This window comes from Caballeronia catudaia, assembly GCF_001544755.2.
Taxonomy (GTDB): domain Bacteria; phylum Pseudomonadota; class Gammaproteobacteria; order Burkholderiales; family Burkholderiaceae; genus Caballeronia; species Caballeronia catudaia.
Window position 1 is genome coordinate 1 of the sequence record NZ_FCOF02000016.1, and the last position, 56,757, is coordinate 56,757.

48 protein-coding genes and 10 pseudogenes (1 of these 58 only partly in view) are annotated in these 56,757 nt (G+C 62.1%); 28 read left to right on the top strand and 30 right to left on the bottom strand.

Annotated elements, in window-relative coordinates:
- Positions 1-76: 76 nt before the first annotated feature.
- Positions 77-787, bottom strand: a pseudogene (locus tag AWB75_RS18295) (CaiB/BaiF CoA transferase family protein); the annotation flags it as partial.
- Positions 788-1,041: 254 nt separating this feature from the next.
- Between AWB75_RS18295 and AWB75_RS18300 the strand changes: the two are divergent.
- The 3 genes and pseudogenes from AWB75_RS18300 to AWB75_RS18310 form a co-directional block, all read left to right on the top strand.
- A pseudogene (locus AWB75_RS18300) lies at positions 1,042-1,789 on the top strand (electron transfer flavoprotein subunit beta/FixA family protein).
- A 16-nt stretch (positions 1,790-1,805) separates the two neighbouring features.
- Positions 1,806-2,738 (top strand): electron transfer flavoprotein subunit alpha/FixB family protein, encoded by a 933-nt coding sequence (locus AWB75_RS18305; protein ID WP_061125504.1) that lies wholly within the window; start codon positions 1,806-1,808, stop codon positions 2,736-2,738.
- 165 nt (positions 2,739-2,903) lie between these two features.
- Positions 2,904-3,098 (top strand): annotated as a pseudogene (locus AWB75_RS18310) (alpha/beta hydrolase); the annotation flags it as partial.
- A gap of 74 nt (positions 3,099-3,172) precedes the next feature.
- On the opposite strand, the gene AWB75_RS18315 reads toward AWB75_RS18310, so the two are convergent.
- Entirely contained in the window at positions 3,173-3,403 is a 231-nt protein-coding gene (locus AWB75_RS18315; protein WP_235012149.1) for a hypothetical protein, read from the bottom strand.
- Positions 3,404-3,767: 364 nt separating this feature from the next.
- On the opposite strand from AWB75_RS18315, the gene AWB75_RS18320 reads away from it, so the two are divergent.
- Positions 3,768-4,577 carry an enoyl-CoA hydratase/isomerase family protein gene (locus AWB75_RS18320; RefSeq protein ID WP_061125506.1) on the top strand — a complete coding sequence of 270 codons (810 nt, stop codon included), beginning with the start codon at positions 3,768-3,770 and terminating at the stop codon, positions 4,575-4,577.
- A gap of 39 nt (positions 4,578-4,616) precedes the next feature.
- Here AWB75_RS18320 and AWB75_RS18325 read toward each other — a convergent pair.
- Positions 4,617-4,775: pseudogene (locus AWB75_RS18325) on the bottom strand (BON domain-containing protein); the annotation flags it as partial.
- 522 nt (positions 4,776-5,297) lie between these two features.
- Between AWB75_RS18325 and AWB75_RS18330 the strand changes: the two are divergent.
- From AWB75_RS18330 to AWB75_RS18340, 3 genes and pseudogenes are all read left to right on the top strand, one after another.
- Entirely contained in the window at positions 5,298-6,452 is a 1,155-nt protein-coding gene (locus AWB75_RS18330) for a porin (RefSeq protein WP_061125507.1), read from the top strand.
- Between the two features lie 147 nt (positions 6,453-6,599).
- Positions 6,600-7,028: pseudogene (locus AWB75_RS18335) on the top strand (transposase domain-containing protein); the annotation flags it as partial.
- Between the two features lie 22 nt (positions 7,029-7,050).
- The gene (locus tag AWB75_RS18340; protein WP_235012150.1) at positions 7,051-7,617 is read left to right on the top strand and encodes an alpha/beta fold hydrolase; all 567 of its coding nucleotides are present in this window, start codon (positions 7,051-7,053) and stop codon (positions 7,615-7,617) included.
- Between the two features lie 390 nt (positions 7,618-8,007).
- On the opposite strand, the gene AWB75_RS18345 is transcribed toward AWB75_RS18340, so the two are convergent.
- The 3 genes from AWB75_RS18345 to AWB75_RS18355 all read right to left on the bottom strand — a co-directional run bounded on the left by AWB75_RS18345 (position 8,008) and on the right by AWB75_RS18355 (position 11,902).
- Complete coding sequence (locus tag AWB75_RS18345) at positions 8,008-9,330, bottom strand: MFS transporter (protein WP_061125510.1); 1,323 nt, start codon at positions 9,328-9,330, stop codon at positions 8,008-8,010.
- 319 nt (positions 9,331-9,649) lie between these two features.
- Positions 9,650-10,576, bottom strand: a complete 927-nt coding sequence (locus AWB75_RS18350; RefSeq protein ID WP_061125511.1) for a LysR family transcriptional regulator — start codon at positions 10,574-10,576, stop codon at positions 9,650-9,652.
- Positions 10,577-10,648: 72 nt separating this feature from the next.
- Positions 10,649-11,902 (bottom strand): CaiB/BaiF CoA transferase family protein, encoded by a 1,254-nt coding sequence (locus AWB75_RS18355; RefSeq protein WP_061125512.1) that lies wholly within the window; start codon positions 11,900-11,902, stop codon positions 10,649-10,651.
- A gap of 244 nt (positions 11,903-12,146) precedes the next feature.
- On the opposite strand from AWB75_RS18355, the gene AWB75_RS18360 reads away from it, so the two are divergent.
- Positions 12,147-12,947: an SDR family NAD(P)-dependent oxidoreductase gene (locus AWB75_RS18360; protein ID WP_061125513.1), complete on the top strand. Its 801-nt coding sequence runs from the start codon at positions 12,147-12,149 to the stop codon at positions 12,945-12,947.
- Positions 12,948-13,230: 283 nt separating this feature from the next.
- Here the strand turns inward: AWB75_RS18360 and AWB75_RS18365 are convergent, their stop codons facing one another.
- The 4 genes from AWB75_RS18365 to AWB75_RS18380 are packed head-to-tail and all read right to left on the bottom strand — an operon-like array spanning position 13,231 to position 17,439.
- Positions 13,231-14,472, bottom strand: a complete 1,242-nt coding sequence (locus AWB75_RS18365) for an MFS transporter (RefSeq protein ID WP_087086676.1) — start codon at positions 14,470-14,472, stop codon at positions 13,231-13,233.
- A 39-nt stretch (positions 14,473-14,511) separates the two neighbouring features.
- Complete coding sequence (locus tag AWB75_RS18370) at positions 14,512-15,243, bottom strand: superoxide dismutase (RefSeq protein WP_061125514.1); 732 nt, start codon at positions 15,241-15,243, stop codon at positions 14,512-14,514.
- A 34-nt stretch (positions 15,244-15,277) separates the two neighbouring features.
- Positions 15,278-16,462 carry a chromate transporter gene (locus AWB75_RS18375; protein ID WP_061125515.1) on the bottom strand — a complete coding sequence of 395 codons (1,185 nt, stop codon included), beginning with the start codon at positions 16,460-16,462 and terminating at the stop codon, positions 15,278-15,280.
- Positions 16,459-17,439 carry a chromate resistance protein ChrB domain-containing protein gene (locus AWB75_RS18380; protein WP_061125516.1) on the bottom strand — a complete coding sequence of 327 codons (981 nt, stop codon included), beginning with the start codon at positions 17,437-17,439 and terminating at the stop codon, positions 16,459-16,461. The genes AWB75_RS18375 and AWB75_RS18380 overlap by 4 nt, the downstream gene beginning before the upstream one ends.
- Positions 17,440-17,493: 54 nt before the next feature.
- On the opposite strand from AWB75_RS18380, the pseudogene AWB75_RS18385 reads away from it, so the two are divergent.
- A pseudogene (locus tag AWB75_RS18385) lies at positions 17,494-17,856 on the top strand (3-keto-5-aminohexanoate cleavage protein); the annotation flags it as partial.
- Between the two features lie 210 nt (positions 17,857-18,066).
- Here the strand turns inward: AWB75_RS18385 and hpnJ are convergent.
- Positions 18,067-19,488 carry a hopanoid biosynthesis associated radical SAM protein HpnJ gene (gene hpnJ / locus AWB75_RS18390; protein WP_061125518.1) on the bottom strand — a complete coding sequence of 474 codons (1,422 nt, stop codon included), beginning with the start codon at positions 19,486-19,488 and terminating at the stop codon, positions 18,067-18,069.
- Between the two features lie 489 nt (positions 19,489-19,977).
- Here hpnJ and AWB75_RS18395 point away from each other — a divergent pair, with 489 nt between their 5' ends.
- A complete protein-coding gene (locus tag AWB75_RS18395; protein ID WP_235012151.1) occupies positions 19,978-20,361 on the top strand; it encodes a hypothetical protein in 384 nt (127 codons plus the stop codon).
- Between the two features lie 313 nt (positions 20,362-20,674).
- On the opposite strand, the gene AWB75_RS18400 is transcribed toward AWB75_RS18395, so the two are convergent.
- The 7 genes and pseudogenes from AWB75_RS18400 to AWB75_RS18425 all read right to left on the bottom strand — a co-directional run bounded on the left by AWB75_RS18400 (position 20,675) and on the right by AWB75_RS18425 (position 26,736).
- Positions 20,675-21,685, bottom strand: coding sequence for a lysylphosphatidylglycerol synthase domain-containing protein (locus AWB75_RS18400; protein WP_061125519.1), 1,011 nt, complete (start codon positions 21,683-21,685; stop codon positions 20,675-20,677).
- Positions 21,686-21,731: 46 nt separating this feature from the next.
- The gene (gene hpnI, locus AWB75_RS18405; protein ID WP_061125520.1) at positions 21,732-22,916 is read right to left on the bottom strand and encodes a bacteriohopanetetrol glucosamine biosynthesis glycosyltransferase HpnI; all 1,185 of its coding nucleotides are present in this window, start codon (positions 22,914-22,916) and stop codon (positions 21,732-21,734) included.
- A gap of 110 nt (positions 22,917-23,026) precedes the next feature.
- Positions 23,027-23,302 (bottom strand): annotated as a pseudogene (locus AWB75_RS39455) (IS3 family transposase); the annotation flags it as partial.
- 186 nt (positions 23,303-23,488) lie between these two features.
- Positions 23,489-24,184, bottom strand: coding sequence for a hypothetical protein (locus AWB75_RS18410; protein ID WP_061125521.1), 696 nt, complete (start codon positions 24,182-24,184; stop codon positions 23,489-23,491).
- Positions 24,185-24,211: 27 nt separating this feature from the next.
- On the bottom strand, positions 24,212-25,105 hold the full coding sequence (locus AWB75_RS18415) for a fumarylacetoacetate hydrolase family protein (protein ID WP_061125522.1): 894 nt from the start codon (positions 25,103-25,105) through the stop codon (positions 24,212-24,214).
- A gap of 10 nt (positions 25,106-25,115) precedes the next feature.
- Positions 25,116-25,955 carry a 2-keto-4-pentenoate hydratase gene (locus AWB75_RS18420; protein WP_327219305.1) on the bottom strand — a complete coding sequence of 280 codons (840 nt, stop codon included), beginning with the start codon at positions 25,953-25,955 and terminating at the stop codon, positions 25,116-25,118.
- Complete coding sequence (locus AWB75_RS18425; RefSeq protein WP_061125524.1) at positions 25,930-26,736, bottom strand: IclR family transcriptional regulator; 807 nt, start codon at positions 26,734-26,736, stop codon at positions 25,930-25,932. Before AWB75_RS18425 ends, AWB75_RS18420 begins: the two co-directional genes overlap by 26 nt.
- An 86-nt stretch (positions 26,737-26,822) precedes the next feature.
- On the opposite strand from AWB75_RS18425, the gene AWB75_RS18430 reads away from it, so the two are divergent.
- The 9 genes and pseudogenes from AWB75_RS18430 to AWB75_RS38565 all read left to right on the top strand — a co-directional run.
- Positions 26,823-28,256, top strand: coding sequence for an MFS transporter (locus AWB75_RS18430; RefSeq protein ID WP_061125525.1), 1,434 nt, complete (start codon positions 26,823-26,825; stop codon positions 28,254-28,256).
- Positions 28,257-28,376: 120 nt separating this feature from the next.
- A complete protein-coding gene (locus tag AWB75_RS18435) occupies positions 28,377-28,829 on the top strand; it encodes a cupin domain-containing protein (RefSeq protein ID WP_061125628.1) in 453 nt (150 codons plus the stop codon).
- A gap of 66 nt (positions 28,830-28,895) precedes the next feature.
- A complete protein-coding gene (locus AWB75_RS18440; protein WP_061125526.1) occupies positions 28,896-29,732 on the top strand; it encodes a shikimate dehydrogenase family protein in 837 nt (278 codons plus the stop codon).
- Positions 29,733-29,758: 26 nt separating this feature from the next.
- Complete coding sequence (locus AWB75_RS18445) at positions 29,759-30,778, top strand: Gfo/Idh/MocA family protein (RefSeq protein ID WP_061125527.1); 1,020 nt, start codon at positions 29,759-29,761, stop codon at positions 30,776-30,778.
- A 23-nt stretch (positions 30,779-30,801) separates the two neighbouring features.
- A complete protein-coding gene (locus AWB75_RS18450; RefSeq protein WP_061125629.1) occupies positions 30,802-31,830 on the top strand; it encodes an alpha/beta fold hydrolase in 1,029 nt (342 codons plus the stop codon).
- A 462-nt stretch (positions 31,831-32,292) separates the two neighbouring features.
- Positions 32,293-33,591, top strand: coding sequence for an ATP-grasp domain-containing protein (locus AWB75_RS18455; RefSeq protein ID WP_061125528.1), 1,299 nt, complete (start codon positions 32,293-32,295; stop codon positions 33,589-33,591).
- Between the two features lie 11 nt (positions 33,592-33,602).
- Positions 33,603-36,302, top strand: coding sequence for a CoA-binding protein (locus AWB75_RS18460; protein WP_061125529.1), 2,700 nt, complete (start codon positions 33,603-33,605; stop codon positions 36,300-36,302).
- A gap of 195 nt (positions 36,303-36,497) precedes the next feature.
- The gene (gene tcuC, locus AWB75_RS18465) at positions 36,498-37,802 is read left to right on the top strand and encodes an MFS transporter (RefSeq protein ID WP_061125530.1); all 1,305 of its coding nucleotides are present in this window, start codon (positions 36,498-36,500) and stop codon (positions 37,800-37,802) included.
- 60 nt (positions 37,803-37,862) lie between these two features.
- Positions 37,863-37,967, top strand: a pseudogene (locus AWB75_RS38565) (ABC transporter substrate-binding protein); the annotation flags it as partial.
- Between the two features lie 41 nt (positions 37,968-38,008).
- Here AWB75_RS38565 and AWB75_RS38570 read toward each other — a convergent pair.
- The 4 genes and pseudogenes from AWB75_RS38570 to AWB75_RS18480 form a co-directional block, all read right to left on the bottom strand.
- Positions 38,009-38,176: pseudogene (locus AWB75_RS38570) on the bottom strand (dicarboxylate/amino acid:cation symporter); the annotation flags it as partial.
- Between the two features lie 301 nt (positions 38,177-38,477).
- Entirely contained in the window at positions 38,478-38,909 is a 432-nt protein-coding gene (locus AWB75_RS18470; protein ID WP_061125630.1) for a tautomerase family protein, read from the bottom strand.
- 214 nt (positions 38,910-39,123) lie between these two features.
- Positions 39,124-40,017 (bottom strand): BKACE family enzyme, encoded by an 894-nt coding sequence (locus AWB75_RS18475; RefSeq protein ID WP_061125531.1) that lies wholly within the window; start codon positions 40,015-40,017, stop codon positions 39,124-39,126.
- A gap of 57 nt (positions 40,018-40,074) precedes the next feature.
- On the bottom strand, positions 40,075-41,481 hold the full coding sequence (locus AWB75_RS18480; RefSeq protein WP_061125532.1) for an NAD-dependent succinate-semialdehyde dehydrogenase: 1,407 nt from the start codon (positions 41,479-41,481) through the stop codon (positions 40,075-40,077).
- A 162-nt stretch (positions 41,482-41,643) separates the two neighbouring features.
- Between AWB75_RS18480 and AWB75_RS18485 the strand changes: the two genes are divergently transcribed.
- From AWB75_RS18485 to AWB75_RS37735, 6 genes are all read left to right on the top strand, one after another.
- Positions 41,644-41,940, top strand: a complete 297-nt coding sequence (locus tag AWB75_RS18485) for a DUF1330 domain-containing protein (protein ID WP_061125533.1) — start codon at positions 41,644-41,646, stop codon at positions 41,938-41,940.
- A gap of 91 nt (positions 41,941-42,031) precedes the next feature.
- Positions 42,032-42,808, top strand: coding sequence for an enoyl-CoA hydratase/isomerase family protein (locus tag AWB75_RS18490; protein WP_061125534.1), 777 nt, complete (start codon positions 42,032-42,034; stop codon positions 42,806-42,808).
- Between the two features lies 1 nt (position 42,809).
- Positions 42,810-44,096, top strand: coding sequence for a CaiB/BaiF CoA transferase family protein (locus AWB75_RS18495; RefSeq protein ID WP_061125535.1), 1,287 nt, complete (start codon positions 42,810-42,812; stop codon positions 44,094-44,096).
- A 54-nt stretch (positions 44,097-44,150) separates the two neighbouring features.
- Positions 44,151-45,512, top strand: coding sequence for an MFS transporter (locus tag AWB75_RS18500; protein ID WP_061125536.1), 1,362 nt, complete (start codon positions 44,151-44,153; stop codon positions 45,510-45,512).
- 166 nt (positions 45,513-45,678) lie between these two features.
- Positions 45,679-46,395, top strand: a complete 717-nt coding sequence (locus AWB75_RS18505; protein ID WP_061125537.1) for a TetR/AcrR family transcriptional regulator — start codon at positions 45,679-45,681, stop codon at positions 46,393-46,395.
- A gap of 33 nt (positions 46,396-46,428) precedes the next feature.
- Complete coding sequence (locus AWB75_RS37735; protein ID WP_061125538.1) at positions 46,429-46,647, top strand: hypothetical protein; 219 nt, start codon at positions 46,429-46,431, stop codon at positions 46,645-46,647.
- A 581-nt stretch (positions 46,648-47,228) separates the two neighbouring features.
- Here the strand turns inward: AWB75_RS37735 and AWB75_RS18515 are convergent.
- Positions 47,229-47,594: pseudogene (locus AWB75_RS18515) on the bottom strand (hypothetical protein); the annotation flags it as partial.
- 300 nt (positions 47,595-47,894) lie between these two features.
- Between AWB75_RS18515 and AWB75_RS18520 the strand changes: the two are divergent.
- The 3 genes from AWB75_RS18520 (at position 47,895) to AWB75_RS18530 (ending at position 51,496) form a co-directional block, all read left to right on the top strand.
- A complete protein-coding gene (locus AWB75_RS18520; RefSeq protein WP_061125540.1) occupies positions 47,895-49,229 on the top strand; it encodes a sugar efflux transporter in 1,335 nt (444 codons plus the stop codon).
- A 10-nt stretch (positions 49,230-49,239) separates the two neighbouring features.
- Positions 49,240-50,160, top strand: a complete 921-nt coding sequence (locus AWB75_RS18525) for a LysR substrate-binding domain-containing protein (protein ID WP_061125541.1) — start codon at positions 49,240-49,242, stop codon at positions 50,158-50,160.
- An 85-nt stretch (positions 50,161-50,245) separates the two neighbouring features.
- On the top strand, positions 50,246-51,496 hold the full coding sequence (locus tag AWB75_RS18530) for an MFS transporter (protein WP_061125542.1): 1,251 nt from the start codon (positions 50,246-50,248) through the stop codon (positions 51,494-51,496).
- A gap of 94 nt (positions 51,497-51,590) precedes the next feature.
- Here AWB75_RS18530 and AWB75_RS18535 read toward each other — a convergent pair whose 3' ends face one another.
- The 7 genes from AWB75_RS18535 to AWB75_RS18565 form a co-directional block, all read right to left on the bottom strand.
- Positions 51,591-52,823, bottom strand: coding sequence for an MFS transporter (locus AWB75_RS18535; RefSeq protein WP_061125543.1), 1,233 nt, complete (start codon positions 52,821-52,823; stop codon positions 51,591-51,593).
- Positions 52,820-54,022, bottom strand: coding sequence for a YbfB/YjiJ family MFS transporter (locus AWB75_RS18540; RefSeq protein ID WP_061125544.1), 1,203 nt, complete (start codon positions 54,020-54,022; stop codon positions 52,820-52,822). Before AWB75_RS18540 ends, AWB75_RS18535 begins: the two co-directional genes overlap by 4 nt.
- Before the next feature lie 109 nt (positions 54,023-54,131).
- The gene (locus tag AWB75_RS18545) at positions 54,132-55,055 is read right to left on the bottom strand and encodes a LysR family transcriptional regulator (RefSeq protein ID WP_061125545.1); all 924 of its coding nucleotides are present in this window, start codon (positions 55,053-55,055) and stop codon (positions 54,132-54,134) included.
- 91 nt (positions 55,056-55,146) lie between these two features.
- Positions 55,147-55,563 carry an organic hydroperoxide resistance protein gene (locus AWB75_RS18550; RefSeq protein WP_061125546.1) on the bottom strand — a complete coding sequence of 139 codons (417 nt, stop codon included), beginning with the start codon at positions 55,561-55,563 and terminating at the stop codon, positions 55,147-55,149.
- Positions 55,564-55,614: 51 nt separating this feature from the next.
- Positions 55,615-55,887: a hypothetical protein gene (locus AWB75_RS18555; RefSeq protein WP_061125547.1), complete on the bottom strand. Its 273-nt coding sequence runs from the start codon at positions 55,885-55,887 to the stop codon at positions 55,615-55,617.
- Between the two features lie 37 nt (positions 55,888-55,924).
- Positions 55,925-56,146 (bottom strand): DUF4148 domain-containing protein, encoded by a 222-nt coding sequence (locus AWB75_RS18560; RefSeq protein ID WP_061125548.1) that lies wholly within the window; start codon positions 56,144-56,146, stop codon positions 55,925-55,927.
- 206 nt (positions 56,147-56,352) lie between these two features.
- Positions 56,353-56,757: the 3' portion of a thioredoxin family protein gene (locus tag AWB75_RS18565; RefSeq protein WP_061125549.1), read on the bottom strand. The gene runs 123 nt beyond the window's last position; 405 of the gene's 528 nt are visible here — the last part of the coding sequence; the start codon falls outside the window, past its right edge — the gene reads right to left on this strand; the stop codon is at positions 56,353-56,355.

Here is a 56,757-nt window from a genome sequence, read left to right on the forward strand (position 1 = left end):
TTGCCTTCGCTTTCCATGCTTCAAATCTCCCGTTACAGCCAAGATCCGAAGTCTCCTACATTTCCGGGGCGGTTCAAGTCTCGTATACGTTGTACCAGGGCGCACCGGAGTCCAGACGATTGCTGCCGCGCTCGTCCTTCCAGTACCCGCTCGCGAACATGCCGTAGAAGAGCGTCATCAGCGAAGCGGAGCCGTCGACCATCGCGGCGTCCACGACCTGACCCTTCCCCGAGCGCTTGCTCTCGAGAATCGCCGATACCACGCCGAGCGCGAGATACAGCGAGCCGCCGCCGAAATCGCCCGCCAGATTGAGGGGAATCACGGGCGGACCGCCGGCCACGCCGACCGAGTGCAGCACGCCGCTCAGCGAGATGTAGTTGATGTCGTGGCCCGGCGCCTGCGCGAGCGGGCCATGCTGCCCCCAGCCGGTCATGCGGCCGTAGACGAGCGCAGGGTTCGCCGCGAGGCAAGCGTCAGGTCCAAGTCGCAGCTTCTCCGCGACGCCCGGGCGGAAGCCCTCGACCAGCGCGTCGGCCTGGCCGGCGAGCTTGAGGATCGCCTCGGCCGCTTCCTTTTTCTTCAGATCGAGTGCCGCGCTGCGTCGGCCGCGATTCAGCAGGTTGAAGCGGGGATCGCCGGGCTGACCGCCGTCGTAGCCGGGCGGCCGGTCGATACGAATGACATCGGCGCCAAGATCCGACAGCAGCATGCAGCAGAACGGCACAGGCCCCACACCTCCGAGTTCCACGATCCTGATACCTGCAAGCGGCCCTTTTGCGTTGTGCATCGCGAATGTCTCCATGGAAGCGCCCGTTCAAGCTTACGCGTGTCAGGCAGGCAGTCCAATTTCGATTTATCGAACCGGCATTTCGCTGCAGTCGAAACCGTGAACTAGGCGATCCGGCGGCCTTCCGAAGTACGGAACCATCGTTCGAGCGGTGTTGACGCCACGCCGATCGAACCGCCACTGTGAACACCATGCCAATGCAATGGCCGCTCACCCGGCCTTCGGGTCAATGTTGAATGGAAAGGAGATGCAAAGTGAAGGTATTGGTCCCCGTCAAGCGTGTCGTGGACGCGAACGTGAAGGTCGGCGTCAAATCGGATCAGTCGGGCGTCGACATCGCGAGCGTGAAGATGTCGATGAACCCGTTCGATGAAATCCGTGGAAGAAGCGGTCCGGCTGAAGGAAGCGGGCGTCGCAACCGAAGTGATCGCCGTGTCGGTTGGCGTCGCGCAAGCGCAGGAAACGCTGCGCACGGCGCTGGCGATCGGCGCGGATCGCGCGATCCTCGTGCAGTCGATCGACGGCGTCGAGCCGCTGGGCGTCGCAAAGGTGCTCAAAGCGCTGGTCGACAAGGAGCAGCCGCAGTTGGTGATCCTCGGCAAGCAGGCCATCGACGACGACTCGAACCAGACGGGGCAGATGCTGGCTGCGCTGGCCGGCTTCCCGCAAGCGACGTTCGCATCGAAGATATCAATCGCCGATGGCCTTGCAACAGTCTCGCGCGAAGTGGACGGCGGCACGGAAACGCTTTCGCTGACGCTGCCGGCCGTCGTCACGACCGACCTGCGCCTGAACGAGCCGCGGTACGTTACGCTGCCGAACATCATGAAGGCGAAGAAGAAGCCGCTGGAAACCGTGAAGCCCGAAGACCTCGGCGTAGATGTCGCGCCGCGGATCAAGACACTGAAAGTGGCCGAACCGGCGAGGCGGGCGGCCGGCGTGAAGGTGCCGGATGTGAAGACACTGGTCGAAAAGCTGAAGACCGAAGCCAAGCTACTGTGAGAGGGAGCAGAAAGACATGACGATTCTCGTAATCGCGGAACACGACAACGCGTCACTCAAGGCCGCGACGCTGAATACGGTTGCGGCAGCAGCGAAGATCGGCGGTGACATTCACGTGCTCGTCGCGGGCCACGACGCCCAAGGCGCGGCGGATGCGGCGGCGAAAATCGCCGGCGTTTCCAGGGTGCTGCTGGCCGACGCGCCACAGCTCGAAGCGGGATTGGCGGAAAACGTCGAGGCGACCGTGCTGAACGTCGCGAAGGATTATTCGCACGTCCTTGCGCCGGCCACCGCGTATGGCAAGAACGTCGCGCCGCGCATCGCGGCGATGCTGGACGTCGCACAGATCTCCGACATCACGAAAGTCGACAGTGCCGATACTTTCGAGCGTCCGATCTACGCGGGCAACGCCATAGCAACGGTTCAGTCGAGCGATCCGATCAAGGTCATCACGGTGCGCGCGACGGGCTTCGATCCGGTCGCTGCTGAAGGCGGCAGCGCATCGGTCGAGAAAATCGACGCAGCGGCGGACGCGGGCAAGTCGCAGTTCGTCAGCCGTCAAGTGACGAAGCTGGATCGCCCGGAACTCACGAGCGCGAGCATCATCGTGTCGGGAGGTCGCGGCCTGGGCAGCGGCGAAAATTACACGAAGGTGCTGGAGCCGCTGGCGGACAAGCTGGGCGCAGCGCTGGGCGCATCGCGCGCAGCGGTCGATGCGGGCTACGTGCCGAACGATTATCAGGTCGGCCAGACCGGCAAGATCGTCGCACCGCAGCTCTATATCGCGGTCGGCATCTCCGGCGCGATCCAGCATCTGGCGGGCATGAAGGATTCGAAGGTGATCGTCGCGATCAACAAGGATGCGGAAGCGCCGATCTTCAGCGTAGCCGATTACGGCGTCGTCGGCGATCTCTTCGCGCTCGTGCCGGAACTCGCAAGCGAACTATAGACCCACCCGCGCAAGCGCGGACGGCCGTCGGGCAACCGTGCGTGACGTGTGCGTGATGTGTACGTGATGTGTACGTGACGCAATTGCCGGTGCTCGTGGGCGGTGACAGCGCGGGCGCGAATCATCACTTCGCGATTGGTCAGAAGCTGATTCTCTGGTGCGACGGTCACCGCGGAACACGATGTACTGCGCGACGAGGGTGAAGCGTATGCGCGGCGCCTCGAACAGGCAGGCGTGCCGGTTCATCATCTTCGTGCACAGGGGCAGATGCATGGTTTTCTGATGATGATCGGCGTGCTTCCCGGCAGCCGCAGCGCGCTCGGTTTCATCTGTGAACGGCTCCGCCGCCTCATCGCGTGACCGCTGCGTCGATGCGCGTGCTGCTGTCTGACTAACGCGTTTCGAACTGACCCGAGCACATGCGTCGGCGACGGCTAGGCGATGCGCATCGTCGCGTGACGCGGCAGCGGCGGGAATACATGCCACGCGCCGTCCTCGTGCTGGAAGAAGCAGATCGCGACATCGCCCTTCGCCGCCCGGGCATCGATCCTCACGCATCGTCTGCATGCCGTACGCCGCAGAAAGTGAATGCGAAAAGGGATCGCGCCGTTCGGTGTCAGCCAACTCTCGATTGCGTCGCGCAAGGTCTTTCTCGTCACGTTCATCAACATCTCCCGCTTTCAGCCACCCGCTGCAAATGCGTTTGTCATTGCATTCATCGTGCGACCCGCCGCAACCGAGTGTGAACGGCACCGATCAACGCGTTCCGTACTTTGACTGCACGACTCGCCAGGTGAATGAGCATCACGAACGTTCATCTCACGAACGTATGTTTGAATTGGGAAAGCGACGGAGCTAATGGACACGGCGGCAGCATCTGCGGTGTTCCAAGGGGCTGTCCCCGGTTTCAGCAGACCGATTTCGTACGATCGTCAAAGTACGGAACGGCGGCGCCACACACATTGCACGCTTCGATGTCGGCGAGTTCAATATACGTCGCCATCGTTCAACTCAACTCTGGATTCACACATGCGATACGAAGACTTTCAGTTCCTTCTGTTCGAGCGCCAGGCTGACGGCGTATTGCTCATCACACTGAACCGTCCGGAGGTCATGAACGCGACCAACAACAGAATGCACTGGGAACTCACGCAGGTTTGGGGCGTGGCCAACGACGATCCAACGGTCAAGGCGATCGTCGTAACGGGTGCGGGCGATCGAGCCTTTTCTGCGGGCGGAGATCTATCCGTGGTCGAAGAGATGTCGACCAGTCACGAAGCGACCATGCGCGTGATGAAAGAAGCCTCCGACCTCGTCTACAACATGCTGGCCTGCGATAAGCCCATCATCTCCGCCATCAACGGAACAGCCGTGGGCGCGGGGCTTGTCGTCGCACTGCTCGCGGACGTCAGCGTGATGGCGGAAGACGCACGCCTGACCGACGGCCACGCGCGTCTGGGCGTGTCGGCGGGCGACCACGGCGCCATCGTATGGCCGCTGCTCTGCGGCATGGCCAAGGCCAAGTACTACTTGATGACGGCGGAGTTCGTCGACGGCAAAGAGGCCGAACGTATCGGCCTCGTCACCTTTTGTACGGCGCGTGCCGACGTGCTGACAAAATCGCTCGCCATCGCAGCAAATCTGGCGCGCGGTAGCCAGACCGCGATCCGCGCGACCAAGAAGTCGCTCAACAACTGGATGCACATGGCGGGACCCCTTTTCGACAACTCGCTCGCCATGGAGATGCTGTGCTTCCTCGGCGCGGACGTGAAAGAAGGCGTGGCAGCAATGCGCGGCAAGCGACAGCCGGACTTTCCTTCAGCCCGATTACCCCAGTAGGCAGCGGCACGGCGATGCGCGGTGTCATACCGCGCTCGCTCAACTTCCCGCAGGGCGAAAGGTGAGCGCGTTCTTAAGCGAGGTGACACCAGCTACCCTCTGCGCGACCCCGGTGGCGCGGTCGATTTGTGACGAATCCGGCACCGTACCCTGCAGCGTCACTGCACCCTCTTTCGCCCGCACGGTAACGTTGGCGACATGTCCAGATGCTGCTCTGCTTCCGGGAAGAAGAGCCATCGGATGGTGAGCGAGCAGTGCTTGATCATAGACTCGCCGCCCCGGGGGTCAACGGACTGCCGCTTTCTGTTCCGTCCTTGGGAATACGCCAGACGTGTATGTTCGTTATCCCGATCAGGCAGGCGCGAGCCGCCGCTCGCGGCCTCGCCATCCAACTGCCGCGAAGCAGCGTGGCTTCGAGGGCGTATCCACCCGCTTCTCTTCACGTATTGAAACGGCCAGATTCAAGTTGTCGCTGCGGTTTCGCGCCGAATTTCTCTTCACAGAGTTCGAAATAAACTTCGGCATCTCGAAGTACGGAATGTTTTGCGGGCCCGCGTTGACGGGCGGTGGCCGCGAGCTCCATTGTGTGAAAAAAAAGAGACGTGACGTGTGCCTTCGACGAGAACAGCACACACGCGCAACTTCTGGATTCCTAATCAATTCGAAAAGCGTCACGAGTTTGGAACACAATCCTTACCGACAAAACATGGAGACTGGTCGATGAAGAAGCGAATTTTAATGGTTGCGGCACTCAGTTCCTGCGCGGGCATGGCCCACGCGCAAAGCAGCGTGACGTTATACGGCCTGCTCGATGCGGGCTTCAACTACATCAACAACGACGGCGGAAAGTCCAACTTCACGATGACGACCGGCGTGCTCCAGGGCAACCGCTGGGGCTTGAAGGGCGTCGAAGATCTGGGAGGCGGACTGAAAGCCATCTTCCAGTTGGAGAACGGCTTCTCGCTCGCCACAGGCTCGCTCCAGCAGGGCGGGCGCGAGTTCGGCCGTCAGGCGTGGGTCGGCGCGAGTCACGACAGGTTCGGCAGCCTCACCTTCGGACGGCAGTACGACTCCGTCGTCGACTACGTGCAGGCGCTGAGCGGCATTCCCTATACCGGCCTCGCGCACCCGTTCGACAACGACAATTTCGACAACGACTTTCGCATCAGCAACTCGGTGAAGTACGCGAGTCCCGATTTTCACGGCCTCAAGTTCGGCGGCCTGTACGGCTTCAGCAACAGTGCCAATACCGGCGCCGAGAACTCGGGTTTCGCGAGCAATCGTGTCTGGAGCCTCGGGGCGTCTTATGCCGCTTCGTCGGTCAATCTCGCCGTGGGCTACCTGCACCTGAATTCGCCTAACAGCAACACGGTAGGCGCGATTTCCGGCGACTACATCAACGTAACCCGCACCTCCGCCCTGGGGACCAGCGGGCTGCCATCGGCCGTGACCAAGGAAGACGTGATAGCTGCAGGCGGCGCGTATTCGTTCAATGGCGGCAGGGTGGCATTCGTCTACAGTCACTCGAAATTCGATTCGGCGACCGACCGGCTTTCCTTCGATAACTACGAAGTCAATGCCAACTACTTTCTCACACCGGCCCTCTCGCTCGCCGGCATCTATAGTTTCACGGACGGCAAGCTGCATTCGACCGATGCGAACCCGAAGTATCACCAGTTCCAATTGATCGCCGACTACTTCCTCAGCAAGCGCACCGATGTATACCTGCTCGGCGCGTGGCAGCGCGCGGCCGGTGACGCGCCCGTCGCATCGCTCGCTCCGGACACCTTCGGCACGGGCGGGACGGCCGCGCCGGATGCATCGACGACCAAGAACCAGGTGCTCGTGCGCATCGCGATGCGGCACAAGTTCTGAGTGCGCTGGAATGCGCCGGCGCACGTGCGCATTTTTGGCTAGCGGCCCTGGCGGGCTAATGCCGTTCAGTTAAGCGACTGAACGGCATTTGTTTTGGTGCGGGAAGTGGTTGTAAACGTTGCGCCGAGCCGTTAACTTTTCGGGGCGATGCTTGCCAATCACCTCACCTACGTGATCGAAGCTCAGGAGCCGGCCGATCTGCGACGGCTGGCCGAGCATCTGCCCTACGAGTGGATCACGCGTGCGGTCCAGACAACCGGCACGGCAAGCATCCGGCGCCGTCGCCTGCCGGCTGAACAGGTGGTGTGGCTGGTGATCGCGCTGGCGATGTACCGGCACTGGTCGATCAGCGAAGTACTCGACAGTCTCGATCTGGCCTTGCCCAACGAGGCTGCGCCGTTTGTGAGCAAGAGCGCCGTGGTGCAGGCGCGCCAACGCGTCGGCGAGGCGCCGATGGCCTGGTTGTTCGAGCAGACAGCGCGGGCGTGGACGACTCAGGACGCGGCTCATCATGCGTTCAAGGGATTAAGTCTGTGGCATTCCTGTGATTCTGCTGCATGGCGCGGGACAGACACGCCACTCATGGAGCCGGACGGGCATGATGCTCGGCGAGGCAGGCTTCTTCGCCGTCTCATTCGATGCCCGCGATCACGGAGACTCCGGTTGGCCGTCGGACGCAAACTACAGCCAGGTCGCCATGGTGCGCGATCTGGAAAGCATCGCGTCGTCTTTGGGCATGCTGCGTCCCGTGCTCGTCGGCGCTGCGACGAGCGGTGCGACCAGCCTGCTCGCGGTCGGAGAAGGCTATGTGGACGCGCGTGCCCTCATCCTCGTCAACATTGCGCCGCAAACGGAACCGGCGGGCGTGGCGCGTATCCAGTCATCGCTGCGGCGCTGGTCCAGTCGTTTCGAACCGCGCGACGATGCCATCCACTCGCCGACCGCGTTTTTTCTGCGGCCGAAGGACGAGCATAGCCATCGCCGGCCCTGGGATCCACATTTCGTCGCAGGGCCACGCGACATGGGACGCCGCCGTCAACGGCTGTGCGCATCCGCGCGCAAGCTCACGTTGCCTACATTGCTCATGCGTGGTGAACATTCCGACGTGGTGAGCGAAACGGGCGTCGCGGAGTTTATGAGGTTTTGCGCACATGCCGAGATGTGAGCTTGCGGGACGCGGGCCACGCTGGCGCGTGGGAAGGCAAGACACATATGGTGAAGAGGCGATGCGATACATCGTCAGGATTGCACAAGCTGAACGGCCGCGCACCCGGCGTCTCTAGGACTGCGCTTGACGGCGCCTTTCTTGCCTGGCCAGTTTGGATTGCGTCGCGAGCCGGAGATATGACCGTGCATGTGGCCTGCTCTGCGGCTCCCTCGTGATGCCACCGACAGAACCACGCACAACCGTCACCACGACGAACGTCTTACGCGCACGCAAATGCGAATAAGCCGGCGCTTCGACCATCGAAGCTCCGGCGCGATGCACACTCCCCTCCGCTCGGCGAGCGTGCACCATTCATCGCGCGTGCATTTCACATATCGCTCGCCGCCGTCATGTGCTTTCTGCCTGCACATACTCGACTTCGCATGGCGCGGCCTTCGGAATCAGCGTCACGACCACTGCGGCGATCACGGCGGGCATCGCGAACGCATAGAAGTTCCAGTGATGATCGAGGTTCGAGCCGAGCACCCATCCGCCGATCATCGGTCCGAGAATCGATCCGATGCGCCCGAGACCTTGCGCGGCGCCGATCGCGGAGCCACGGCACGATGCCGGAAAGTATGCGCCGATATAACCGTAGCCGAGCGTCACCGAGCCGATCGAACCGAGGCCCGCGCCGAACACCGCGAGCGTGAGCCACACGTAATCCGGCTTCTGGCTCAGCACGAGCATCGAGACCGCACCGATGAGAAAGAACGGCACGAGTACGCGCTTCGGGCCCAGCCGGTCCGCGAGCCAGGAACCTGTCAGGTTTCCCAGTACGGCGCCGCACTGCATCACCAGCAGAAACTGCAGCGACGATCCGAGCGCATAACCCGACTTGCGCATTAACTGCGGCAACCACGCGTTGAGGCCATAGACGACGAGTTGCCCGCAGAAGCACATCAGCGCGAACAGAAGCAGCGCCGACCGGAATTCGGGCGATGTCAGCAACCTGTACCCCCGCGCGCCCGCAGCCGCGACGCGTGTTCGACGATGCTCCTCTTCATCGCGCGCAACTTCATCGAGATCGATTGCGTAGCGTGCCGCGAGCGTACGCGCTTCATCGGTGCGGCCGCGGTCCAGCAAATAGCTCACGGATTCAGGAAGGAAGAACCACATGACCGGCAAGATCAGCACATACAACGCGCCGTAGCCGTACAGCAGACGCCAGCCGTGACTTTGCAGCGTCGCGATGGCGAGCAGCGCGCATAACATGCCGCCGACCGGATAGCCCGTGAGCGCGATCGCGCTGTAGAGCTGGCGACGGCTGCGCGGTGCGTATTCGATAGTGAGCGCCACCGACGACGGCACCACGCCGCCGAGCCCGATCCCGGTGACGAAACGCGCGATGCCGAGCGCCTGCGGCGAATGCGCAATCGCGCAGAGCAGCGAGCCGAGCGAGAACCACAACACGCCTGCCATGATGAGCTTGCGACGCCCGATGCGATCCGAAAGCGGACCCGCGCCGAGCAGGCCCACCATCAGTCCGGCGAGGGTCCAGCTGCCGATCATTCCCGCGCTCGCGGGATTCAGGTTCCAGCCGGGTTCTTCCAGAAGGCGCGGGATGGTCGCGCCGTAGACGATGAGATCGTAGCCGTCGACCGCGATCGTCAGAAAACACAGCACGACCACGAATAGACTGCTTCGTGTCGGGGATGAAGAAGGGTTCACATCGTCTCCTGTCTGTTTATTTGGATGCCTGATGGCGGACGCTTCGAATGAGCCGCTTCAATATAGGCAGGCGAAATCAGCCAACCTAGTGATGGTTTTCGAATCGCCTCTTCGATATTCCCGAATTCCGCCACGGCCTGTCGATTCGAATGATTCGAATCGACAATTCGAATCATTGCAATTGCTCGACTGAGATTGCGTGTCCAAGGTGGTTGTTCGATGCGATCGCGCACGCGATCAGGAGAGGCGATGACAGTCGGCGTTCACACAGTGATGCAGCTCGCACGCGCCGCGCAGGGCACGTTCGAAGACTGCGCGCTCACTCGCCGGCCGAAGCCGTGAGTTGCGCGATGAGCGCCCTCGTCGCGGGCGTCAGCGACACGCCGCGCTTCGTGCCGATGCACAGTTGCCGCTTCGCCCACGGTTCGTCCAGCGCCACTATCGTCAGCGCGGCGAGTTCTTCCTTCGGCAGCATGCTCTCCGGCTGGATCGTGACGCCGAGCCCGGCCTTGACGAGACTGCGCGCCGCTTCGATGGTCGTCACCGTGTACTTCAGGCGCAGGTCGCGGCCGAGCGCGGCGGCCGCTTGGCGCAACTGGGTCATCATCGACGTGGTCGGCGAGATGCCGATCAGGTCTTCGTCGAGCAGATCGTGCGTGGTCACGCTGGCGCGCTCGCCGAGCGGATGTTTCCGCGGCACGATCGCGGCGAGGCGGTCCGTACGGTATTCGACGATATCGAGCCCCTCGTGGTGAACGTCGTTCGTCGCATAGAACATCGCGAGATCGGCCTTGCCCGACAGCACGGCGCCGACGACGTTGACGTTGGCATCCTCGTGCAGATCGATATCCACGAGCGGAAAGTCGCGCCTGAAGTCGGCTATCTCTCTCGCCAGAAAATGAACGATGATCGTGCTCGTCGAACTGATGCCGACCTGCCCGCGGACACCTTCGGTGAATTCGGCGATCTCCCGGCGCATGACATCGAAATTGGCGAACATAAGACGCACGTGACGCGCGAGTACTTCACCCGCCGGGCTGGGCGTCATGCCACCCGGCATGCGCTCGAACAGCGCGATGCCCGCGACTTCCTCGAGCTCCTGGATGCGCCGCGTTGCGGCGGGCGGGGTAATGTTCTCGCGCTGAGCGGCGCGCCGCATCTGCTGCTCCTCGACGACCGAGAGAAACAGGCGCAGCGTGAACAAATCGACGCGTCGGGTCAGTGTGTGGACGCTCAGTCCGGTCATGGGGGCTCCCTGAATAGCTCAGAGCCTATGCCCGCCCTAATCGGTCGTCAATCGGCATGGAGCCGGACATGTTCAGATCGCATGCTGTTCGCGCAGCGCTCCGATCTGCGCTTCGCTCATGCCGAGCCAGTCGCGCAAGACGTCCTGGCTGTGCTCGCCGAGCAGCGGCGGCAAGTTGCTTTCCGGCTCGGGCACGTCGGACATCTTGATCGGATTGCCCGTGACGTGAATGGTGCCCCACACGGGATCGTCGAGTTGCATCAGCATGTTGCGGGCGGCGACGTGCGGGCAGGCAAAAAGATCGGGTACGTCGTTCACTGTCGAGCATGGCACGCCGCCCGCGCGAAGCAGGCCCAGGGCTTCGTCGCGGCGCTTGCCGTCGAGCCATGCGTCGATATGCGCATTCAGCGCGTTCATGTTCTGTCGCCGGGATGTGCCACTTTCGAAGCAGGCCTCGCCGACGAGTTCGGGCCGGCCGATGACCTCGCAGAAACGCTTCCAGATGTGCTCACCGATCACCGCTATGACGATATAGCCGTCCGCCACCCGATACGTGCCGAAGGGTGCGGTGACCGCGTGTACGCCCGGCGGCGCGACCTGTTTCGTCGCCGAATACATGGTGACCGAGATTTCGTTAAGGACGAGCGATGCGTCGACCATCGAGATATCGATCTTCTTGCCGCGGCCGCTGCGTGCCCGATGAAGCAGCGCCAGCATGATGCCCTGCAGCGCGAGATTGCCACATTGAATATCCGCGAGCGAAAAGCCGAGATAGACCGGACGATCGCCACTGCGTTCAGGGCGATACATGAGGCCGCTCATCGCCTGGCCGACGATATCGAATGCCGGCAAGTCGCCGTATGGGCTCGGTTGGTTATCGGCGTGCCCGAAACCGGAGATGGCAGCGTAGATGAGCCGTGGATTGATGCGACTGAGTTCCGCATAACCGAGGCCGAGGCGGTCCATCACGTTCGGCCGCAGGTTTTCCAGCACCACGTCCGCCTCGGCCGCAAGCGACTTGAACACCTGCTTGCCTTCGGGATGCTTGAGATCGAGCGTTACGCTCTTCTTGTTGCGGTTCGCGCGCAGGAACGACAAGCCGCTCGGCCTGCCGTCGACGCCGGGCTTCGTCGGGCTGGTGCTGCGTGCAAAGTCTCCGCCGTCGGGCGTTTCGATCTTGACGACTTCGGCGCCAGCATCGGCGAGCCACATCGACGCGAACGGCGCGGCGATGAAGTTTTCGACGGTCAGAACGCGAATGCCCGACAGCGGACGATCCGCTGCTGTCGCTTGCGCGGCGCGCTCGGATTGAACGGCTGCTTCCATATCTGTCTCCTTGCTCTGTCTGTGCTCTTCGACCTGCCTCGAATGCTATCCCCAGCGATCTGTCGTGACGATTGACGGTTCGTGAAAGCGGCGTTGCAAAGATACGAATGCATTCACTAGGGTCTGTTCACGAAACATCAAGCACACGTTCGAAAAACGGCAATCGCTTTGGATGAGACGCGCGACTAGGATTGATTTCGGGCTCGCGCGAGCCGACTTGTTAAACCATCGAAGGCGCACAGCAATGAGCAATCTGGAAGGAAAGGTGGCCGTCGTCACCGGCGGCACCGGCGGCATCGGCAAGGGCGTCGCGTTGCAGCTCGCGGCAGCCGGAGTCACCGTGGTGATCAGCGGGCGCAGCGTTGCAAAAGCCGACGCCGTGCTCGCGGAATTGCGGCAAACCGGCGCCACCGCTGATTTCATCGCAGGCGACGTGCGATCCAAAGCCGATATGACGGCACTCGCTGAAGAGACCGCGCGCAGATACGGCGGCATCGACATCGTCGTCGCGAATGCGGGCGGAAACGACGACGAGGCCCGCTCGCCGCAAGTGCGCGGCCCATTCGCCGAAATCGATCTGGCGCGCGTGGCAGCCGTCGTCGCTGAGAACACGAGCGCGAAGCTTCTACCGGTTCAGGCGGCACTGCCCTTCATGCGCCCTCGCGGGGGCGGCAGCGTCATCTTCCTGACCTCCGAAGGCGGCCGCGTGCCGACACCGGGGCAAACCGCCGTGTCGACGTTCGCGGGCGGATTGATCCGCGCAAGCAAGGTGATTGCCAGAGAACTCGCTCGCGACCGGATACGCGTCAACTGCGTTTGCGTCACGGTCGTGCGCGACAGTCCGTCCTGGGAGGCCGTGTTCGGCGAGGCAAGCAAGGTATCGGATCATCACCGCAAACAATACGAAAAGATCGTCGCCGGTTGTCCGCTGGGTGTCGCGGCGCCAACGGATATCGGCCGCGTCGTGGCGTTCCTCGCTTCCGACGAATCGGCTTATCTCACGGGCGCAACGCTCAGTCCGACCGGCGGCCTCACGATCCATTGATCCGCTCGCAAGAGCTTGAAACCCGTCTCGTTCAAAGGCGGCGCCGCCGTGGCCTGCGGCACCGGCACGGCGTATGGCGCCCTTTAGCGCCTGAATATCAGCGTACGCGATTCGCTCGCAGTCTACGGCCTGGGTCCTGTAGGACTAAACGTCGCCTCACGTTCGTCATACTCTGGCGCGGGGAACCCGTGACCTGCGTTGTCTCACGCGCAGCCCTCGAAGCGTACTTTTGGCAGTGCTGCGCCGATAAGAGAGCGAAGCCGCCGGATCAGTTGTAACGAGTTCATGATCTGTCACCGTCGAGACGTACATGTCGGAACGCGGTGAGCAACGCCAAGTCGTAGATGATCTTGAGCACGCCGCATGCAATCAGCGGTGCTTCGAGCCAACCTAGTCCGATCAAGCCGCCGGCAATAGTCGGGGCAATGGCTGCGGCAAGACTACGCGGAACCGCTGTCAAACTCGCGGCGGCAGCTCGTTCCGCTGGCGTCACGACGGACATGACATAAGCACTGCGCGTGGGTACGTCGAGTTGCGACAGCGCGCTGCGTAGTAGCAGCATTAGCAGTGCTAGCGGCAACGAGGGCATGAAAGCTGCCGCGATAAGACACAGGCTCGACGGGATATGGGTGAAGACCATCGTATTCAACAGGCCAATCTTGCGCGCTAGAGGTGCGGCCGCGAGTTGCGAGCCAGCGCTCAGTAATCCCGTGCAGAAGAAGAACTCCCCGGCCGCGCCGATCGATAGTTCGAATCTCGCAATGAGCCACAGCGTTAGCAGCGCATTGACTACCAATCCGCCAGCAAACGCATCCAGACTAAACAGCATTGCGAGGCGCATAACGATCCAGCGCGAGGGTCCTAGCGAGGTGCGAACGGTGGTTGCAAGTCGTTGACGTGACGGCATGTACAGGTAAAGGATCAGGATCGCAAGGCCCGACAGCGCGTAGATCATGAACATGGCCCGCATCGCTGAAAGCGCTAATACTTCGAAATGCGCAGCGATCAAATCGGGGACTCCCGCAAGCAACGCCCCCAGCGCGCCGGATAGCGCACCGACGAGGCTGTAGCGTGCAAACAATGCTGTACGTGCCTGCGCTTGCGACGCTTCGGCAAGACATGCATGTTCGATCGGTAGAAACAGACTGACATCGCCCGCGCTGGGATTCATCGTTCCGACGAATGCCACGACGAGCAGAGGCCAAAGCGTCGAGAAGCTGAAAAAGCCGATTCCTGTTGCTCCCATCATCGCGGCGGCAATCAACAGCAACGACCGGCTCGAATAACGATTGCCTATCATGCCGACGACAATCGTCGCGATCGCGGAACCGAGTAGCGTCGACGTGCTGACGAGCCCCACCGAGAGCGTCGACATACCAAGCGCGAGGAGGTATGCAGGAAGCAGCACCGCAATGAATCCATCGCAAAAGCCCCGCAGACTTCGCGCCGCGAGCAGTCGCCATACGCCGGGAGCGACGCCCGCAAGTGCGAATCTCGATGAGAAGCGAATGATGGCTGGAATCATCGCAACAACTCCGGCGCGAGCGTGCGCCGGACAGCACGCTTATGCGTTGCGCGCAGGCATGGCCGCGTGGAGCCTCATGGACGCGTTGTCCCAATTCACGATATTGAAAAGTTGATTAACGTACTCGTTGCGTCGGTTCTGATACGTCAAGTAGTACGCGTGCTCGAAGACATCGAGCACAAGAATCGGTTGTATGCCCCAAGCCGTGAGCTTGTGATGGTTCTCGCATTGGAGGATCATGAGCTTGTCCATCGCCGGGTGATAACCCACTACGCCCCAGCCCGAGGCCTCTGTTGCGATGGTGGCAGCGGCAAGCTGCGCTTTGAACTTCGCATATGAGCCAAAGTTCTTGTCGATTGCCTTCGCCAATTCGCTCTTTGGTTCTCCGCCTTTGCCCGAAATGCTCGTCCAGTACACGGTATGCAAGATGTGGCTCGAAAGCTGGAATGCGAGTTCCTTCTCGTAATGCTTCACGAGCGTGAAGTCATTTGTGTCGCGTGCCTTGGCCAGTGCATCTTCTGCCTTATTCGCCGCCGTCACCGCGGGCTTGTGGTGAAAGTTGTAATGCAGTTCGACTGTGCGTGCGTCAATGACCGGTTCGAGCGCATCGTAGGCATACGGTAGCGGGGCGGCAGCATATTTGCCGTCGGCGTCGGTCAGTTTGTCGACATAGCCAGCGCTTTCGGCCGCGTCCGCTGAATGCGTTTTGGCCATGAGCAGACCTGCGCCGGCAGCAGCGGTGTTATGAAGAAAGGTGCGCCGAGTTGCCATGATGTCCTCCTAGCTCCGATGCGCGCACCTCCGCTCAGTGCGCGTACAGGTGGTGAAGCGGAAAGACCGCCAGACCGATGAGCGCAGCGGCCGATACGATGACAGGCTCTTGCAGCTTCCTGAAACGCCACAGCAGCAGAACTGTCGCAACGGCGAGCAGCGCGGTCGGCCAGTCGACGATCGACCGTTTCGCGATCACGATCACCGAGCCCGCGATGGCGCCAACCGCAGCCGCGGTGATGCCATCGACGAACGCTTTCACGGCAGGACGCCTTCCGTACTTCTTGAAGTACGGCGCCGGGAGCACGGTGAAAAGATAGCAAGGCAGGAACGTGCCGAGCGCGGCGACACAGGCACCGGGAAGACCCGCCACAAGATAGCCAATGAATCCAACGGTAATGACGACCGGCCCAGGCGTGATCATCGCGACGGCCACGGCATCGACAAATTGCTTTTCGTTCAGCCAGTGGTGCTCGGTGACCACGCCGCCGTACAGGAACGGAACGATTGCGAGTCCCGATCCAAAGACGAACGCGCCCGCCTTCGCGAAGAACAGGCCGATCTGACTGAGCAAGGAAAGATCTATGCCACTCAGCGCACTGCTTAGCGCGGGTGCCTGGGCTGAAACCAGCGCATTCGCACCGCCTTTGCCGAGCCACGCGGGCGGCGACCGCCGAAACATGTTCACTAGTCCGCCTGCAATGAACAGCCAGGCGATCTCGGACTCGGTAACAACGGTCACGACGATGAGCACCAGAAAGATGCCCCACAGGGTCTTGTCCCCGCCGAGCGTCTTATTGGTCAGCTTGTACGCGCTCATCGCGATGATCCCGACGACGGCTGCGCCGACGCCGTAGAAAACCGCCTGCATCCAGGGCAAGCCGCCGAAATGCATGTACGCCCAGCCGAGCGCCACGACCATGAGAAAGGACGGCAGCACGAAAGCAACGCCGACCGTCGTCGCGCCGATGACGCGGTAATGCACATACCCAAGGTAGATCGACAGTTGTGCGGCCAACGGTCCCGGCATCATCTGCGCGAGCGCGAGGCCTTCACGATAGTCGTCGTCGCTGATCCACCCGCGCCTTTCAACCAAATCCCGGTGCATGAAACCGACGAGCGCAACGGGACCGCCGAAACCGAACGTGCCAAGCTTCAGCATATACAGCAACAGTTGACCAAGCGAATAGGAAGGCGTGGCGGTCGCCGTCGTGCTCATGATCGACCTCCTTGGTCCGCGCTTTTCGCGACCGCCGCAAAATGTGTATACATGGAATCGAGCACGCGGCCTATCTCGTCGAGTAATGCGTCGTCGTCGGCAGTGCGTTCACGAGCGCCCGCCATGATGGCCTCGAAGCCGATCGCCTCGGGCACGGGAGCGCCGCCAACATCGAGGGCGTGGACCATCGCGGCGAGACGCAGCAACGCGGGGTCGCTCTCAAGCTCGAAGCTCGCCATCAAGACCTCGAACGTGACGCGTTCACCTACGTGCGTGAACGCTGCGCCATCGAAGTCAAAACCGAGAGCATTCGGCGGGCAAGCGTCGGGCGATGTAAGCCAGATGAACCGACTGTCGGGATCAATGAAGCGGCGGATAAGCCATGCGCTCGCCACGCGATCGACCCAGATACGCTGCCGTGTCGCCCATGTGCGGCCTCGGTAATCCTTCAGCGCAAGCGTTCGGATCTCCCGTTCAGCCGGGTGCGGCTCGCCCGGGGACATCACGGTATCGACGTGCGCCACGAATTCCTGCCAAGCCACTTCCGCGCGGGTTGCAGCCTCAGTGGGAAAAAAGTCGATCGCAACGATGCTTTCGTAATCCTTGCGCAAGCGCCGCATCAGTCGCCGCAGTTCCGTTTCGGCCTGCCCGAAGACAATTTTGCGCGCGTCACTTAGGGCGCCGATCAGGGCGTCGTAGTCGTCGGATCGGTCGAACAGGTCGCGAAACTCGGCTTCCTGCTCTTGATCCAGACTGGGCGCTCGCAGCAGATGCGCCGTGCCGCCGCTCTCGCCGATGGCCGTCGCAAGCTCACGGAGCGCCGTTTCCCGCTCAGCCGTGAACGGGAGCAAATAAATGCCGTCGCGCAGGACCGCGCAACCCTTTGCTTTGAGCGCACGCCAGAACCGCATGCGCGCGGTGGCGTTCTCCGTAGGCAGCGTCAGAATCAACAGAGACCAAGTGGAAAGAGCGTTCATGTAACGTATGCTACTTCTTCGTCTTGATCTCTACAAGAAACTCTTGGCACCTGCAACCTCGCCAACATCCTGCGTGCGGCTCTTGACGGGGCGGTCATAACTGTCGAAAGTTCGGTGCTGAATGTATTGCCGGTGAACATGATCGGCATGGCCTTAGGCGTGCATGTGCGATGCGGCATCGAGGACGTGCTGTGGAACCAGACCCGCACCGGCAAGATGAGCTCCGTCGAACAGATCAGGCAACTGGTGCGCATCGCCGGAGAGTTGGGCCGTCCGATTGCCACGGCGCAGCAGGCACGCGAGATCATGAAGATCGGCGTCTTTTACGAAACCGCGGACGAAACGCTTCAAGCCAATGGATTCGCGCCGAACCGCAACGGTGGAAATCAGGGATTTCTAAGAACGCAAGCGAAGTAACACCGGGGCGCCACGCGTTTCCGACGCGTGGCTGCCTATTTACAGCGGGCATTCAACACGATGGGCGTCTGTCTTCGGACCCGGAGCAGCCCCTCCACCACAATGGCTCCCGGGTGTCGGTTTAAGGAGAATACCGGTCGGTGCCATGAAACTACGGTGAGCCGACAATGGGCAGCTGTTGACTGTACTCGCGCGAATGACTAGCCAGCCTCACGCCTTGTGGTCCCGGAGAAATCTGAAGAACTGCACGCCTTCCTCCAGGCGCCGCTTCATCATTTCCCAACTGACCAGCATCTCGCGGACGATTTCCCAGATTTTCGTCGGTCTGAAATAAAAGCGCTTGTAGAACTCCTCGACGCCAAGAAAAATCTCTTCGCGCGACAAGTGCGGATAGCCGATAGTCGATTGCTGGGTGCCCGCGGAACTTACAAGCGTGATGACCTTGCTTTCTTCCAGCCAGCCGTTCTCGACCGCCTGCTTATGAAGGACCGTTCCCGGATAAGGCGCAGCGAGCGACACCTGGATCGTGTGCGGATTTATCTCTTTCGCGTACTGGATGGTCTTCTGTATCGTCTCGTGCGTTTCCCCGGGAAGCCCGAGAATGAACGTGCCGTGAATCTTGATGCCCAGCTTGCGGCAATCGTCACTGAAGCGGCGTGCCATATCGGTTCGCAGCCCCTTTTTGACATTGACGAGAATCTGGTCGTCGCCCGATTCATAGCCGACGAGCAAAAGCCGCAGACCGTTCTCCTTCATCACCTTGAGTGTCGAATACGGGACGTTCGCTTTAGCGTTGCATGACCATGTCACGCCGAGCTTGCCCAGGCCGCGAGCGATCTCCTCGGCCCTCGGCCTGAGATCGGTGAAGGTATCGTCATCGAACATGATCTCCTTCACTTCCGGCATGTTGTCCCTGATCCATTTCACTTCTTCAAGGACGTGCTCGACCGAGCGGGTGCGATAGCGGTGCCCCCCGACCGTATGCGGCCAGAGGCAGAAGGTGCACCGCGACTTGCAGCCTCGGCCCGTGTAGATCGAGACATACGGATGCTTGAGGTAGCCGCTGAAGTAGTTCTCGCTCTTGAGGTCACGCTTGTAGACGGGCGCAACGAACGGCAACTGGTCCATGTCTTCGAGAATCGGCCGGGCGTCGTTGTGCGTGATTCCGCCGTCAGGCAAACGATAGCTCAGACCCAGAATCGATTCGAACGGAACTCCCTGCGCGATGTCGCGACAGGTGAAGTCGAATTCTTCACGGCACACGAAATCGATCGCATCGCTTGCGGCAAGCGAACCGTGAGGATCGACGGCCACCTTCGCTCCGACCATCCCGATCAGGATGCTTGGCTTGCGTCGCTTCAAATGCTCCGCGAACTGCGCATCGCTCGAAAACGATGGCGAGCTCGTATGAATGATGACCAGGTCGTATTCCTGAGCAATGTCGAGCGTCTCATCCAAGGACAGGCCATCTGCGGGCGCGTCCACGACGCGGCTGTCCTCGACCAGCGCGGCAGGCTGCGCAAGCCACGTTGGATACCAGAAGGATCGAATCTCGCGTCTCGTCTGAAAACGTGAGCCCGCTCCGCCATCGAAGCCGTCGAACGAAGGTGCCTGTAGAAACAGCGTTTTCATAGATGCCCTCAAAGATAACGCTTGCAGGGATAAGTGGGCGGCAGGATTCGCCGGCCGTCGGCGATGTTCGCGGATTGACTCAAGCTTTAAAAAAACTATGCTGGTCACTCTGGACAGCCCGTACGGGCGCCACCCTCTCCGGTGGGAACCCCCAACCGCAGGAGGGCTGCTAAAGAATACTACGACTCCCGACCTTTGAATTGCAAACCTCAGTCCCTTTGCCTTCGGTCGATTTTTACATCGAGGTTACTGCTTTGACCGCGTGTGATATCGGTGACCTGTGTCGCGAGACGCAGTGCGACGGGACCTCTGTTGTACGCACGGTGAAGCCTACAATGAGCTTCCGCTCGATGGTATGAGAACGTTTACACGCGTCGAGAAATTCGACTGCATACGCGGTTTGCCGCATACTGGCAGCCGCGCCGGACGGCACCAACGTGCGCAGCGGCCCGCCAGTAACGGGCTGTGGTTGGATCGACGTGGATGCGCATGTTCGCGCCGCCCAGTGCTCGAAAGCGGGAGGCGATCGCGATGACCCAAAGCGGAGACGATACGGACGGCGTGCCCGTCGGCAATGGTCAGCGCATCAGCCCAGCCGAATTTTTGCTAATGGCGGGCTTTCTTGCATATCGCGCCCCGCTGGCGTCGGCCGATGCCAGAGCGGCGGCCCGACGCGTATTGGTCGCCGTTCTCGAAGTAGCAGCCGCGCGCGGATTCGCTGATTCAGATGTTCTCCAGGCAATGATGGCGAACGCCGAAAAGTCTTCGCGCATATTGATGCTGGCGGAGCAAGCCGCGACTGCTGTCGGCAATACGGCCGCTTACCTGCACGTGATTCGCAGCGCTGGCGTAATGATGGAATCGGACTCGTAAAAGCAGTTGGGAACCAACGGTCGCCTGATCGGGCATGCCCTGCGGCAGCACCGGCGCGCGGCAGCCCTGAATAAACAGTTCGACAGCGAACCCGTCAAAGAGAGGTCCATCCATTCTGGAAGCGCCCAGTTGAATGCAACGCTACAAATTAGGAGATCATTCGAACAGCTTGCGTCGAAACTGCGGGCCGCAGCTGTTCTGGCGGGATCGTCTTCAAAGCCGCATCGATGATGCAGGATCGCGCCGCCGTTCTTCTGGCTGAACAAATTTGATTGCAGTTACCAAAAACTGTCGCTTCGTTTCAGCGAAGCTTTCACTCCCCAGTCGCATGACCCGCCTTCACAGCCGCTGAGCGAGGCAGGCCAAACGAACGTTCAGCCACGTGCCAGTAGACGAGCCCCGGCACAAAGAACAGCAGATCCCGCACGCGCCGCGCGCCTGCCAGTGCGAGGCAGGTGGGTGCATCGAGACCCAGCATGCCGCCGATCAGAACGAAGCCGCCTTCTTGCACGCCGATGCTGCCCGGCACGACAAAGGCCACACTGCTTACGAGCTGGATCAGTGCCTCGAGCACGAACGCGGTCGCGAAGTTCACGTTGGAGCCGAGCACACGCAAGGCAACCCAGATCTCGAGCGCCAGACCGAGGCATTGAAGCGTCTGCCAGATGACGAGATATCGAACCACGACGCCGGTCTGCCGCCAGATGAGCTTGATCGACTGATCGATGCGCGCCGACTTGCCAACGAGCGCGTACACCTTACCACTCGTGACTCGGTTGAGTGTTCGCGCGGCACGTTCGAACGGCCGCGCATGTTGCACGAGCGCGAACAGCAAGAGCACCGGCATGAGGCCCGCCAGACCCCACGCCAGCCTTCCCGCAAGGCGCACGGAGTCCGACGAGGCCAGCTCCGCCACGTACCCGAGCGCGATGAGTGCGAAGACCACCTGGCTGATCAACGTGAGCTGCATGTCCACGACGAGGCTCGCCACGGCCGTTGCCGGGCGCACGCCGACCCGGCCGAGCAGCCGGAATGAAACGATCTCCCCGCCAATGCGCGCCACGGGCAGCAGTCCGTTGATCGACTCACGAATCCAGACAAGCTTGAGCATGGTCGCAAGCGAGGGGCGCTCCGCATCGCGTATCAGCATGCGCCAGTCCCATGCGTTCGGCAGCATCGCCAGGATATGAACGAAGGTCGCCAGCACCAAGCCCACTCCGGCGGATTGCAGCAGATGCAGAATCGCTACAGGATCATCGCGCCAGATGAGCCACGCTGCGATCGCCGAGCCAAGCAAGGCGGCAACAGATCCGAGATATTTCATCCGGGCACGGCCTGTCCAGAAAGAGCAGTCATCGTCGACTCGTTGGTCATTTCAGGCTTGGATCACGTTGGACGCACGGCGACAACATACCGTCCTCGTCGACATCGAAGCGTTGTCCACGCCATAACACGCGGGACGAGAAGAAGCTCGCGACGTAGATTACGAACTGAAGGACATCCCAGAGCGGAAGCCAAGGAAATCCGCTGCAACGCTCACCCGTCGCGCAATCCGTCTGCCAAACCAATATCGCGCGGACGATGAGCGTCAATACGATCAGCCCACAGGCCAGCGGATTGCCCCATGAAAACAGTAGGGCGAGCAAGGCGAGCGGGAACGGATGCATCAGGATAGCACCGAGATGCCCCGTCGGATCCGCAGCGCGAATCGTGCGGCTCCAGCGCAACTCGTGGGCGATCAACTGAGAAAACGTGGCTTCGACGCAAGCGTGACCCACCGTGAACGGCGGAATGGCGACCGATAACCCGTTGCCGCGCACCGCTTCGCCGATCGCATAGTCCTCAGCGAGATGATGTGCGAACTGTGCGAGCCCGCCTATGCGCATCAGTGTCGTCTTTGTCATGGCAATCGTCTGGCCGAAGCATGGTCGCGCGCGTCCGATGGACAGTCCGGTCACTACGCCGGGCAGAAAATGATAATTGGTCATCGCGGAACTAACCCGAGGCCAGAAGCCGGGCGCGCACAATCCGCGATAAGCGCTCGTGACCAACCCGACGCCAGGTTGCTGAAGCGCGCCTACGACGTCACGGAGGAAGCTTGGGCCGACGCGTACATCGCTGTCGGCAAAGCAAAGCACATCGTGCTCCGCGCGATCCAGAATGTTTATAAGATTGGCAATCTTCCGGTTGGGCCCATTCATCCTGCCGTCCGCCACGACGGTTATGCTTTTCTCGGGAAACCGCGTGCGCAGAAAATCGACAGCGCGGAGCGCCCCATCCGAGTGGTCATGGACGCCGAAGACATATTGAACCAGTCCCGGATAGTCCTGCTCTACGAAACTTGTCAGGTTCTCCAATAACTCCCATTCCTCGCCGTGCAACGGCTTGGCGACGGTAACTGCTGGGAAGGAAACGGGCGCGAAGATCGGACGCGAAAAGAACCGGCGCATAAGGATACTGGCCGATACGGTGTACACGATGCCGAGTCCGGCACCCAGTGCAGATATCCCGGCAGCGAAGGCGAAAAACAGATGGACAACATGCGGCTGAGCCATACGCCTCCGAACCAAAGCGCCCCTGGGACATCGGAGACTGCCTGACCGATGCTTAAGATAGCCTTAGCGTCGAGGCCCCTAGTCCTCGTTTTCGATTCTTGCCGGGTGCGATGGCACAAATTGGATTGCTGGAAGGCAGCAGTCCGATGCGGGAGTGCCGTTGCACATCAGGCTTGTCCGTTATCGCGATGTAATTGAGCTTCATTGTCGCCACAAGCGACTCGGCATACCGTGCTCCGAGGTGAACGAACAGGCGTGGTCAGCGCCTCCAGGCCACGTTCCCGTGCAAAGCTGCCGGTGCGATGGTCGATGTATGCCGAGCAATTGTGCGACAGCCATTCGATGGGCGCACTGACTTGCGTTGCGCCAAAGCGCTGCTCGAGAGCGTCACGTCGCAGCGGTTTCGTTCGCCGACCCTTAGGCGACGCTCGCACTTTCGTCGTCTTAATGTCGTCTATCGGAAGGCACGCCCCCCAATCGCACGACGTGTGACTGCGGCAGTTCTCTGCGGACAGGGGCCGGGGATAGGCCGCGGTGCAGCCTCCACCCGCTCTGAAAGTGCAAACGACGCTTCACCCAGCGCTCCACGGCGTCTTGCAGCGCGTGTACTCAAGTTGATAAAGCGTGGAGAAAGGCGTAGCTGCCTCGAGTCCGAGCAGAGCAACGAGTCCGGCATTAAAAGCGTCCACCGCTGAACGGACGTGATCAGCGCGGCATCCCTCAATCAAGACGATCCATGTCGGCACCTGGGTGCCGTCAGAACGTGCCCGCTTCTCCGCTGTCTCCACCCTGCTGACTGCCTCATCGGCCAGGCAAAGGTGGACTCCCGTGATGCCGGCCATGTCGACAAGCAGTGGCAGGACGCGCTGACGCAGACTTTTCACGACTTCCGTGCGCGACGTCGAAGGCACGTCGAAACGCACCGTCACAAGATAGGCGCCCTGTCCGACACCGTCTGAATATGCTACATGGCAGATCGAGCGGGCCACGCTACGAAACGAAGGGACGACCTGCTTCGTCCAAGGCGTCGGTGAATTCAGCCGGAGGAGATAGTCTTGCGCTCCGAGCACCTCAACGGTGTCGGCTTCATAGAGATTGAAGTACTCGGGACCCGAGTCCAGCGCAATGTAACGCCGCCCGCGCCTGAACCCAGGAATTCCGGCGCGCTCGGGCATGTGCTCCCGGTTGTGCCACTCGTAGAATTCATCCTTCGCTTCCGGCAGCAGATCATGCCAAATCGCGACGACACCTGTTCCAGCAAGGCTCATATCTTTTCCTTTTGCAGGGGAGTTGTCTTATCGTGCCGACGGATACTCGCCACGGCTCCACGCCGCGCCAAGTGATTCCGAATACTGCACAATCTTCTGTGTTTGCTCGCCGAGTCCGCTACCGCCCAAGCTCATCGTATCGCCCGCTTTCAGAAAGACAGGCGGCTTTTGACCGAGGCCCACGCCGGGTGGAGTGCCGGTGATGATGACGTCGCCAGCCATGAGTGGCATGAAACGGCTGAGATACGACACAATATGCGCGACGTTGAAGATCATCGTGCGTGTGTTGCCAGTCTGGCGACGTGTGCCGTTGACGTCGAGCCACAGGTCGAGTACTTGCGGGTCGGGGATTTCATCACGCGTCACGAGCCATGGGCCGAGCGGCGCAAAGGATAAGCCGCTCTTGCCCTTGGTCCACTGGCCTTCACGTTCGAGCTGATATGCGCGTTCAGAAACGTCATTGGCGAGGCAGTAACCCGCTACATGATCCAGCGCGCTTGCTTCGTCGATCTGCCAGGCGGGTGTGCCGATCACGACGCCTAGTTCCACCTCCCAATCCAGTTTTTGCGCGTCTGTCGGCAAGATAACCGGATCGTTCGGGCCGCTGATCGAGCCCGTATGTTTGTTGAACACGACGGGTTCACGCGGGATCGGCGTATCGGTTTCGGCGGCATGATCGGAATAATTCAGACCGATGCAGACAAGGTTGCGGACGTTTCCAACACAAGCGCCAAGCCGGGTGTTCGCCTCCACGACAGGAAGGCTGTTGAAGTCGAGTCGGCGCAGGTTTGCCAGGGCGGCCGGTGAAACAGTCGTTCCATCGATATCCCCGACGACGCCGCTGAGGTCGCGGATTGCTCCGCTCGAGTCAAGGACACCGGGACGCTCTTTGCCAGGATTGCCAAAACGGACAAGACGCATTTAAGGACTCCTATTCAGAGAAGAGAAAACGAATCGGCAAGATGCCAAGATCACCAAATCCAATGTCCAACGGCCGGCCGAGCGGCAACTCGAGCACGCCCCCGTAAGAGCCCGTTATCACTGCTCGACCGGCTTGCAGTCCCAGACCCCGCTCGCGCAGGAAATTGGCTAGCCACACAATGGGCAAGAGGACATTGCCATCCGGGTGCCGGCCTTCAAGACGAACCGGAGCTTCACCGGCGGTAGTCAGACTGATGGTGAATTCGGCTGGAAGATGGTCCGGCGTCGCGCCATCAGGAAACTCCACGCGCGGCCCGATGACAAGCCCGGCGTTGAACAAACCATCCGCCAGCAATTCTGGAAACGTTAGGGACGCCGGTTGCGAGTAACGACTGCCGAGCAACTCGAGCGCGAGGTGCACGTCACCTAAAGCATCGAGCACCTCGGCTTCGCTGTATGCGTACCTTCGAGGCGGCAAGTCGCGCTTTATAAAACAGGCGAGTTCGGGCTCTGCCTTCACGGTAGACTGCGCCGAGCGGGCGCTGATGCTGCACTCAACGCTGCGGTATATCAGATCGGCGTAGATCGGCGCGGCGATGACCTTACCCGCCGTCGGCAGCGCGCATTTCCAAGCGCCGGTTTCGCGCCCAAGGGCATCACTCACCTTTCGCTGAATTGCGAAGCCCTCGTCAACCGTTGAAGGCCGCAGTTCGACGGGCAGGCGCTCAACCTGCGTGTTTTGACAACGCGCTGCAACGAGGATGCTTGCTGCCTTTTCATGCCACAAGGCCACTCGCTGAGAAGCATCAACTGGATTCGGCATCTCAGGCCGCCGCGTTGACTTGCCCATCGACGCTCTGTCGCGGCCAGACGGCTCCCAACTTCGCGGATGCCTCGCGCAGTAGCGCGTAAAAGGCGTCGTAGCGCTGCGGCGGTATGCGTAAGACCGGCCCGGCAATGCTCATCGTTCCGACTACCGCCCCATCAGTCAGCGAGCGCACGGTCACGGCCATCGCGACCACACCGGGCTCCGCCTCCTCGACGACCAGACCATAGCCGCGCTGCCTCGTCAGTTCGAGTTCCGGTATCAATCGGTCGACGCTATTGATCGCCTTCGATGTCCCCGCGCCGTTTGGCTTGCCGAGTCCTCCACGCAATGCGTGCCCGATGGCTTCGTCGTTTGACATTGCCGCCAACCACGCCTTCCCGACTGATGTCGCATGCAATGCGATGGGACTATGCATGGACGGCGAATACATGAGACCGGGCGCCGCGCCCTGGGACGCTGCGAGCCACGCGAGTGTCCCTTCATTGATCACCGTCAGCCGAACTAGCTCGTGGCACTGCGCTGCGACTTCGTCGAGGATCGGCTGCACCAAGCCTGGTAGCCCTAGACCATGCAGGTACCGCTGACCGAGCAAAGAAAGCTTCAAGGTCAAACGGTACTGGGACGTCTGTTCATCTTGTTCGGCCCAGCCCTGCTCGCACAGTTGTGCAAGCACTCGATGGGCGGGTCCTTTCTCCAGCTCGAGTTCAGTGGCGATATCGGACATACGCATCCAGCGCGCCTCCCGTGCGAGCAACTCAATCGCCTGAAGCGAACGGTCAACTGCTCCCTTGACAACTCTCATAATGTCGGTAACATGATTCTTACTGGAACGGTGTTACAACAATAAAGAATGAGCGCCGAAAAGTCAATCCAAGACGGAGACAAGTCATGAATGGAAGCACCTCGGTTGAGTCCCATCGCCAGCGCCAGTCGAAGATAGCTGCGGCCAGCGGCTGGATCGGCTCAGCACTTGAGTACTACGACTTCTTCATTTACGCGACCGCAGCGTCATTGCTTTTTCCGCAGCTCTTCTTCCCCTCTGGTAACCCTACGGTTGCCATCATCGCATCACTGGCGACCTTCGGCGTCGGCTATGTCGCCCGACCGATAGGCGCGATGGTGCTCGGCCACGTCGGCGACCGGCACGGTCGGAAGACAGTGCTCATTTTCTGCATGTTTTTAATGGGTGTCTCCACGATGGGCGTGGGACTGTTGCCGACGTATCACCAGGTCGGCATCTGGGCTCCGTTGCTGCTCGTCGTCCTCCGACTCATTCAGGGCTTTGCCGTTGCGGGAGAGGTCTCCGGCGCCAGTTCCATGATTCTTGAGCATGCACCGTTCGGCCGGCGTGGCTACTTCGCGAGCTTTACCCTGCAAGGGGTGCAAGCCGGGCAACTCCTGGCGGCAGCGGTCTTCTTGCCGTTGGCGCATTTCTTACCGAAAGATCAGTTCGCTTCCTGGGGATGGCGCATTCCGTTCCTCCTCAGCTTTGTCGTCATCATCATGGGGTACATCATTCGCCGCCAGGTTGACGAAACTCCCGCTTTTCGCGAGGAGCAGGCTCACGGCGAGGTGCCTTCCTCACCGGTTGTCGAGGTTCTCGGACAAAGTTGGGACGATGTCTTGCGCGTCGTGTGCATGGCGCTCGTTGCGGTCATCGCGCTTCTTGCTACGGTGTTCGGCGCCGCGTATGCAGTCCAGCCGGCATACGGTATCGGCTTTCCCGTTGGCGTCTTTCTTTGGATTCCCGTTCTTGGAAACATCTGCTCGGTCATACTGATTCCCTTCGTCGGTAATCTGTCTGACAAGATCGGCCGCAGGCCGCCAGTTCTTGCCGGCGTGCTCAGCGCCGGGCTGCTCTCGTTCGGCTATCTGTACGCCATCAGCATCCATAACCTCTGGCTCACGATAATTCTTTCGGTGCTGATGTGGGGCATCGCTTACCAAGGCTTCAACGGGGTGTTTCCGAGCCTTTTCCCAGAACTATTCCGCACGCGCGTGCGCGTGACGGGGATGGCCATCGGACAAAACGTTGGGACAACGCTTGCGGCACTGACGCCCACACTCTTTGTCGCCGTCGCGCCCCCCGGCACCGCCAACATTCCGCTGAAGATTGGCTTTCTAACGTTCGGCATCTGTCTCGTCGCCGCGTTCGCTGCATTCACTACGCGTGAGACGTATCGGATCCGCCTTGACGATCTTGGCGACCGCGATGCGGTGCCCGTACCCAAAGCCGAGTACGAGCGCATGCGCGGCGAAGCGATGGCCGGACGAATCGATCCAGTCGATGCGCGGGACCTCGCAAATCAGGCGCGCTCGTAACTGTTTGGGCCGGCTCCGCTGGTTGCTACCAATGTGTCGGTGGAACTTGGCTTGAGCAGGAGATAAACGATTTGACCGCGGCGCTTGCGAATAGATTGACGCCGCACAAAGGAAATGGACATGCACAACGAAGACACCCCCCGTTACGACGGCCCGCGCGAGCTTGCGCAATCTCTAAGCGCGTTTGCGCGAATCAGTGCGGCCGAAGCGCCCTGGAATCAGGAGGGCCTGCGCGCCGATTCTGAGTACCGCGACCTCGGACTCGCCACGGTAACCAACGGTCGCATCGGGGCAAAGCACATTCGTGCGCTCAAGCCGTTCACCGATCCTACTGGCTGGCACTGGCACGACATGACCGGGCACTACCTGTATGTGCTGCGCGGATCCGTGACCTTCCGTTTCGCCGGAGTTGAGGGCGACGTGAGGCTAAACGCTGGTGACGGCCTGTCGCAGCCCGCCGGTGTGCCGCATAACGTGATGTGGCGCTCCGACGATCTCGAAGTCATCGAGATCAACGAGCCCGCTGTCTACGGGACTTGGGATCTGGACGTACCGCCGGCACCCTGGAAATGACCGATCACCTTTCCGAGCAGTCAAGGTAGGACTGCGCCATCATCCAACATCGAACACCACGCAGCAATGGATCCATATATCACTGGAAAAACGCGACTCTATGGGTTAGTGGGCGATCCACTGACGGCAGCTAAGTCGCCACAATTGTTGAACCAGCTCTTTGCTGAACAGCGCGTGGACGCAGCGTGCGTGCCGTTCTGGGTGAAGGCGGAAAACCTGTCCGCCTTTGTCACCGGTGCACGAGCGATGGGCAATCTCTCCGGCATGCTCGTCACCATGCCTCATAAGCAACGGATGCTGGAATTTGTCGACGAACTACATCCGACTGCTCGTCAGGTCGGCGCGCTCAACGTCATCCGTTGCGAGGCAGATGGACGCTGGGTCGGCGCGATATTCGATGGCGTCGGTTGCGTTCTCGGGATGCAGTGGGAAGGCAACCATCCGGCGAATAAGTCGGTGCTTCTCGTCGGCGCCGGAGGCGCAGGGAGCGCCATCGCATTTGCTGTCGCGTCCGCAGGCGCTAGCAAGCTCACCATATCCGATGCCAACGAGCTTCGGGCTGGCGACCTTGCCACATCTGTTGCTGCTGAGACCAGCTGCGACGCACGTTCGGGGCCGCCCGACCCGCGAGGCTTCGACGTCGTCATCAATGCCACGCCGCTCGGCATGAAAGTCGACGATGCCATGCCGATCGATCCTGAGCGGCTCGCGCCTGGCGCCATCGTCGTCGACATCATCAATGCGTCCGAGCCGACGCCGCTTCGACGTGCCGCGCAAGCGCGCGGGTGTCGTACCCAGGACGGGGGACCGATGCATCAAGGGCAGGCTGTCTACGCACTAAAGTTCTTAGGATTCGATTACCTCCCCGATGGACGATCAGCGCAGGACCACGGCCCGCGATGACCTGGTAATTTCAAAGGAGAATATGCATGAGAGTTGCTTTGCTGGAGGTCAGCCATTGGCATGTCCCGCTCTATCTGGATGCGCTGGAAGCGCCTGGAATTGAGGTGGTTGCCGTGTCGGATGCGGAGCATGTCGAGGGCGAGGCAATCGCCGCACGATTCGGAAGCAAGCTGTACTCGTCGGCCTATGAATTGCTCGAGCGCGAGGAAGTCGATTTCGCATTCGTGTTCGGGCGGCATTCCGAGATGCCGGCGCTCGCCGAGGCGGTGATCGCCCGCAACATTCCCTTTGCACTGGAAAAACCGTGCGGCGTCAACATGTCACAGGTCACCCGGCTTCGCAAACTGACAGAAGAAGCCAACCTTTATTGCGCAGTGCCATTGATCTTCCGAATGAGCGAGTTGCTCAGTTCGCTAGAAGATGCCGAAGGGCGCATACCGTCGGACTTCAACTACATGTCCTTCCGTTTCATTGTGGGTCCGCCGAGTCGGTACGAAGCGGCCGGCGCCGGCTGGGCGCTCGATCCCGTGTACTCCGGAGGAGGATCGACAATCAACGTGGCGACTCACTTCATCGACCTGTTCAGATTGCTCACTGGCAAAGAGATCGCCCGAGTCTCTGCCACAATGAATTCAAGAACGCATCGAGGGGCCGTTGAGGACTATTCGCTGCTGACCATGCAAACCGACGACGGCGTGATCGGCCTGGTGGAAACGGGATATAGCTTCCCCAGCACCCCCGACGAGCAGCGCGAATTCTCGTTCACTCTTGCATCCGATCGTATATACGCGAAGTCCGCCCCCGACCGAATCGAGATTCGTGAAAGGAACAACCTTTCTGCCGGCACGCGAAGCCGCCGCCTCCAGCTCGAGACCGACATTTACTACCCGTTGTTCGTGAAGCAAGTGCTCACGGAATGCCGTACTGGCGCAAAGCCAATCGCGTCATTGCGTGACGCGGAGCTCATGATGCAAGTCATGGACGCGGCCTACGCATCAGCTCGCCAAGGGGGTGCGCTTCAAACTCTTGAGCCGATGACCAAGTGACGTATCTGTCAGACCGCACGCTGATGCTGCAAACAAGACATTGCAATGCGGCCGCCTATCCTGCACCACAGGAAGCGGACTGGGTCGCGCGAGATTTCCGTTTCAGCACCGGCGAAGTGATGTCGGAGGTGCGGCTGCACTACCGAACCATCGGCGACCCGTCCGGTGAGCCTGTTTTGGTCTTGCACGGCACGACGGGCACGGGCGCCAGCATGCTGATACCTGATTTCGCTGACGAGTTATTCGGCCCCGGGCAACCGCTAGATGCCAACAAGTATTTCATCATCCTTCCGGACGCGCTAGGAGCCGGTGGATCGTCCAAGCCGTCCGACGGACTGCGCACGCGATTCCCGGCTTATAACTATGACGACATGGTGCTCGCGCAGCACCGGCTTCTCACTGAGCACCTGAACATCCGGCACCTGCGCCTGTTGATCGGCAACTCGATGGGCGGCATGCACGCATGGATCTGGGGGGTGCGCTATCCGGATTTCATGGACGCGCTCGTGCCAATGGCGTCGCAACCGACTGAGATGTCCGGCCGCAACTGGATGCTGCGCCGCATGCTCATTGAGATGGTCCGAAACGATCCAGAGTACCGGGGCGGCGATTACACCAGCCAACCCAGATCGCTGCGCCTTTCCAACGTCTTTTTTGCGCTGGCTACCAACGGTGGCACCCTCGCCTGCCAAAAGGCGGCGCCGACGATCGAACTGGCCGACAAGTACGTCGACGACAAGTTGGCGCAGCCGTTCACATTGGATGCCAACGACTTCATATACCAGTGGAGCGCCTCACGCGGTTATAACCCTGCACCCGGTTTGCGGAACGTGAAGGCTGCGGTCCTCGCCATCAATGCCGCCGACGATGAGCGCTATCCGCCGGAGACCGGCTTGATGGAGCGCGCGATGCAGCTTGTGCGCAACGGCCGGCTGCTTCTGATCCCTGCCAGCGAGGATACGTGCGGCCACGGGACGAACGCACTGGCTCGCTTCTACAAGCGCGAGCTGCATGAACTGCTGCGAACGGCCCCACGCAGGGTCGGGGAGTAACGCCTCTACGGGCGTACCGCTAACGTCCTCCGATTCGAGCCGTCGCTTCGCTGTCGCCTTGAACGTCCGCTGCGTTAAGGACACGGTCGCACTGGGCTGCCCGCCGTTACGGCATTGATAACGTTTGAACATCAATGCTTCCGAAAATCGCACTTCTCGTTTGAGCCGTCCTGAGCAAATATTCATGCTCAAGACGTTCATAAACGCACGACCAAGAACGCATCGGCGACAGGCGCGAACCGCTGAACCGCGTTTCGCCGCATCCCACGGCGAGCCCGATCACGGGCGCCGCCACCGGTCGCCGACGCGCGTCTCGCATGATCCACCTCGCTACTTGAAACCTGCCGCCGCTTTCGAGCGTGTCCACGGCAGCGGTGCATCTCGCGTCTGCAGCAGCGAGCGGAATGAATACCGGATACCTGCTTCATTCGTCATTGCCATGAAATTTAGGAGACACTTCACATGCAAATCACCGGAATGTTGCACGGCGCGCGCCTGTTGCAATTCGTTGGCTTTCCGTCCAGCGAAGTGCTGGGTCCAGGCGCCAGCGAAGAAGAGATCAAGTCGCTCATTGACCGACACGGTCAGATATTCATCAAGCCGGTGTTCAAGGGCGGCGTGGGCAAGAAAGGCAAAGCCGGCCTGCTCGGCCGCGCGACGGACCTCAAGACCGCGCTCGCGGAAAAAGAGCGCTTGTTCTTTGCCGAGCACGTGGTAGGTCATGTCAGGGCCAAGGCGAACGGCGTGACATTCGAAGCGGGTGTGCCCGCCAAGCACGAAGTCTACTTTTCCATCACCGATTCCACGCGCTTTCGCGCGCCGACGATGACACTGTCGCACATGGGCGGCATGGATATCGAGGAGGTCGACCCGAAGCACGTCGCAATGGTGCCATTCGATGCGCTGACGGGATTGAAGGCGTTCGTCGTCGCCAATGCGCTGAGCGAAATCGGCGCCCCGCGTGAAATCATCTCGCCACTCGTGCAGCAGTTGCCGAAGCTCTGGGAGCTATTCCACGACTTCGGCATGACGACGCTCGAACTCAACCCGATCCGCATGCGCGAGGACAAAAAGGGACGCCTCACGCCCGTAGCGTGCGACTTCAAGTGCGGATTCGACCGCGACGATCCGCGCTTCTCGCGGCTCGGTCTCCCGGCCCATCTGTTCGCCGCCGACTACTCGGACTTCGAGCAGGAGATCAATCAGCTGCGCACGCACCAAGGCCAAAGCGATGTCTATGTTATCAACGACAAGGGAACCATCCTTGCGCCCACCTTCGGCGGCGGCGCGAACTCACTCGTCACGGAAATGCTCGGCGATGCGGCCATCATCTCGTCGGACTTTGGCGGCAATCCTCCATACGAAAAGATGAAGGAAGTGGCGCGCATCTGCTTCAGACACTGGCTGAAGCAATCGAACGTGCTGTTCATCATCGGCGGTAAGTCGAACAACACCGACATCTACGAAACACTGCGCGCGATGGCCGATGCGCTGCGCGAGCACTTCAGCGAGCACGGACCGACACCGCTCTATGTCGTGCTCGGGCGCGGCGGCCCGAACCTCGTGCGAGGTATGTCTGCACTGCGCGACACCTGCGATGCGCTCGGCCTGCCCTATCGCTTGTTCGGCTTCGACTCCGACATCAGCGAAGTGATCCAGTACGCGCGCCGCGCCGATACATGGATGCAATCGGGTGGACGCGCGCAAGTCGCGGCGCGCATCGGCGCGCGCGAAGCTCATTCGCAGACGGCATCGGCTTGAGGAGATCGAACATGCACAAGCAAGGCAACAGTCATTTCAAATACTTCGTCGGGATTCAGTCGCTGGCAGATATCGCCACGCGCGAAGATCGCGTCTGCGTGCTCAACATTCTCGGCGGTGAGTCGTCGGACGTGACGCCGGTGAGTCACGCTTTCTCGGGCGGGAACGTCGTGTTCGGCACCGCGCCCGGCAAAGGCGGGCAAGTGCTGGCCACGGCCGCGGGCGACATCCCGGTCTTCAACAACGTGCGAGAGGGTCTGGAAGCCGGCCACCGGTTCAACTGCGGCGTCGTGTACTTGCCGCCTTCCGCCGCGCGCGACGGCGTGGCCGAGCTGATCCGCGTGAATCCGGATCTGCGCAAGATCTTCATCATCACGGAGAAGATCGCCGTGCACGATGCGCGGGAGATCCGCGCGATGGGTCAGCAGGCCGGCATCGACATCTTCGGTGCCAACGGGCTGGGCGTCGCCGACTCCTGGCAGCGCGTGCGCATCGGCGGTGCGCTCGGCGGTGACGATCCCGGCGCGACGCTGCGCCAGGGATCGATCGCCATCTTCTCGAACTCCGGCGGCTTCAGCACCACGATCGCGCAATATCTGCGCATGAGCGGCTGGGGTACGTCGACAGTCATTTCGAGTGGCAAGGATGTCTATATCCACTATGCCGCACCGGAATTCGCCTTCGCGCTTGCCAACGACGCGCGCAGCAAGGCCGCCGTGCTCTACTGCGAGCCCGGCGGATATTACGAGGCAGACGCGGAATTCACCAAGCCCGTGGTCGCGTGCGTGGTTGGCCGCTGGAAAAGCCGTCTCACGCGCGCAGTGGGACATGCGGGCGCGATGGCGGGCGGCTCCGACGATGCGCTCGCGAAGGAACGCTGGTTCAAGGAGAAATTCGGCGTCGAACGGCTCTTCACGCCAGACGATCCGTGCTGCTCGGCGAAGGGCGCCGTCGTGACGAACATCGCCCATATTCCTGCCGCGCTCACGGCTGTAATGCGCGCAAACGCAACAATGCCTGATTTCGAGCCCGAAGGCAGCCTCGCGCTCAAGCCGTGGTTCGGCTCGGATCAGAGGCTCGATCTGCCCGCCGAGCTCGCGCTTGCAGTCGTGAAAGCGGTAGCACCGTACGACGAGCAAGTTGCGCGGGTGAATGACCAGATCGGCGCGATCCCGCCGCGGCAGCCGTTGAAAGACGCGTCGGGCGCCTCGCAGATGGATGCGAAGACACAGGTCAGCAGCCTGCACGGCGTATCGATGCTCGAAGCGGCGACGCACTCCTTCGAAGCCAACGTGTGCCTCGCACTATTGCACGAGTTCGGCGGCGCAAACGACGAGAAACTGATCGACGTCGCGGTCGGCGCGGCGGTGAACCTGTACGGCACGCCTGAACTGGCAGCGGCGCAAGCGGCGCGTGAAGCGGGCAATGCGCCCAACGCGGTGCTCGCCGCCGCCGCTGCGATCGTGGGGCCGAATCGCCAGCGTGCGGCACGCGAGGCGGCCAGGCTGATGATCGACCGGTTCGCCGCAGCAAAACTCGTGGACGCGTTCGATCCGGATTTCGGCATCGACGCGATCGACACCGAAGGCAGCGCGGCGCTCTTCTCCGACGAACCCGACCCGAAGGCGCAAGCCATGCTCGCGGGGCTGGCCGCACGCGGCGTGAGTTCGGCATTCCTTCGATGGCTTGCGAGCGGCCCGGGCCATCCGCGCGCGGACGCCGTGCTCGCGGCGATCACGACGACACTGGCCTGGGGCCCGCTCATGCGCAAGCGGATCTCGCGTCTGACGGCGCAGAGCCTGCCCTGGTGGATGACGCTGTTCGGCACGCTGATCGGCGCCTCGGCGGACGCGTCGCGCCACCATCCCGACAGCTTCTGCGATTTTTCCACCGAGGCATTGCTTGGCGAACGCTCGCTGACAGAGATCGCATTTGCGGCGCTGCTCGGCCTGAAACCGTCGAGCGACGACCTGTTCGCCTTCAGCACGCTGACCGGGCTGCTGCTCACGAACGGACCCGGCGCGATCTCGGCGCAGGGCGCGAAGGGCGCGGTATCCGCCGATGGCCCCGAAGGTCCGGAGCGCGTGCAGTTGAACAAGGCGCTGATTGGATTTCTCACCCACTCGGGTTACACGCACGGCGGCAATGGATATGAAGGTATCGCGTTTCTCAACGACGCGTTTCGTGACAGCGGCCTCAGCGATCCAACCGACCCGCATCACGGCGTCGATCTCGAAGCGCTCGCGCAGCGTTCCGTTGAACGCTACGCGCAATACAAGGCGCGGCAGAAGCAGATGGGCAGCCTCGACATCGCGAAGCTGCCGGGCGTGAATCACCCGGTGTTCAAGGACAAGCCTGTGAATCACGATCCGCGCGAGGTGTATATTGCGGGGCTGTATGAGGCGCGCGACGAGTACAACGCGTTTCATGCCTACTATCGGGCGTTGGTGCAGGCATTGTTCGACGCGGGCGTGTCGCGTACCGTCTACTGCGTCAATGTCGATGCCGTGATCGCCGCGCTGCTGTTGAAGATGCTGTGGCAGCCGCTCCAACGCGGGGAATTCAGCGAGGCCGACCTCGAAAACGCGGCTTTCACGATCTTTCTGTATCCGCGCATGCTCGGGTGCGCCGCCGAAATTGACGATCATCTCAACCGCGGCCGCAACATGGACACGCGCACGCCCGCTTCACAATGTCGTTTCGTGGCCTGACCGCCAGAGCTTAAAGGCTCCGCCGGGCACTCGTGCATAAGCAGCGCCCTGCGGAGCCGACGGCAGTGTCGATTGATAATCAGGAAACATCAATCGTTGAGAACATTGCACTTATCGTTTTATTGGTCCAAGGCCAGTATTGCCGAAAGACAAAAGCGGACCCACCGCATGTTTCGGGATTTCAGGAGACAGTTGATGCACCCCTCGCCCTCTACACTTTCGCCGGGACAATCAAAGGCTGCTGCGGTTTTCCGCGTAACGGCCGGAAATTTTCTGGAGCAGTTCGACTTTTTTCTGTTCGGCTTCTACGCGACGCAAATCGCCGGCGTCTTCTTTCCGGCATCGAGCGAGTTTGCTTCGCTGATGATGACATTCGCGGTCTTCGGCGCCGGCTTCTTGATGCGCCCGCTGGGCGCGATCGTGCTTGGCGCCTACATCGACGACGTCGGCCGTCGCAAAGGCCTCATCGTCACGCTTTCCATCATGGCGAGCGGCACGATCCTGATCGCGTTCGTACCAGGGTACGCGACGATCGGTCTTCTGGCGCCTGCGCTCGTACTGGTAGGTCGGCTGCTGCAGGGATTCTCGGCGGGCGCTGAGTTGGGTGGCGTGTCGGTTTATCTCGCCGAGATGGCCACGCCCGGCCGCAAGGGCTTCTTCACGAGTTGGCAGTCCGCGAGCCAGCAGGTGGCGATTGTCGTGGCTGCGGCTCTCGGCTTCGCGTTGAACCAGTCGCTGAACGCCGCGGCTATAGCGGCATGGGGATGGCGAGTCCCCTTCTTCGTCGGCTGCATGATCGTGCCGTTCATCTTCATGCTGCGTCGCAACCTCGAGGAGACGCAGGAGTTCAAGGCGCGCGCGCGTCAGCATCGGCCGAGCATGAACGAAGTGTTCCGCACGCTGATTAAGAACTGGGGCGTTGTGATCGCGGGCATGATGCTGGTGGCAATGACCACCTCCAGCTTCTATCTCATCACGGTCTATGCGCCGACTTTCGGCAAGACGGTCCTGCACCTGAGCACCGCGGATAGTTTGCTCGTGACCCTGTGCGTTGCTGTATCGAACTTCGTGTGGCTCCCAATTGGTGGCGCGCTCTCAGACAAGATCGGCCGCAGGCCGCTCCTGGTCGGCATGACACTGCTCGCCATCGCGACGGCATACCCCGCGCTGTCGGTGCTCGCTCACGCGCCGAGCTTCCTCAACATGCTGCTTGTCCTGCTTTGGCTCTCGTTCATGTACGGCATTTATAACGGCGCAATGGTGGTCGCGCTCACGGAAGTCATGCCGGTTCAGGTACGCGTCGCGGGCTTCTCGCTCGCCTATAGTCTTGCCACGGCGGTGTTCGGCGGCTTCACGCCAGCAATCTCGACGGCGCTCATTCATATGACTGGTGACAAGGCCGCACCGGGCTACTGGATGAGTTTCGCCGCAGTGTGTGCGCTTTTGGCGACGTTCGCACTCTATCGCCGGCGCGCAGCCGCGCTGACTCCGGTGCATTAAATCTCGTTGCCCAAGCGTCTATCACCCGCAATCCGACACGACTCAGGCCATGAGAAATTTGCTTCTGAACCGAAGGAAGCGAAGGCGCTGCTCGACTATCTCGCTTCGCCCGATGTACAAGCCGAAGTGAGATCGACCGGGCTCGATTCCGTATCGGCGCATTAAGACGGAAGCCATGAGAAGGCGTGTCTCAGCCAGCCTTCCCGTCACACCGGTGTGTCTGTCGCGGGGTCATTTGCAACGTCCGGGCGGCCTAGCTCGGCCGCCGTGAGCATGTGTGCGGGACGCGCACGATCGCACGCGCCCTCCCACGTCGAAACGAAGAGCACTGCGCAGGCGTTGCTGATCACGCTCGTCAGCGCGCGCGCCTCGGACGTGCAAGACGGACGGGTGCACCGGCGCCAACAGCATTCTCACGCGAACTTCATCTGGCCCGGGCGTGGGCTCGGGCGAATCCCGCCAGTGGACTACCTCCGACGGCTCGCCGTTGCGCTCAATGATCAGGGCCTTCATGTGCTTTCTCCTTCGCTTGAGTCACTGTGTAAATCCTGGTCCGAGGGGCGCGACGTGGTGCGCAGGCAGCGGACTCCCGCATGGTCAGACTGCGGTGAAAGCGCGGCTTTCACCGCAGTCGGTTGCGTTCGACATCGGGCTAGTTCAACCATCCATGAGCCATCAACCTTCGCTCGGCTCATAGGGCGACGCGCGGTTTTCGAGCTTCCATTTCTTCTCAGCTTCCGTATCGGGCCGCGGTGGTCGAATGCCGTCGATCAGCCACAGTTCTCGCGGCGTTTCACCGACGTGCAGCTCGTAGTGATAGCCCCGCTCCTGGACAAATGGCGCGATTGCAGCGTTCGCCTTGCGCAACCACGACTCCGTCCACACAGGGTCCTTGGCGATGTGTCTGGCGAATTGATCCAATCGGATTCTGACAAAATCATCCCGCGACACACCTCCCATGAAGAAGGAGTCTTTCGGCTGTTCGTGAAACAGCACGCCGACATAGAAGCGGGGGATGATGTAAATGTCGGCGATTCGATTCGCCATCTCCAGCTTGTCTTCTGCGGTGTAGGCACCGACGGGATGGTATATATTCCACAAAGGCATTTTTGTCTCCATGCATCAATAGATGCCGCACGCTTCATGTCGTAACGTCGACGTCTCTTGCAAGAAAGTCGAATCAGACATGAGCGAGGCGGCGGTAAAGGTAACCCAAGGACAGGCTACCGTTCAAAACGACTTCTTCCGCACTTCAATATTCTGCGGGTGTCGGTCCCGCCCCTCATAGCCCTGCTTTCAAAGGAGTCCTTACTTGAAACCATCAAGACACGGATCGGTGAAGAGAAAGCCCGAGCAGGCTACGAGCCTCGTCCGGCGTTGCCACGTCGGCGCCGATGCTCTTGATGATACTGACCGCACGTCGGACTAACGCTGCGTTACCTGGCGCCAGTTCCCCTTTTGCAAGATAAAGATTGTCCTCGAGTCCGACGCGCACATGACCGCCGAGAATCACGCTCTGCGCCACCATCGGAAATTGGGCGCGCGAGATGCCGAAAGCCGACCAGCGGGCGTTCACGGGCAGATATCGTTTCATCTGAAGAAGGCTTTCGGTATCAGCGGAGGCGCCCCACGGCACGCCGAGGCATAACTGGAACAATGGCGCCTGCAGAATGCCCTGCGTTTCAATCAGGTGGCGCGCCAGACGCACATGCCCCAGATCGAATACCTCGATTTCCGGCTTCACGCCTGCTTCCTCGATCAAGGTCGCCATCTTGATCAGATGGTCCGGCACGTTCACGAATGCGCGCCTGCCGAAGTTCATGGTCGCGACGTCGAGCGTGCAGATGTCGGGACGCAAATCGAGCACATGCCGCACGCGCGCCTCGGGCGTCATCATCGTACTGAGCTCACTTCCGCGGTTCGGATCTTCGTCGCTGGGGACGAAACGTGCACCGGGGCCGGTCGTCAGATTGATCAGAATCGGGCACCCGCTATCGCGGATACGCGAAACGACTTCCCTGTAAAGCGACAACTCGGCGCTTGGCGCGCCAGTCTTCGGGTCCCGAACGTGAATGTGCGCGATGCTCGCGCCGGCTTCGCATGCAGCCATCGCCTCATTCGCGATTTGCTCGGGCGTAACCGGCACTGCGGGATTCAGCCGCGGTGTATCGTCGCTTCCAGTGAGTGCACAACTGATAATCGTCTTGCGTGTCATAGTGTTCGTTCAGAGAAAAATATGATTGATGCGCCACAATCGCGCGCCGCGCTGCGTTCAGGCGGCCCGCGCGGGGCCGAACGGTGCCGCTCCGACGGGGGCAACCCTGATCAGCTTCTTGTTCACGAATTCATCGAAGCCCAGTTGAGACAGCTCCCTGCCAAAACCCGAACGCTTGACGCCACCGAAGGGCAGTTCCGCCGCCGTGCCGAACGGCTGATTGATGAACACCATGCCGCTGTCGATCTGCGCGGCCACGCGCTCACCGCGGTCGGTATCCGCGGTGAACACCGACGCGCCGAGACCGTATGGCGTGCCGTTCGCGAGCGTAATCGCGGCAGCTTCGTCTTCTACGTCGTAGAACGCGGCGACCGGGCCGAAGAGCTCTTCGGCGAAAACGGGATTCTGCGGAGAGATGCCGGTCAGAACCGTTGGTTGCAGGTAGAAGCCCGGGCGCTCGACGCGCTTTCCGCCACACACGATGCGCGCGCCGTGCGAAACCGCCCGATCGATCTGCTCGAGCAGCAAGCTCAATGCGCGCTCGGACGAAAGCGGAGCGACGGCGGTCGCCGGATCGGCCGGATCGCCCGTCTCGAGCGCTGCCATCCGCTTCGCGAAGCCTTCCAGGAAAGCGTCGGCGCGCGTCTTGCCGACCACGATGATGCGCTTGGATCCAACGCAGCATTGACCCGCATTGAGCATGCGGCCGGCGACTGCGCTTTGAATCGCCCACTCGAGCGGCGCATCTTCGAGCACGATTAACGGATCGCTTCCGCCCAGTTCGAGCACGACCTTCTTCAGATTGCGGCCCGCACGCTCGGCGACGGCGGCACCGGCACGCTCGCTCCCCGTCAGCGTCACGCCCTGGACGCGCGTGTCGTCGATGACGCGGCCGGCCTGTTCGATCGAAATGAACAGATTCGTATAGACGCCTGCGGGCGCGCCTGCTTCCTCGAATAACCTGGCGAAGGCCAACGCCGATTGCGGCACGCTCTCCGCATGCTTGAGCAGCAGGACGTTGCCCACCATCAATTGCGGACCGGCTACGCGCGCAATCTGGTAGTACGGAAAATTCCACGGCTCGATGCCGAAAAGTACACCGATTGGCTCCATGTGCACGGCCGCGCCAGGCGCCTCCGCGAGCGGGCGTGGTCGCAGATGGGCCTCCGCGTGGTTTGCGAAGTAGTCCAGAATGCTCGCCGACGACTCCACCTCTTTCCGTGCTTCGGCGCTGCGTTTGCCCATTTCGAGCGTGAGATAGCCCGCATATTCATCGGCCTTCTCGCGCAACAGCGCTGCGGCACGCGATACGATGCGCGCCCGCTCGCTAACCGGACGATGACGCCAATCGGTTTCGAAGGCGTTCTGCGCAGCGGCGAGCTTCGCTTCGAGCGACCGGTCGGACATGTCGTCATAGGTAGCGAGCAGTTCGCCGGTGGCAGGATTGATGGTCGTGTACGGCATGAAGTTCTCCGCTGAAGGTTGGGTATCGAGTCATCGCATTGCCGCATGTTAACACCGTTATCACCCATCCTGACGAGCTTTTCGAGGTCGGGAAAAACCCGCATTGAGATTCATGTTAACGTCGTTATCATACTCTCATGGCTTTCAACTGGAGTGAGCGAAATGGCAAAGGGATATTGGGTGGCAGCGTATCGGGCGGTCCATGACGCAAGCAAGCTCGCGGCGTACGGCGTCCTCGCGACGCAGGTGGTGAAAGAGGCCGGTGGAAAATTTCTGGTGCGGGGCGGCGAAGTCGTTGCGTTCCAGGCGGGTCTCAAGGAACGGACCGTCGTAGTCGAATTCCCGAGCTTCGAACAGGCACTCGCCACGTTTCAAAGTAAGCCCTATCAGCAAGCGTTGAACGTACTGGGAGACGGAGCCGAAAGAGACGCGCGCGTCGTCGCGGGCCTCGATGACTGAAATAGAACGCCGGCGCCAAATATTTACCTAAATGTTCACACCGATAACATATTTCTCCGTATCGATCTGAACGCTACGAGATGGAGCAAGCATGGAAGAAGCAATCGTTCTGACCGAACTCAAGGGTGACGTGACAGTTCTCACGATGAACCGTCGCCCGCATAACCTGATGGGTCCGACACTGTATCGCGCGCTACTCGACGAATTCCACGAGGCAGTGAGACGCGGCTCACGCGCGATCCTGCTGCGCAGCGGTCTTCGGCACTTCTCGGCCGGCGCGGAAGTCGCACTTTTCCCGGATCGCATTGCCAGGCAAGGAAAGGCGCTGATGGATCCGCTCGAGGTGCTTCGCGGCTTCGAGACCCTACCGATCCCGATCGTCGTCGCGGTGAACGGCACATGCCTCGGCGGAGGTTTCGAAGTGGCGCTCGCCTGTGACTTCAGCGTAGTCGCCGAATCGGCCAAGATCGGCTCCGTCGAAGTCGCGCTTGGTTTGCATCCGCTGCTCGGCGGCATCCAGCGTCAGGTGATGCGGGCCGGCCCAGCGCGTGCAAAAGAACTGGCGCTGCTCGGCCGTCGCTACGACGCGGCGACGCTCGAGCGCTGGGGCCTGATCAATCTCGTCGTGCCCGACGACAAACTCGATGAAGTGGCGCTGTCGATTGCGCAAGAACTGGCGGCCGGTCCGACCATCGCGCATACCGCCACCAAACGGCTCGTGCAGGTCGCGCTCAACGAGGGGGTCGCTGCCGCCGACGAGGCGATGTTCGAACTGCAAAAGCCGATCTGGGCGTCTCAGGATCTCAAGCGTGGACTGGAGGCCTTCGATAAGGCTGGCCCGGGTACAGCCGTTTTCGAAGGAGATTGACATGGCCGGACCACTCGAAGGACTGAAGGTCGTCGATTTTTCCCGAGTGCTGGCCGGCCCGCTCTGCGCGCGGACGCTAGCCGATCTCGGCGCCGATGTGATCAAGATCGAGCCGCCGCGGCCCGATGTGTCGCGTGCCGCGTTTCCGAATCGCGACGGCATGTCGGGCTATTACGCGCAACAAAATAGCGGCAAGCGCAACGTCAGCATCGATCTGAACGCGCCGCGCGCACGCGAACTCGTGCTGCGCCTGTGCGACGAGGCAGACATCATCGTCGAGAATTTTCGGGCCGGCACGCTCAAGGGATTCGGACTCGACTACGAGACGCTATCGCGGCGCAATCCAAAACTGGTCTACGTGTCGATTACAGGTTATGGCCAGCGCGGCCCGTGGGCGTCGCGGATGGCGTACGCGCCGACCGTGCAGGCCGAAACAGGTTTCACGCACAACACGCTGCGCCATTTCGACAGCGCGGGCGACGGCCGCAGATGGACCGATCCCCTGTCGCACGCGGACGTCTATGCGGGTCTGCAAGCGACGATCGCCGTGCTCGCGGCGGTGCGCAAGCGTGAAGCAACTGGACGCGGCCAATACATCGACGTCGCGATGGCGGCTGTGATGCTGTCGATCAACGAACGCGCTCACCTCGATCTCGCGGGTGTCGATACGGGCGCGGAGCCGGGCATCCTCGGCGCCGCCGACGGCCCGCACTTCGTCGGACCCGGCGGCGAAGCGTTCGTGGCGGCGCAGAGCATCGTCGGAAGCAATACGTTTCCGAACTACTTACGCGCGATGCGACGCATGGACCTCGCGCGCGATCCACGCTTCAGCACGGCCGAGCGCCGCCTGCAGAACTACAAGGCACTGCACGCGGTGATCCAGACTTGGATGCACTCGTTTCGCGATCTCAAGACGCTCGATGCGCAACTCGACGAGGCCAAGATCGCGATGGGCCAGATCCGTACGATGAAGGAGTTGGCCGAGACCGATTGGGCCAGGCAATGGGGCGCGGTGCATGAGATTTCGGATCGTCGCGGCGGCTCGTATCGGATACACGGCTATCCGTGGCACTTTTCCGATGACGAGCTTGGCGCGCGCAGCGCACCCGCGTTTCGTGGTGAGCACAACGAGCAGGTGTTCCGCGAAGCCGGTCTGGCCGATATCGAAATTCGCAATGCGATCGACACGGGCATTCTGGTCGGTGGCCCGCCGCCGTCCGCGAACAAGATCGACACTGCCGTTCTTGCGGAAGCACGTGTACCGCTGAACGTGACGGACGATCTTTGATCGCCGCGGTACGCCTCGTACTACCCGTACCAACACAACGCGCAGGAGGACCGAATGGAAGTGCTGAAGCAAACGTGCATAGACGGATCATCATCAGATGACGACGCCCTTCTTCGGAAGGCCTACGCTTCGGCGCAATGGAGAATACTGCCGATACTCTTTGCCTTATGGATGCTGGCGTGGGTCAGTCGTTCGAACGTTGCTTTCGCGAAGTTGCAAATGGTCGTGGATCTGCAATTCAGCGAAACAGTTTATGGATTGGGTGCCGGCCTCTTCTTCGTCGGCTACGTGTTGTTCGGCGTACCCACCTCGATGCTGCAAAAAAAGTTCGGCGCGCGCGCGGTGCTTGCCGGTATCGCCGGCGCCTGGGGGCTGACGAGTGTCGCGATGACGTTCGTCAATAGCGCGCCGACGTTCTACGCGCTCAGGTTCCTGCTCGGCGTGTTCGAGGCCGGTTTCTACCCGGGCGTCGTGTTGTACTTCAATGCCTGGTTCGCGGGAAAAAGGCGCACGCGCAACTTCAGTGTCTTCCATTCAGGATCGCTCTTTTCCACGGTGACGATCGGCTTGACCGGAGGGTTCGTGCTCGAGCACATGAACGGACTGGCCAGTTTTGAAGGCTGGCGATGGATGTTCTTTGCTCAGGCCATCCCTACGGTCGTGTTGGCGTGCGTCGCGTTCATGATGCTTCCGGATGTGCCTCGCAGCGCGAAGTGGCTCTCGGCGCGACAGCGCATGCTGGTCGAGGATGATCTCCGCATGAACGCCGAGACGACCAACGATAGCGGCGCGGATGAACGTCCTCTGTTGCTCAACCCTGCCGTCTGGATTCTGAGCGCCGCCTACTTCTGCCTCCTTGCCGCCACGGCAGCACTGTTTTTCTTCTCTCCGACGATACTTCGTGAGGCGGGATTCGGCGGATACAAAGAAATTGGCCGTGCAGTCGCCGGTGCCTGCATTCTAGGGGCGTTGGGCAATGTGCTCATCTGTAGCATCGGGGGCGATGTGCATCGTCGGCGGATCTTCTGTGCGCTGGCGTCGGTCCTCACTGCGGTGAGTCTCTCAGCGCTCGTTTACGTATGGCACAGCAGTGCCACTGCGACGTTTTTCCTGCTCGCTCTGGGCTTCGCGGGAACGGGAGCGGGCATAGCGCTGTTCTGGCAAATGTCTGTCGGCTTCCTCAGCGGCAAATCGTTGGTCGTCGGCGTTCCGTTTATCAGTTCCGTCGCCAACGTCGCCGGCTTCGTTACGCCTTTTCTGATCGGATATGTCCGGGACACAACGGGGACTTATGCAAGTGGCTTCATCATGATTGCCTGTGTGCAGGCGCTCGGCGTTGTCGTGCTTCTTTTCGGCGTGCAGCGCATTGTCAAGAGACGATCGCCCGACGATGCATCGGTTGGACGCACAGCGTGATGAGTCGACGCCAATGTGGGCGCGTTTGATACCCGCCACGCCATTTAAGCCGCTAGAATGCGTGTAGCGACACACGCTTTTCTAGCGGTTGATCCGCCATATCGCGGGCAACTTCGCCCAGAATTCACAATCGATTCCTCGTTTTTCTCCCACGAATAAAAGTCACGTGAGTCCCAAGTCATCTATCGCAAAGAGTGCGGATTACCACCACGGCAATCTGCGCAACGCGCTCATCGAAGCGGGACGCAGCGCGCTCATGGATGTATCGGCACAAGACCTGAGCCTGCGTTACCTCGCGCGCATGGTGGGCGTATCGGAAGCCGCGCCCTCGCGGCATTTTGCGGGCATCGACGAACTGCTGGCCACGATCGCGGCGAGTGGTTATCGTGACCTCGCAGCGCTGCGCGTTGCGATTCGCGACAGCGAGGATACGGCGCTTTCCAAAGCGTACCGGATGATGCGCGTGTACGTTGAGTTCGCGCAGCGCCACAATGGGCTGTTCGGTCTGATGATCGGGCCTCGCATCGCGGCGCATCAGGCGTATCCGGAACTCACTGACGAAAGTAACCGGTCTTTCGGGTTGTTTTCCGACACGATCGAGGCGCTGGCCATCGAGAGTGGCTGGTCCCAAGCCGATCTCAAACTCGTGACCCATGCCGCGTGGAGCATGGAACACGGTCTCGCCACGCTGATCCTGTCGAACCGCGCGCCGCGGGCGGACACCAAAGTCGCCATACCGAAGTTGATCGACTTCGTCCTGGTGACCTTGCTGAGCGCGATCACGGCCGGTCCGGATCATCTTCAGCGCGTGATCCAGCAATGCGCGCGCGCCGAGGAGCCAGTGGTTGCGCGCACGGCCCGCAAGCGCGCCAAGGCGTCCTAGTCACGGCCGCGTGCTTCGGCACGAGGGTTCGAAATGGTTTCTCTTTCGCGCTCTTACGCGCCAGGTGTTGGCAGCCTCATCCTCCTGGCGCACGACGCGTTTCGATTTCTGCGACAACGCGAAGTACGTGAGACCACCCGACAGCATGCCCGCAACGCGTTCCTGCCGTCGCGAGCCCAGCGCTTGAAATCGGCCGTCATCGTTCCGGAATCCGCGAAGGTCGCGACCACGAGCGTCACCGCGCCGTCGTAAGTCAGCACGGACGATAGCGGATGATCGGCGCCGATCATCACGAGCGCGACGACCGCGAGGATCACGGGACCGTCGCTGCGGGCGTCAATCAGCTCGGCGTCATGTCCGGGATTGAGCAGCGGTTTTGAACTGCTCACCGAGCATCGGAAAGCGTATCCATGACAATAATTTGAATGTATTGGTCCGTCGGCCTTACGATGTTCCCATCGCCAGCAGTCTTCGCCAGCCGTGCCGAAAAGGCTAGACAGCGAACCCGACAGAACGGCGGATAAGACAGGAGCCGACATGGATGACCTTATGATTGCCTTTGGCGCGCTTTGGGTTCTGTTCTGCGTGTACGCTGTGCTGGCGCATCACTTCAGATCACCTGAGTACGACGCTATTTCGGCTGGCGAAATACCGCGATGGACCGACGCAATCGCCACCATGCCGAGTCTCGCTGTCTCTGCTTCCGGATCGTCTCATCCTCGCGAGCCGAGGGGAAGCTCGCGGCGGCGCTTGCAGCGTTGCGCGAAGAGGTCGCTGGGAAACGCTCGCTCGTCGCGCAAGTAATGCAATGCGCCGGTCACGCCGTCGAGCCTTCAGGCGCCCGCGACTCCGGCATCGGCACGCGCGCCGGACAGAACCCCCGTCTGCCCGTAGAACTCCTGCATCGCGAACGCTTCACGCTCCTGCCGAGCGCGCACGCCGCGATCCAGCATCGAGCCGATCCAGATGCCGGCGAACGCGAGCGGCACGGAAATCAACGCCGGATTGTCGAGCGCCACGAGCGCGTGAGCCTGATGCAACACATCGACCCACACCGCTTTCGAGAACAGCGTCAGCAGCACGGCGCTGACCAATCCGAGACCGCCGCCCACGACCGCCCCGCGCGCTTGCGCCGGCATAGAGGGGACGCGCGAGCAGATGCGGCGCGAGCGCCACGAAAAGAACGAAGCCGTAATAGGTGAGAATCATGAGCGCGGTCGTGTCGATCGGCTCGAATTCGGTCACGTTCATCAATACGCAGACGAACGCGATCAGGCATCGCTCCGGTCCACGCAAATCACCGCGCACGAATGCCGCACAGACCTTGGAGCCTGCACGTGGCGTGGGTGCGGGCATGGTCAAGCAGATAGCTTTACGTACGAGCGCCACCATTCCCGCGATGGCAAACTGCCGAATCCCGCGCGCAATCCCCAGACGTCCGCGGAACGCAGCCTGACGCCCAAACCGACTCGCCTCATCGCCCGAGTCCTCCACATCCCGTGAACTCACGCCTCCTCAGCCTCACAAAAATCCCTTTCTTCCTGCCGCTCGCCGGCGCGACCCTGATGCTCGGCATCGCGATGTCGTTCACCGCGCCGTATCTCTCCCTTTTCAGCGTCGAACAGGCCGACATGAGCCCATTGCGGCTCGGCGTCTTTATGACGGCGATCGCCGCGAGCGGCGTCGTGGCAAGCACGTTCGCCGGCAAATGGTCCGACCGGCATGGCCATCACCGCGAACTCTTGCTCGCTGCGCTCATCGCTTCGGCGCTCGGGTTTCTGCTGCTTTGCCTGTTGCGCAGCTATGCGGCGCTGGTCACCACCGGCATCGTGTTTCTCGGCGCGGGCGGCTCCGCCATGTCGCTGGTGTTCTCGTTCGCGCGCGCCGCCTTGCCCGTCGATGACGAAGCCGAGCGCGCCCTCGCGCTCTCGACGCTGAGAACCGTCCTTTCGATGGCCTGGGTCTTCGGACCCTCGGTCGGCGCGTTAGTCCTCGCCGCCGCTGGCTTCTACGGACTCTTCCTGTTCGCGGCCGCGTGCTTCGTCGCGTGCGGCGGCATCGTCTGGAAGATGCACGATTCGCCCAAGGGCGACCCGCACAGCGCGCCCGCGCACTATGCGGGCGATCCGTCGTCGCTGCTCGAAGTCACCGCGCCCGACACCGAGGAACTCGTGCCGCCGCACGCCGGCATGCAGCACAGCCGCGCGGAAATCTGGCGCGCCACCGTCGCGATGGCGCTCGTCGGGCTCGCCGCGAGCGCCACCATGATCGTCCTGCCGCTTTACGTCGTGCACGGCATGCATGGCACGCGCATCGACGTGTCGGTCATGCTCGGGCTCGGCGCATTCCTCGAAATCCCGATGATGCTGGCGCTCGGCGCACGCGGCTCGCGCCTCGACAAGCAGCGATGGCTCGCCTCCAGCGCCGCTGTGCACATGGTTTATTTCATTGCGGTCGCGTCGTCGCAGAGCATCCCGTTCCTGATCCCGATGCAGGCGTTCAATGCGTTCGTCGTTTCGGTCATCTCGTGTCTCGGCATGATCTATATGCAGGATCTGATGCCGCGAAGCCCGAGCTCGGCGACGGCGCTGTTTTTCAACGCGTCGCGGGTCGGATCGATTCTCTCCGGCGTACTGTCCGGCGCGCTCGTGGCAGCGCTTGGCTATCGGGGCACGTTTCTCGTCTGTGGCGGCATCGCGCTGGGCGCGGCGGTGCTGTTCGCCAATCCGCCGTTCGCGCTCATCGCGCGTCGATCGCTGGACTGGTGGAACACACGTCGCGGGACCGCCCGCCGAGGTGGCAAACTAGACGCACATTCCGTCGATCGGAAATAACGAACGCCACATGCCCCAGCGCCTGCCACCGCTCAACGCCCTCCGCCTCTTCGAAGCCGCCGCGCGCCATCGCAGTTTCAAGCTCGCCGCCGCCGAGCTCAACGTCACGCCCGGCGCCGTGAGCCACGGCATCGGCGCGCTCGAAAACATGCTCGGCGTCGAGCTGTTCGTGCGCGAGCCGCGCGGCCTGTCGCTGAGCGCCGCCGGTGAACACTACCTTCCGTACATCGCCGAAGCGTTCTCGCTCATCGCCATCGGCACGCGATCGCTGCCCGACCAACGCACGCGCCGCTCGATCTCCATCACCTGCGCGCCGACGCTCGCCGCCCGCTGGCTCGTCCCGCGCCTCGCCGATTTCCGCGCCCGCTGGCCGAACATCGACGTGAGTGTCGACACCTCGCGCCGTCAGGCGGGCTTTCCCGTCGATGGCTTCGATTTCGGCCTGCGCCTGTCGCGCGGCCCGGTGGACGGCGCGTCGTGGCAGCGGCTTTTCGGCGAGCGGCTCGTGCCGGTGTGCAGCCCCGCCTATCGCGCGATGCTGACCGGCGCAGACGGCAGCGCCGATCTCACGCGCGCGACGCTCATCCACGTCGACACCGCGAGCCAGGACTGGCAGGCGTGGATGGACGGCGCGGGCATCGACGGCCTCGATCTCCACGGCGGCCTGCGTTTCGATACCGTCCAGCTCGCCTTCGATGCCGCCGCGGCCGGGCTCGGCGTCGTCATCGGGCGGCGGCCGCTCGTCGATCGCGAGCTGACCGCGGGCACGCTCGTCGAAGCGTCCGCGATGCGTGTCGAAACGCAAACCGCCTACTGGCTCTGCGAAACGCCGCAAGCGAGCGCCCGAGCGGATCTCGTCGCGTTCCGAAACTGGCTGATCGAACAGGCGGCGGGTTTCGTCGAGAGCGACGAGGAACGCCGTCACGGTTGAACTGCGCTCAACCGTCCGCGAAAACTTTTCGTTTGCCAGCACGGACGTTCGCCTGCGACGATGACCGCAAGGAGGAACACGCGCCATGTCGACCCTTTCCCCAACGACGAATCCGAGCCGCGCGACGGCGTGGGCGCTCATCGCCGCCGCCGCGCTGATCCTGAGCGCCGCGATGGGCGTGCGACAGACGTTCGGGCTTTTCATCGGGCCGTTTTCCTTCGATCGCGGATTGCCCGTCACCCTGATCGCCTTCGCGATCGCACTGCACAACCTGGTGTGGGGCTTCGCGCAGCCGTTCGCGGGCGCCGCGGCCGACCGCTACGGCGCGGCGCCCGTCGTGGCGACCGGCGCGGCCACGTTCGCGGCCGGACTCGCGCTCGCCGCCGCCGCGACCTCGGGATGGATGCTCGTGCTCGGTCTCGGCTTGCTCGTCGGCATCGGCATCAGTTGCACGAGCTTCGGTGTCGTGCTGGCGACGGTCGGGCGCGTCGCGTCGCCGCAAACCCGCAGTGTCGCGATGGGCCTCGCGAGCGCGGGCGGCTCGCTCGGCCAGGTGCTGATGGTGCCGTTCGCGCAGGAAATTCGCGTGCATGCAGGCGTGCCGGCGTCGCTTTATGCGCTTGCCTTCATGCTGCTGCTCGCCGCGCCGCTTGGCATCGTGCTCGATCGCGCGAGCCGCCGGCGGGGTGTGGCGACGTCATCGCACGAAACGCAACCCGCGACCATGCCGCTGCGCGAAACGCTGCGCTTTGCGACGCGTCACCGCGGCTATCGGCTGCTGACGCTCGGCTTTTTCTCGTGCGGCTTCCAGCTCGCGTTCATCGCCACGCATTTGCCGGGCTATCTGATGCTGTGCCACATGCCGGTCGGGCTCGGCGCAACGGCGCTCGCGCTCATCGGCCTCTTCAACATGATCGGCAGTTGGGGATGCGGCTGGCTCGGCGGACGCTGGCGGCAGCAGCATGTGCTCGCGTGGCTCTATCTGATTCGCGGCGGCGCGATCGCCCTCTTCGTACTCCTGCCGACGACGAGCGTCTCCGTCGTCGTCTTCGCCGCCGTGATGGGCCTGACCTGGCTCGGCACGGTCCCGCTGACCAATGGCCTCATAGCGAAGGTGTTCGGCACGCGGCATCTCGGCACGCTGTTCGGCGTCGTGTTCCTGAGCCATCAGCTCGGCTCGTTCCTCGGCGCGTGGCTCGGCGGTTATGTGTTCGACACGACCGGCTCGTACTCGCCGATCTGGGGCGCGACGGCCATCGCGGGGCTCGTCGCGGCGCTGCTGCACTTTCCTATCGACGATAAACCGGTCACCGAGGAATCGCTCGCGGTGGCGTGACACGCCGGATCAGCGCCTCATCAGCCAGCTCCGCAGCAGACCCGCTACCGTAGGTTGCATGCCTCAAGCAAACCTTAAACCGCGCATGATGTCGTTATCGCGTGCGCGCCCAGTGCGCGAGACCCGCACACGCGATCAGCAGGCTGCCCGTCACGAAGAACACGGCGTGCAGCCCGAACCACACGCCGATCTGCCCGCCGATCACCGGCCCGATGACCTGCCCGCTGAACTGCGCCGATTGCAGATAGCCGAGCATCTGCCCGCTGCCATTTTCATCGACGGCGCCGCGCGCGAGCTTCGCGATCGAAGGCAGCAGCCCGGCGAGCGTCATGCCCATCAGCACGCGCAGCGCGGCAAGCTGCCACCACTGATGCACGAACGCTTGGGGAATCATCGCGATGCCCGTGAGCACCAGACATCCGACGATCACATTCCAGCTTCCGATGCGATCGGCGAGCGCCCCGAGCCGCGCCGCCGTCAGCATGCTGCCGAGCGCGGCGCTGGCCATCACGACGCCCGCGATGCGCGCCACGCGATCCGCAGACACGCCCAGTCCGCCGATATAAACGGTGATGACCGGCTCGATCGACATATTGGCGAGCAGCACCATCATCGCGGTCGCGAGCAGCGCGGCGACAACCCCATAGTTCGTGCGATGCGCCCGTGCCGACACCGCATTCATCGCGCGCTGGTTCGCATCGCCGCGATGAAAGTCCTCCTTCACGAGAACGATGGTGAAAAGCGCGGCCACCGCGATCATCGCCGCGCCCGCGAAGAACGTCCCGCGAATGCCGATCAGCCCCGGCAGCAATCCGCCAATGAGCGGACCGGCGAGATTGCCCGCGAGCGCGCCCGTCGAGAGAATGCCGAGCGCCCACCCTGCCCGTTCGCGCGGCGCCTGCGTGCCGATCATCACCGTCGACGCCGACGCGTAACCGCCGAGCAGCCCCGCGAGCAAACGCAGCGCGACCAGTTGCTGCACCGACTGCGCGACGCCGATCAGCGACATCACGACGGCCATGCCCAGCGCGGCGCGCACGAGCATCGGCTTGCGGCCGTACCGGTCCGCGAGACGCCCCCAGAGCGGCGCGGTGACGGCGGTGCCGAGAAACGTCGCGCTGAACGCGACGCCCGACCATTCGATCACCGCCGCCTGCGACTCGACGCCGAGCTGCCGCACGTACAGCGGCAGGAACGGCAACAGCATGCTGAGGCTCACGAGCGTCGTGAAGGAGCCGAACACGCACACGGCGAGATTGCGCCGCCAGTAGTGCTCGTTGCGTTCGGCGTAGCCGCGCGGCATCGCCGTCTGGATGACATGACTCATTTCGACCTCAATGCGACGAACAGATCCACGGCGAGCGCGACTGCGAGCGCGACTGCGCCGATGGCGAACAGCAGGCGATAGTCCCCGCCGCTGTTCGAAAACAGAAACGACAAGCCATACGCGGCGAGCGCCTGCAGCACGGCGAATCCGGTCGTCGCGGTGCTCCACGCGCCCTTCTGCGCGGCCGGATGATGCGCGAGCAGTTCGTTCACGCGTCCGAGCACGAGCGGCACGATGCCCGGCGTGAATGCGCCGACCAGCACGCTCGACACCATCAGCAAACCCGTGTTCGATGACACCGCCGGCAGCGCCACGGCCGCCAGTTGAAGCAGATACGCGACCCGCAACGCAGGCCCGAAACCCGCGCGATCCGCGAGATGACCGGCGAGCAACGGACCGGCAATCGCGCCGAGCCCGTACAGCACCCAGAATTCAGCGCCTGCATCGACGCCCTTGCCGAGGCCGCGCGCGACGAAATCGACGAGAAAGATCATGTGCGGCACGAGACCGACCGCATTCAGCGCGTATTCGGCGAAAAGCGCGCGCAACGCGGGCGGCGCAGGCGCTTTCACGTGCGTGTGCGCATTCGCTTGCGCAGGACGCGGCCCATCCTGCGGCGGCCAGCCGTTCCACGCGACGAGCGTCAGCAGCAGCGACACCGCCGCGAGGCCGAGCCATGTCTCGGTAAGCCCTTGCCGCAGCAGCAGCGGCACTATCGTGCCCGACGCGGCGATGCCGAGCCCGATGCCCGTGAAGATCGCACCGCTCGCGAAACCGCGGCGTGACGGCGCGACATGCGCGATGATCGTCGGCGCGGCGAGCACCATCAGCGCGCCGCCCGAAATGCCCGACAGAAAGCGCCACGCGAAGAACCACAGAAACGAAACCGGAAAGGCGCACGCGACGAACGCAGTCGTCGCGAGGACCATCATCGCCCGCAGAACGCTGGCGGCGCGTGCGTGCCGCGCGAGCAGGCCCGCCGCGAGCGCGCCCGCGAGATAACCGCCGAGATTGGCCGCGCCGAGATAAGCCGCCGTCGACGCAGGAAACCAGTGCGCGCCGATGATCGCCGGCAATAGCGGCGTATAGGCAAAGCGAGCCAGCCCGATGCCGACGAGACTCGCGCTCGCGCCCGCGAGCACCCCGCGCCAGATTGGGAACGTTCCGCCTTCCGATCGATTCAAGACTGCGTATCGCATACTGCCTCCGCTGCTGCATCGGGCGCGATGTACGCGCCCGTCCATGAAGGGCAGTCTATATTCGATCGAATCAAGAGAGAATCGACGCGAACCGGAAGTCAATCTTCCGCTAGGCGGCCGAATCGAGTTGAAGTTGTCTGAATTGCCGCCGCAGGCGCGGCGTGGCGAAATCGACGAATGCGCGCACTTTCGGCACCGAAAGACGTCCGTGCGGCGTCAGCAGATGCACCGGCAACGGCGCATGCTCGCTGTCCGTCAGCACGATTTGGAGCGACTTGTCCTTCACTTCCTTCGCGACATGATAGGAAAAGAGCCGCGTGAGGCCGTGGCCATCGACGGCCGACGCCACCGCCGCCCGCACCGTATTCACGATGAAGCGCGGCGCGAATTGCACGACTTGCGGAATCGTCGAGCCGCCCGATGTCGGAAAGCTCCATGAATCGAGGCCGAAATGCGTCATCGAAATGATGCGATGCTGCGCGAGATCGGCAGGCTTGCCGATGCGCGGATGCTTCGCGAGATAGCGCGGCGACGCCGCCACGACGCGACGCACTTCGCCCACGGGAATCGCGATCAGCGTCGAGTCCGACAGATGCGCGATGCGCAGCGCGACATCGATGCCTTCGTCGATCAGGCTCACGGGCCGGTCGAGCAGTTGCAGGCGCACGGAGACCGCGGGAAAGCGCGCGCGAAAATCGTCGAGCAGCGGGCGCAGCAGGTCTTCGCCGGCGGCGACGGGCGCGGTGATCGTCAGAAGGCCGCGCGGCGCGGCGCGCTCGTGCGCGATCAGCAAGTCGGCTTCTTCGAGATCGGTGAGGATGCGGCGGCACGCGGCGGCGTAGCGCTCGCCCGCTTCGGAAAGCCGGATCGTGCGCGTCGTGCGATGAAGCAAGGCCGTGCCGGTATGTTCTTCGAGAAAGGCGATCGCGCGGCTCACGGCGGCGGGCGAGCGGCCGAGCCGCCGCCCCGCGCCCGCCAGGCTGCCTTCGTCCAGCGTGGCGATGAACACCTTCATCGCGTCGATTCGGTCCATGTCGGCTCGGGCTTCGCCAAGGTCGATGAAGCGCCCAGTCTACCGGACGGAATCGCCGGACCGAATCGCCGGAGCGCGGCGATGAAACGCGTCAGACCACCGAGATCGTCACGTCGATGTTGCTCTTCAGCGCCTTCGAGTACGGGCAGGTCTGATGCGCCAGATTCGCGATCTCTTCGGCCACCGCGCGCTCGATCCCCGGCAGGCTCACGTTCAGCCGTGCACGCAGCAGATACGCTTCGCCCGCCATGCCGAGATCCACTTCCGCATCGACGGCGGTGTCGGCGGGCAGCCGCGTCTGCAGCTTCGCGGCGGCCTTGCTCATCGCGCCGATGAAACACGCGGACCAGCCTGCCGCGAGCATCTGCTCGGGATTGGTGCCCGCGCCCGCCGATCCGGGCGGCGACAGCTTGACGTCGAGACGGCCATCGGTGCTCTTCGCGTGGCCTTCGCGGCCTCCGACGACGCGGGTTTTGCCGGTGTACAGGACGGTGTCGATCTGGGTCATGATGAATTCCTCGTGGTTCGTTCGAAAGGTGGATTGACTTAATGGATTGACTCAGTGATGCGCGAAAAGCTTGACGACGTCGTTCGTCGCTACACTGCGCGCGCCCGATTGCGAGACGGTGTCGCCCATGCCGCCGTACGCTTGCATCGGCATGGCGGCGCTTTCGCTGGCGATGGTCTGCGCGCTCACGCCGCGCTGCGAGGCGGGCGCACCCGCGAGCGGGTCGTAGTGCGGCGCGGGGCCGTAGCCGCTGCTGGCGAATGCGGAGCCGGCTGCGACGGCGCTGACGGCGATGACTGCGGCGGTGACGAATTGCTTGATCATGATCGGTCTCTGTGTCGTGGGTCGATGAGGGTTCGAATCAGCTGCCTTGATAGAGGCTGCGCAAAGCGGCGATCTGGCCGTCGCGTTGCGCCTGCACCAGTTCTTGCCTGACTTCGGCGCGGGTCTTGCCGGCAGACGCGTGGTTCGCGACGGCCTGCTGCGTTTGCACGTCCACCGGGTTGTGGTTGGTCATGGCGGCATGAGCGACGCCGGTCATGGCGCTGGCGACGAGAGCGAAAGCAACGATCGTGGATTTCATGGTGTTTCTCCTTGGGCGGATCAATCAGTCTGTCGAATGGGTTTCTGCACTGCGGCCTTCGCGGTGTTCGCTTTGCGTTTCACTCGCCGGCCGTCGTTGTGTGTATTTGAAGGCTTGCAGGTATCTGGCATGTGTCCTGAAACCGGGTGCTGTGCAATGTTTTGTATCGCGTGCGTTCCAGATACATTGCGATACGAAAGCCCGGCTCAGCGCTCGGCCAGCAGCTTTTCGATGGCCGCTTCGGTCTGCGCGTAATCGCCCTCGCCGACGTGCGAATAGACCACGCGCCCGTGCTTGTCGATGAGATAGAACGCCGGCCAGTACTGATTGCCGTATGCCGCCCACGTCGCGTAGCGGTTGTCCTGCGCGACCGGATACGTGATCCCGAAACGCTCGACGGCGCGCTTCACGTTGTTCGTGTCCTGCTCGAACGGAAACTCGGGCGTATGCACGCCGACCACGACGAGCCCTTTGTCACTGTATTTCCGATGCCACGACTTCACGGCCGGCAGCGTGTTGATGCAGTTGCCGCACGCGAAGGTCCAGAAGTCGACGAGCACGACCTTGCCGCGCAACTGCGCGAGCGTGAGCGGCGCGCTGTTGATCCACGT

Excerpts from the sequence above, each read along its gene's own strand:
- AWB75_RS18305 (WP_061125504.1), top strand. The coding sequence starts at position 1,806 with ATGACGATTCTCGTAATCGCGGAACACGACAACGCGTCACTCAAGGCC.
- AWB75_RS18315 (WP_235012149.1), bottom strand. The coding sequence starts at position 3,403 with ATGAACGTGACGAGAAAGACCTTGCGCGACGCAATCGAGAGTTGGCTG.
- AWB75_RS18320 (WP_061125506.1), top strand. The coding sequence starts at position 3,768 with ATGCGATACGAAGACTTTCAGTTCCTTCTGTTCGAGCGCCAGGCTGAC.
- AWB75_RS18330 (WP_061125507.1), top strand. The coding sequence starts at position 5,298 with ATGAAGAAGCGAATTTTAATGGTTGCGGCACTCAGTTCCTGCGCGGGC.
- AWB75_RS18340 (WP_235012150.1), top strand. The coding sequence starts at position 7,051 with ATGATGCTCGGCGAGGCAGGCTTCTTCGCCGTCTCATTCGATGCCCGC.
- AWB75_RS18350 (WP_061125511.1), bottom strand. The coding sequence starts at position 10,576 with ATGACCGGACTGAGCGTCCACACACTGACCCGACGCGTCGATTTGTTC.
- AWB75_RS18355 (WP_061125512.1), bottom strand. The coding sequence starts at position 11,902 with ATGGAAGCAGCCGTTCAATCCGAGCGCGCCGCGCAAGCGACAGCAGCG.
- AWB75_RS18360 (WP_061125513.1), top strand. The coding sequence starts at position 12,147 with ATGAGCAATCTGGAAGGAAAGGTGGCCGTCGTCACCGGCGGCACCGGC.
- AWB75_RS18365 (WP_087086676.1), bottom strand. The coding sequence starts at position 14,472 with ATGATTCCAGCCATCATTCGCTTCTCATCGAGATTCGCACTTGCGGGC.
- AWB75_RS18370 (WP_061125514.1), bottom strand. The coding sequence starts at position 15,243 with ATGGCAACTCGGCGCACCTTTCTTCATAACACCGCTGCTGCCGGCGCA.
- AWB75_RS18375 (WP_061125515.1), bottom strand. The coding sequence starts at position 16,462 with ATGAGCACGACGGCGACCGCCACGCCTTCCTATTCGCTTGGTCAACTG.
- AWB75_RS18380 (WP_061125516.1), bottom strand. The coding sequence starts at position 17,439 with ATGAACGCTCTTTCCACTTGGTCTCTGTTGATTCTGACGCTGCCTACG.
- hpnJ (WP_061125518.1), bottom strand. The coding sequence starts at position 19,488 with ATGAAAACGCTGTTTCTACAGGCACCTTCGTTCGACGGCTTCGATGGC.
- AWB75_RS18395 (WP_235012151.1), top strand. The coding sequence starts at position 19,978 with ATGTTCGCGCCGCCCAGTGCTCGAAAGCGGGAGGCGATCGCGATGACC.
- AWB75_RS18400 (WP_061125519.1), bottom strand. The coding sequence starts at position 21,685 with ATGAAATATCTCGGATCTGTTGCCGCCTTGCTTGGCTCGGCGATCGCA.
- hpnI (WP_061125520.1), bottom strand. The coding sequence starts at position 22,916 with ATGGCTCAGCCGCATGTTGTCCATCTGTTTTTCGCCTTCGCTGCCGGG.
- AWB75_RS18410 (WP_061125521.1), bottom strand. The coding sequence starts at position 24,184 with ATGAGCCTTGCTGGAACAGGTGTCGTCGCGATTTGGCATGATCTGCTG.
- AWB75_RS18415 (WP_061125522.1), bottom strand. The coding sequence starts at position 25,105 with ATGCGTCTTGTCCGTTTTGGCAATCCTGGCAAAGAGCGTCCCGGTGTC.
- AWB75_RS18420 (WP_327219305.1), bottom strand. The coding sequence starts at position 25,955 with ATGGGCAAGTCAACGCGGCGGCCTGAGATGCCGAATCCAGTTGATGCT.
- AWB75_RS18425 (WP_061125524.1), bottom strand. The coding sequence starts at position 26,736 with ATGAGAGTTGTCAAGGGAGCAGTTGACCGTTCGCTTCAGGCGATTGAG.
- AWB75_RS18430 (WP_061125525.1), top strand. The coding sequence starts at position 26,823 with ATGAATGGAAGCACCTCGGTTGAGTCCCATCGCCAGCGCCAGTCGAAG.
- AWB75_RS18435 (WP_061125628.1), top strand. The coding sequence starts at position 28,377 with ATGCACAACGAAGACACCCCCCGTTACGACGGCCCGCGCGAGCTTGCG.
- AWB75_RS18440 (WP_061125526.1), top strand. The coding sequence starts at position 28,896 with ATGGATCCATATATCACTGGAAAAACGCGACTCTATGGGTTAGTGGGC.
- AWB75_RS18445 (WP_061125527.1), top strand. The coding sequence starts at position 29,759 with ATGAGAGTTGCTTTGCTGGAGGTCAGCCATTGGCATGTCCCGCTCTAT.
- AWB75_RS18450 (WP_061125629.1), top strand. The coding sequence starts at position 30,802 with ATGCTGCAAACAAGACATTGCAATGCGGCCGCCTATCCTGCACCACAG.
- AWB75_RS18455 (WP_061125528.1), top strand. The coding sequence starts at position 32,293 with ATGCAAATCACCGGAATGTTGCACGGCGCGCGCCTGTTGCAATTCGTT.
- AWB75_RS18460 (WP_061125529.1), top strand. The coding sequence starts at position 33,603 with ATGCACAAGCAAGGCAACAGTCATTTCAAATACTTCGTCGGGATTCAG.
- tcuC (WP_061125530.1), top strand. The coding sequence starts at position 36,498 with ATGCACCCCTCGCCCTCTACACTTTCGCCGGGACAATCAAAGGCTGCT.
- AWB75_RS18470 (WP_061125630.1), bottom strand. The coding sequence starts at position 38,909 with ATGCCTTTGTGGAATATATACCATCCCGTCGGTGCCTACACCGCAGAA.
- AWB75_RS18475 (WP_061125531.1), bottom strand. The coding sequence starts at position 40,017 with ATGACACGCAAGACGATTATCAGTTGTGCACTCACTGGAAGCGACGAT.
- AWB75_RS18480 (WP_061125532.1), bottom strand. The coding sequence starts at position 41,481 with ATGCCGTACACGACCATCAATCCTGCCACCGGCGAACTGCTCGCTACC.
- AWB75_RS18485 (WP_061125533.1), top strand. The coding sequence starts at position 41,644 with ATGGCAAAGGGATATTGGGTGGCAGCGTATCGGGCGGTCCATGACGCA.
- AWB75_RS18490 (WP_061125534.1), top strand. The coding sequence starts at position 42,032 with ATGGAAGAAGCAATCGTTCTGACCGAACTCAAGGGTGACGTGACAGTT.
- AWB75_RS18495 (WP_061125535.1), top strand. The coding sequence starts at position 42,810 with ATGGCCGGACCACTCGAAGGACTGAAGGTCGTCGATTTTTCCCGAGTG.
- AWB75_RS18500 (WP_061125536.1), top strand. The coding sequence starts at position 44,151 with ATGGAAGTGCTGAAGCAAACGTGCATAGACGGATCATCATCAGATGAC.
- AWB75_RS37735 (WP_061125538.1), top strand. The coding sequence starts at position 46,429 with ATGGTTTCTCTTTCGCGCTCTTACGCGCCAGGTGTTGGCAGCCTCATC.
- AWB75_RS18525 (WP_061125541.1), top strand. The coding sequence starts at position 49,240 with ATGCCCCAGCGCCTGCCACCGCTCAACGCCCTCCGCCTCTTCGAAGCC.
- AWB75_RS18530 (WP_061125542.1), top strand. The coding sequence starts at position 50,246 with ATGTCGACCCTTTCCCCAACGACGAATCCGAGCCGCGCGACGGCGTGG.
- AWB75_RS18535 (WP_061125543.1), bottom strand. The coding sequence starts at position 52,823 with ATGAGTCATGTCATCCAGACGGCGATGCCGCGCGGCTACGCCGAACGC.
- AWB75_RS18540 (WP_061125544.1), bottom strand. The coding sequence starts at position 54,022 with ATGCGATACGCAGTCTTGAATCGATCGGAAGGCGGAACGTTCCCAATC.
- AWB75_RS18545 (WP_061125545.1), bottom strand. The coding sequence starts at position 55,055 with ATGGACCGAATCGACGCGATGAAGGTGTTCATCGCCACGCTGGACGAA.
- AWB75_RS18550 (WP_061125546.1), bottom strand. The coding sequence starts at position 55,563 with ATGACCCAGATCGACACCGTCCTGTACACCGGCAAAACCCGCGTCGTC.
- AWB75_RS18555 (WP_061125547.1), bottom strand. The coding sequence starts at position 55,887 with ATGATCAAGCAATTCGTCACCGCCGCAGTCATCGCCGTCAGCGCCGTC.
- AWB75_RS18560 (WP_061125548.1), bottom strand. The coding sequence starts at position 56,146 with ATGAAATCCACGATCGTTGCTTTCGCTCTCGTCGCCAGCGCCATGACC.